This window comes from Paenarthrobacter sp. CC6 (assembly GCF_040560085.1).
Taxonomy (GTDB): domain Bacteria; phylum Actinomycetota; class Actinomycetes; order Actinomycetales; family Micrococcaceae; genus Arthrobacter; species Arthrobacter nicotinovorans.
In genome coordinates, this window is sequence record NZ_JARDAN010000010.1 from 171,635 (window position 1) to 229,305 (window position 57,671).

Here is a 57,671-nt window from a genome sequence, read left to right on the forward strand (position 1 = left end):
GGCAGGAGCCGGCGAGAACTTCGTTGCCGCCGACGCCGAGTTCCACCGACGCCTTTTCGAACCCCTCAACAACGAGCTCCTCATCAACCTCATGGGCGTCTTTTGGAAGGTCTACCGCAAGATCCACGTGGAGATCGGCCCGGGCAACGAGGACCTAGTCAAAACAGCAGCGATGCACCGCGACATCTACGCCGCCGTTGCTGCGGGGGACAAGGTAGCGGCCGCTGAGCTGCTCAACCGGCATTTCGACGGCATTCGCCGCCGAATCAGCGAGGCCGTCGGCGAGTAACGCACTCCACCCAAGGGCCGCCGTCGTACTTTCACCGGAAGTACGACGGCGGCCCTTGCCGTTAACGGCGCGGCTCAGCTTCGCGGGTCAGTGGCCGCGCCAGCCGGCGATGAGGACTGTCCGGAGGTAGTCGTAGCGGAAGTCGTTGATGTTCGGCAGCTCCGACAGGGAAGCGATGCGGCGGGGGAGCGCGGTGCCGGTCAGTGCGCCCACGCCGAACATATAGGCCCACTCGTGGAACCCGGGTGGTTTGTCCGGAAGGGCTTTGCGCATCACCTGGATGAAGTCCCTGGCCATGGGATCGAAGTATTCGGCAAGGATTCCGCGGTCGTGAGCTGACGGGTCCGAGGCCTCCCGAAGGACGAGGCGGGCGAACAGCTTTCCGTCCGCGGTTTCCTGCGCTTTCAGGGTCGGCATCAGGAAAGCGTCCACAATGCGTTCGACGGCGTCGGCCGCCGAAGGATCCACCGCGAGGACCTGCCGGCGGCGTTCCTCATTGAGGTACTGGTACCGGGCGAAGACGGCCCTGTAGAGCTCCAGCTTGGTGGCGAAATGGTAGATCACCAGGGGTGCCGTTGTGCCGGTTTCCTCCGCAACTGCCCGCATGGTTGTGCTTTCAAAGCCGCGGTTGGCGAACATTTCCACCGCGACATCCAAGATCTGCTCCCGGCGGCGGGTTCCGGCGGTATTTCCCTGTACTTCCGTGGACATGAGTCCCACCTTATCGGCCTCCTTGCTGGTCGGAGCTGTGAGCGTTGACACAAATTGAATGGGTGTATAAATTCTATTCCAGCAGAAACTGAACGGGTGTCAAAGTTCTCTTTCTGTTCCGGGCAACGATGCCCCCATCGAAAGGGATCCCATGAAACGTGGAACCAAGTGGTTCATCCTTGTTGGGTCGTTCATCATTTATCTGTTTGATGCACTGGAAATCGCAGTGCTGTCGTTCGCGCTGCCGGCCATCAGTGCCGAACTGAAGCTGACCCCGGTTGCCGGCGGCCTCCTGGCTACCGCCACGCTGCTTGGCATGGGTTGTTCCAGCGTCGTGACCGGGTGGGTGGCCGACAACCGTGGCCGCCGCATCGCGCTCATCGGCTCCATGGCGGTGTTCGTTGCCCTGACGTCGGCGCTCTTCGTGGTGCCGAACTATGGCGTGTTCGTCGCCCTCCGCTTCCTGGCCGGCATAGGCCTTGGCGGAGTCTGGTCAGTTCTGTCCACGTACATTGTGGAGACCTGGCCCGCCGAACAAAGGGGGCGGGCCGTGGCGTTCGTGCTGGCCGCCTACCCCTTGGGCGGGGCGGCCGCAGCGCTGATTGCAGGCGCTTTCATGCCCGATTGGCGGCTCCTTTTCCTGGTTACCGGTTTGTCGGCACTGCTGCCCTTGCTCATGGTTGTGTTCTTCTTCCCCGAATCCAGGGCCTGGCTGGAAGAACGCGCACGGCAACAGAAGGGCAACGTCACCGTCAAAGAACTCTTCACCGGTACCTATCGCCGCCGCACAGTCATCGCCACCGTGGTGGCAGTCTGCGCATTCGTAGGTTTCTACGGAGCCTCAACGTGGATGCCCAGCTACCTCTCCACCGAGCGGGGCCTCGATCCCCGGCAGGTCAGCCTCTTCATGACCATCCTCAACCTGGGCATGTTTGCCGGCTACATAGTGTTCGGCTGGATCGCCGATCGGATTGGCAGGCGCAACGCCATCCTGCTCTCCCTGGCCGGCACCGGACTGTTGATGCCGCTGTACGGCCTGGTCACCAACCAGTCGGTCCTCTTGTGGATGGGACCGCTGTACGCCTTCTTCATGACCTTTGCCGGACTTTTTGGTTCGTACCTCGGGGAGCTGTACCCCACCAGGATCCGTACCACCGGCGCCGGTTTCTGCTTCAACATCGGACGCGGAGTGGCGGCGTTCGCACCCCTGGCGATGGGTGGGATTGCAGCCTCCTGGGGATTCTCCACCGGGCTGATCCTGTCCGGAGCAGTCTTCCTGGCCGGTGCTGCCCTCATGCTGCTCCTTCCCCATACCCACCGCGGCGCCTCCACGGACAACTCCCCAACCGACTTCCATTTTGAGAAGGAATCCATCAAGAATGCCTGACCTGATAGACCTTTCCGTCAGCCTCCGAGCCGGTATCGCCTCTGATCCACCCGGAATGACGCCGCATATTGACTACTACACCCACAAGGAAACGGCCAAGGACCTGGTGTCCTACTTTCCGGGGATGGGCGAAGAGGACCTTCCAGGGGAAGAAGGCTGGGCCATTGAGCGCATCAGTGCCACGACCCATACCGGTACACACCTGGATGCTCCCTATCATTACGCTTCCACCATGGACGGGGGAGCGCGCGCCATCACCATTGACGAGGTTCCCTTGGAGTGGTGCTTCGGCCGCGGGGTGAAACTGGACTTCCGTGGATTCGAAGACGGCTACGTTGCCACGGCCGCCGACGTCGAGGCCGAGCTTCACCGGATCGGGCACGAGCTGGTCCCGGGAGACATCGTGGTGGTCAACACCTCTGCCGGCACCCGGTACGGCTTTGACGATTACCTTTCCAAGGGTTGCGGGATGGGACGCGAAGCCACTCTCTTCCTTACCAGCCGGGGCGTCCGCGTCACCGGCACCGATGCCTGGAGTTGGGACGCCCCCTTCATCCACACCGCCAAGCGGTATGCGGAATCCGGCGATAACACGTTGATCTGGGAAGGCCACAAAGCCGGGATGGAGATCGGTTACTGCCACATCGAGAAACTGCACAACCTGGAAGCGCTCCCGGCCACCGGGTTCAACATTTCGTGCTTCCCGGTGAAGATCCACGGAGCCTCCGCAGGCTGGACCCGTGCTGTAGCCATTCTTGATTCCGGGGTGGCCGCGTGAAATTCTTCCGGCTCCTCCTTGACGGCGTACCGCGTCTTGGCCAAGCCGACGACGACTTGGTGTCAGGCCGCCTGTACCCGGCAGGGCTCGATGCCTTCGACGTGCTGGACCGCCCCTGGACAGCAACGGAGGGTGAGCCCCTGGATTTCGCGGCGGTGGAACTGCTGCCTCCCGTCGTGGCTCCGACCATCCGGGACTTCATCACCTTCGAGCAGCACACCGTCGGAGCCCTGCGTTCAGTAGCCGCAGGGAAGGGCATTCCCTCTGCCTGGTATGACGCGCCGTCGTTCTATTTCACCAACCCGCACGCGGTGACCGGACACAACGCCACGGTCGCGATGGCTCCAGGTACCGGGCAATTCGACTTTGAGCTGGAGGTTGCGGCGGTCATTGGTGCGGACGGCTACAACCTCTCGGTGGAGGAAGCCGCGGAGCACATCGCCGGGTACATGATCCTGAACGACTGGTCCGCAAGGGATCTTCAGCGCGGCGAGATGACCGTGGGGCTGGGGCCGGCCAAGGGCAAGGACACCGCCACGTCCCTGGGCCCGGTCTTCGTGACCAAGGATGAACTCGCCGACGTTACTTCTGACGGCTTCTTGAATCTCTCCATGAGCGTTTCTGTCAATGGACGGGTTCTTGCCACGGATTCGCTGGCCAACATGGCGTGGACCTTCGCGGAGCTTGTGGCCTACGCCAGCAGGGGAACCTGGGTCCGTCGCGGTGACATCCTGGGATCCGGGACCAGCGGGGGCGGCTGCCTGGCTGAATTTTGGGGATGGTACGGGGCCATGACCCCGCCGCCGCTGGAACGTGGCGATGTTGTGAGCCTGACGGTGGAGCGCCTGGGTACTTTGACCAACCTTGTGGGCCGCGCGGCCCCTGTCCATGAGGTCCCCAAGGCCCGGCGGCGCGTGTACGCACCGCCGTTGCCGTTTATTCCGGACGCTTGAGCGGACGCCAAGGGCCGCCGTCGAATCTTCTGAAGAAGCCCGACGGCGGCCCTTGCGGTTTTCGGGACGGCTCGCCTGCCGCTGTTCTGGACATAAAAAAGACCCGCACCGGCGAACCGGTGCGGGTCTTGATTTGTGCGCCCAAAGGGATTCGAACCCCTGACCTTCTGTTCCGTAGACAGACGCTCTATCCAGCTGAGCTATGGGCGCATTTCGCGTGATTCTCGGCGGTCTGTTTCTCTGACCCCCTCGAACCTCAATAAACTTTACAGAAGTTCATGTGAAGTTCCAAATCGAAAAGCTGTAATCTGCGCAACTAGACCGGTCTACGTGACCTTAGTCACTTAAAACGCCGCGTCCTCAATCCGAATCGTTGATTTTTAGGGGTTTTTACTTTTCGAGTAGGTGGATGTCCGATGTCTGACAGGGGAATGGTCTGGTCCGCGGCCCCTATCGTTTAGGACACACCACTGAACCCGAGGAAGGGAACCGCAATGGGCGATCTGGCGCGACTGCCGCTGCTTGAGAAGGCACCTACTACGCATGCACGCCTGCTGGCTTGGGTTGAGGAAGTTGCCGAGCTGACACAGCCGGACCGCATCCACTGGGTTGATGGCAGCGAAGCAGAAAACAAGAAGCTCACCGACGAACTCGTCGAGGCCGGCACGCTGAAGCGGCTCAACCCGGAAACGTTCCCGAATTCCTTCGCGGCGTTCTCCGACCCCGCTGACGTTGCCCGCGTGGAAGAGCAGACCTTCATCTGCTCCGAAAACGAACGCGACGCAGGCTTCACCAACAACTGGATGGCTCCGGCTGAGATGAAGCAGAAGCTGCGCGGCCTGTTCGCCGGCTCCATGCGTGGCCGCACCATGTACGTCATCCCGTTCGTCATGGGCCACCTTGACGCAGAGGACCCCAAATTCGGCGTCGAGATCACTGACTCCGCCTACGTCGTAGCGTCCATGCGCATCATGGCCCGCATCGGCACCGACGTCCTGGACCGCATTACCCAGACCGACGCATTCTTCGTTCCCGCCCTCCACTCGCTGGGTGCACCTCTGGAAGCCGGCCAGGCCGACGTCGCCTGGCCCTGCAACCCGGACAAGTGGATCGTCCACTTCCCCGAAGAGCGCTCCATCTGGTCCTTCGGCTCCGGCTACGGCGGAAACGCCCTCCTCGGCAAGAAGTGCTACGCACTGCGCATCGCATCGGTCATGGCCCGCGATGAAGGCTGGCTCGCCGAGCACATGCTCATCCTGAAGCTGACCTCCCCCGAGCAGAAGACCTACTACGTCTCCGCTGCGTTCCCCTCCGCTTGCGGCAAAACCAACCTCGCCCTGCTGGATCCCACCATCAAGGGCTGGAAGGTCGAGACCCTCGGAGACGACATCACCTGGATGCGCTTCGGCAAGGAAGGCGAACTCCGCGCCGTCAACCCCGAGGCCGGCCTGTTCGGCGTCGCACCCGGCACCGGTTGGGGCACCAACCCCAACGCCATGCGCGCCATCGCCAAGGGCAACAGCATCTTCACCAACGTTGCCCTGACAGATGACGGAGGCGTCTGGTGGGAAGGTATGACCGAGGAAACTCCGGCGCACCTGACCGACTGGCGTGGCGAGTCCTGGACTCCGGACTCCGATACCCCGGCAGCGCACCCCAACTCCCGCTTCTGCACGCCGATCGACCAGATCGACATGCTGGCCGAAGAATACTTCAGCCCGGAAGGCGTGGAGCTGTCCGCGATCCTGTTCGGCGGCCGCCGAAAGACCACCATCCCCTTGGTGACCGAAGCGCGCAGCTGGTCCAACGGCATCTTCATGGGCTCCACGCTGTCCTCGGAAACCACGGCTGCCGCCGCCGGTGCCGTTGGCGTTGTCCGCCGCGACCCCATGGCCATGCTGCCGTTCATCGGCTACGACGCAGGCGATTACCTGAACCACTGGGTTAATCTGTCTGCCAAGGCCAACCCGGAGCGGCTGCCCAAGATCTTCCTGGTCAACTGGTTCCGTCGCACGGCTGAAGGCGGCTTCGCATGGCCCGGCTTCGGGGACAACGCCCGTGTCCTCAAGTGGGCCATCGAGCGCCTCGAAGGCAAGGCCGACGCTGTGGAGACTCCGATCGGTTTCGTTCCGACCGGCGAGTCCATCGATCTCGAAGGCCTGGACATGACTCCGGCTGAGGTTGAGTCCGCGGTGCGCGTCGACCCTGCAGAGTGGGCAACCGAGCTGGCATCCATCGAGGAATGGTTCGCCAACTTCGGCGAGTCACTCCCGGCGGCACTGCAGTCCGAGCTGGACGGCCTCAAGGCCCGTCTGGGCTAGACCTCTTAGGAACAACGGCGTTCTTAAGTGAACGACGACGGCCCGTCACCTTTCGTTGGAAAGGTGGCGGGCCGCCGTCGTGCTTGGTGTAGGAGTCCCTGGGCTGCAATTTTCCCTGGCGGTCCGCCGTTAGTTTGCGAGCCAGACGTCCGGTCCAAAGACTTCGTAGTGGATCCGGGTGGCCGGAATCCCGGCGTCGATTGCTTCGTCGCGGATGGACTTCATGAAAGGGAGCGGGCCGCAGAGGTAAAGTGACGCGTCAGCCGGCAGGTCCATTTCGCGAAGGGACATAAATCCCTCCTTGGCTCCGGCGTGCGGCGTCTCCAGCCAGAGCTCGAGTTTGGCGTCGATCCTGGATGCGTCCTGGGTCATCTGGCCGCTGAGTGCCCAGTTGTCCATGGCCTTTTCGGCGTGGAGCACGATGACCTCGCGATCCGTGCCGGATTCGGCGAGTGAACGCAGGATGGATGCGGTGGGAGTGCAGCCGATGCCTGCCGAGGCGAGAATCACCGGTCCCTCACCGTCCTTGAGGGTGATCTCACCATAGGGATTCGAGATTTCCAGGATGTCACCGGGTTCGACGTCGGCATGCAGGACGGTGGACACCTCACCGCCGTCGTTGAGCTTGGTGGTGAAAATCCGGCTGGTGCCGGCATCGCCGGACAGCGAATACTGACGGACCTGACGGAGGCCGTCGGCGAGCGTCACTTTGACGCTGACGTACTGGCCCGGTTTGGCTTCGGTGACCGGGGTTTCATCCGCGGGTTCCAAGGTGAAAGTAATGGAATCCTTGCCCGCGGGTTCCTTTGCGACCACGCGCCACGGCATCCACATCCGGTCGTTTGCCTGGATAGCGTAGAGGTCCTTCTCGAGCTTTGTCAGGGCATCGGCCATAAGCCAGTAGACCTCGGTCCAGGCCTCGGCAATTTCCGGGGTAATGACGTCGGCCAGATCCGCCGCGATTGCTGCGAACAGGTGCTTGTAGACCACGTCGTACTGATCCTCGGTGATGCCCAGGGAAGCGTGTTTGTGAGCGATGCGGGAGAGGACCTTCTCTGGCAGGGAGTCCGGGTTAGTGAGCAGGTGCGAGGCGAAAGCGGCGATGCTCCCGGCAAGTGCCTTCTGTTGTTCGCCTGAACGCTGGTTGGAGCGGCTGAACAGGCCGTCCAACAGGCCGGGGTGCGCGGTGAAGAGGCGGTTGTAGAAATCCGCGGTGATTTCGCCTATCCGGGATCCGACCAATGGCAGGGTGGCTTCAATGACGGGACGGGATTTTTCCGAGAGCATGGTTCTCCTGGCGGTCGAGGCCGGGCCTTCTGTCCGGCCGGATAAATACAGGCATTTGAAATGCTTGTATTTACTCCAAGTTCTACACTTCGTAGAAATGATGTGCAAATTATGAAGCGGGAGGCTCCGTGAAGGTCCCTTGCGCGGGGCTGTGGGCCGCTACTGCGCTGCAGGCATCCGGATCTCAGGCCGAAGCCCGATTGACTGGAACACCGGGTTCATCTGCCGGGCGTGGGGAAGGGATGAGATGACCACCGCATCGAGCTCACGGTAGAACGCCTCCCTGGCGCGCGTCATGGCGTGACGGAGTCCGCACTCGGTGATGAGGGGGCAGTTCTTGGTGGGGGACTGGCACTCTGCCGGGTCCTGCCGGCTGTCCAAATGGCGCAGCACCTCGCCCACAGTGGCTTTCCGCCCGGCTTCGTTCAACCGGGACCCACCCAGCCGGCCTCGTTCGACGTCGATCAGCCCCAGTGAACGCAAACGGACCATGGCCTTGCTGACGTGGTTGTACGGAGTTCCAACAGCATCTGCCACTGCCTGGGTGGTCAGCAGTGCACCCTCGGGAGCTGCGGCCAACACCATGATGGCCCGAAGGCTCACATCTGCGAAGGCGTTGATTTTCATGGAATCAGTCTAGATCGTAGGTCTAGTCCACCCAGATGGATGGCTCGTGGGTGTCCGGTTCCATGGCAGCGAAGGTAAATCCCTCAGCTTCCGGGACATACGGAATGATGGCGGCCAGGACAGCACCATCACGGTGCTCCGCCGCGCCGTGAATGCCGTCTGAACCATGTTCGGGCAAACTGACATCGCTGACGATGGCAACCGCGCGGTATTCATCCCGGCCTTGGCGCAAGAGTTCGTGAAGATCGGTCAGCATCTGACCGGCATCTACCTGGCCATCCTCGTCAGGTTCCCCGGGAGTCACCATGACGATCCGGAGTTCGCCATCACTCCCGAGCGTGATGCCGAAGGGGAAGAAGCCGCCATTCTGTTGGAGATGCTCCTGGGCGGTCCCGAGGCCAGTGCCCAGGGTTTCCCGGAGCTCGCGGTCCTGGGCTGATTCTTCCGATTCTTCCGGCAGGGTGCTGCCGTTTGGTTGTTCACTCATACTGACCACACCTGGGCCTGTGCGGGAACCACCGCTGACTCGCCGAAGGCGACCGTGCCGGATTCGCCGTCCAGCTCATAAGGCTTGACGATGTGCATTGACAACCCTTCGGAATGCTCGATGTGCAGTCTGACGGCGTCCAAAACACCGCCCTCCTCGAGCTTGATGCTGACGTCAGCCACGATGCAGGTTCCGCGCAGTGTGTCTTTCTCCAGCCGAAAGCCTTCGGTCATTAACTGGATTGCTTCGGAGGAATCCAGTTCGTCATCCTCGTTGGGCTCCAAGTAGGCCATGCGGTGCGCTACCTCGCCGGAGAGATCGGTGCTTGCGCCGTATGGGGCCAGGACGCCGTTCCTGGACAGCTGATCCTCGGCGAACGGAACTGCGACACCCACAAGCTTGAAAACATCCTGGATGGCCTGCTCCGAAAGTCCTTGGTGCCACCAATCCTCCGCGGGTGAGGCCGTTTCGCCATTCCACAGGTGGGCAGCCTGGGCCTCGACCCGGGGTTCGCTGAATGTGGGGTGCTTCAGGAATTTCTTGCGGGTGAAGTCCACCCGGATGAGCTGGGCAATGCCACTGCGGTGTTCGGCCCAGAGGTGGAGCGTGTCCTCATTCTTGCCCGACTCCGGATCCAATACAGCGACCATCGCGAAGAGGTTTTCGGCATAGCCCGAAAAGAGATCGACGGTCAGCTTAACGGATACCTCCGGGTCCGAGGGCATGGTCCCCCGGATTTCCTGGGGGACCTCGCCGCGGTGGACGGCGCCCTCAGCGTCGAGCATGAAGACGAACGGGGCGAAGCTCTTGTTGAGGACCAATTGAGCGTCGGCCAGTTTCAAGGCCTCGGCCACGACAGCGGCCAATTCGGATTCGGGAGAGGTCCGTTCCTCGGGCGAAAGCTGCGTCACGGCTGTAAGCCTAGCCGCGTACCAGCGCCAGGACGCGGTCGCGGATCTTCTCCATGGTGGGCTGGTCCTTGGCCTCGGCGTTCAACCGCAGGAAGGGCTCGGTGTTGGACGGGCGGAGGTTGAACCACCAGCTGCCGTCCTTCGCGGTGAAGGTGCTGCCGTCCATGTGGTCGATCTCGATGTCTTCGCTTTCGAAGTCCACCCGGACACGCTCTACGGCGCCGGCTTTGTCTTCGATCTCGGAGTTGATTTCGCCCGACGAAACGTAGGGTTCGTATTGGCGGCCGAGATCGGACAGCGGGCCGTCCTGCTCGCCGAGGGCAGCGAGCACGTGCATGGCTGCGAGCATGCCGGTGTCTGCGTTCCAGAAGTCCCTGAAGTAGAAGTGCGCGGAGTGCTCCCCGCCGAACACCGCACCTTCCTTCGCCATGACGGCCTTGATGAAGGAGTGCCCCACACGGGTCCGGACGGCACGGCCGCCGTCCTTTGCCACGAGTTCGGGAACGGCCTTTGAGGTCAGGAGATTGTGGATGATGACTGGAGTTTCTTCCCCGGCCTTCCGTGCCCGGGCGATCTCGCGGCGGGCAACCATGCCAGTGATGGCCGACGGGGACACGGGCTCGCCCTTTTCGTCGATCACGAAGCAGCGGTCGGCGTCGCCGTCGAACGCCAGGCCGATGTCCGCGCCGTGTTTGACGACCGCCGCCTGGAGGTCGCGGAGGTTTTCCGGTTCCAGCGGGTTGGCGGGGTGGTTCGGGAAGGAACCGTCCAGTTCGAAGTAGAGCGGGATGATCTCGAAGGGCAGGGCCGGGAGCAACTTGTCTCCCAGGACGGCAGGGGTGGTGAGGCCGGCCATGCCGTTGCCGGCGTCGACCACGATCTTCAGCGGCCGGGAACCGGAAAGGTCCACCAGCTTGCGCAGGTACTCGGAGTAGTCCTTCAAGACATCATGGACACCGATCTCGCCGCGCGTCGCTGCGGACGGGATGGTGCCTGCGTTCAGGTACTGCTCCGCGAGTGCCTGGATCTCTTTCAATCCGCTTTCGGAAGAAATGGGTTGGGCGCCGGCCTTGGCCATCTTGATGCCGTTGTATTCGGCGGGGTTGTGGCTGGCGGTGAACGTGGCGCCGGCTGCATTCAGGGCGCCGCATGCGTAGTAGAGCTCATCGGTGGAGATCAGGTCCAGGAGTTGTACATTGGCCCCACGCGTGGCCGCGCCGTTGGCGAAGGCCTGGCTGAACTCCGGTGACGAAGGACGCATGTCGCCACCGACCAGGACAGTTTCGCCCTCAAGGCCCAGGACGTCGATGAAGGCAGCGCCGACTGCCTCGACGATTTCAGACGTGATGGATTCACCCACGATCCCCCGGACGTCGTACGCCTTGAAGGATGCCGAGAGGTCGAATGTCTTGTTCTGCTCGCTAGTCACGGGCTCAATCCTACTGTGGCTACCCAGCACGGCATGAACCGGGGGCCTCCCCATGTGGATAGCAGTCATCCACTGGCTGTTTATCCACATAGCTGATCTGCTCCGGTCTTGCTGTCAGGGGCGACTGGAATACTGGGGTCATGGCCAACAACTCCCCAAACACTGCCGCTCCCGTGCAATCGACAACCCAGCAGGAGGCGCTGGCTTGCCTTCGCGAACTTGTAGGCCACCCCGAGGCGCAGTTCCACGATGGCCAGTTCGAAGCGATCGAGGCTTTGGTGGATGCCGGCCGAAGGGCGCTCGTGGTCCAGCGCACCGGCTGGGGAAAGTCCGCCGTCTACTTCGTTTCATCCTTGCTCTTGCGCCGCAGGGGAGCCGGACCGACCCTGATCGTCTCACCCCTGCTGGCGCTCATGCGTGACCAGGTGGCCGCCGCTGCGCGAGCAGGTGTCCGTGCTGTGGCCATCAATTCCGCCAACGCCCTTGAATGGGACACAGTCCTGGCCCAGTTGGCGGCAGACGAGGTCGACGTTCTCCTCGTGTCTCCCGAGCGCCTGACCAATCCGTCCTTCCGGGAGAACCAGCTTCCGGAGCTTATCCGGAGGACAGGGCTTCTGGTGATCGACGAAGCCCACTGTATTTCCGACTGGGGACACGACTTCCGGCCCGATTACCGCCGCATCTCCGACCTCATCGCCCAGTTGCCGGAGACTGTTCCAGTCCTGGCAACCACTGCTACTGCCAACTCCAGGGTGGTCCATGACATTGAAGAGCAGCTCGGCGCAGGAGTGCTGACCATCCGCGGGGGCTTGGGGCGGGAGTCGCTGCGACTCGGGGTCCTCAATCTCTCCGACTCCAAGGACCGGCTGGGCTGGCTGCTGACCCACCTTGCAGACATGCCGGGGAGCGGCATCATTTATACGCTCACCGTCTCTGCGGCCGAGGACACTGCGCGGTTGCTTGCCGGAGCCGGACACAACGTGCTCTCTTACACAGGCAGGACCGATCCCGCCGACCGGGAACGGGCAGAGCAACTGCTCAAGGACAATCAGGTGAAGGCGCTGGTGGCAACCTCTGCCCTGGGCATGGGCTTCGACAAACCGGACCTCGGCTTCGTGATCCACCTTGGGGCGCCATCATCACCGGTCGCCTACTACCAGCAAGTCGGCCGCGCGGGCCGTGGCGCCGCCAATGCCGATGTACTGCTCCTTCCTGGGTCGGAAGACCGCGAGATCTGGCAATACTTCGCTACAGCATCCATGCCGTCCGAGGAGAAGGCAGCTGCCGTGCTGGCTGTCCTCGGCGATGCCGGCACAGCCATGTCCACCGTCGCATTGGAAACCCGCGTGGACCTTCGCCGGACGCCACTGGAATTGCTCTTGAAGGTTTTGGCGGTGGATGGCGCCGTCGAGCGCGTTGGCGGCGGTTGGCGGTCAACCGGCCGGCCATGGAATTACGACGCCGAACGCTATGCGCGCATTGCCGAGGCGCGGGTGGATGAGCAGGATTCCATGGTGGTCTACCAGGACACGGCCGGTTGCCGGATGGAGTACATCACCTCGGTGCTTGATGATGAAACTGCTGCCGCCTGTGGACGTTGTGACAACTGTGCGGGCCGATGGTTCCCTGTGGATGTGGCGGACTCGGCGGTGGAGGCGGCAGATCAGACTCTTCGCCGGGCAGGAATCGCAATAGAGCCGCGCCTTCAATGGCCCAGCGGAATGGACCGGCTCGGTGTCGCCGTCAAGGGAAAGATCAAACCCGACGAAAGCGTTGCAGAGGGACGTGTCCTGGCCAGGCTGACAGACCTTGGCTGGGGCGGCGCCCTCCGTGAACTGTTTGCTGCCGGTGCGCCGGACCGGGCCGTAGATCAGGGGATGCTGCAGGCATGCGTGCAGGTCCTCAGGGAGTGGTCAGGCGCCGAGGGCGGAACGCCGTGGAGCGGCGTCGGACGCCCGGTGGCTGTCGTCAGCATCCCGTCGCGAAGCAAACCGCAACTAGTGGATTCGCTGGCCCAGGGGATAGCCGGAATAGGCAGAATGCCGTACTTGGGGCAGCTGCAGCCGGCTCACGGTGGTCCAACCGGCGCGCGTGGCGGCAATAGCGCCTACAGGCTCGCCGGCGTGTGGGACCGGCTGGTGGTCGGGCCTGAACTTGCCCAGGCTCTTGCCGATATCGGGAGCCAGCCTGTGTTGTTGGTGGACGATCTGGTCGACAGTCGCTGGACGATGACGGTATCGGCGCGGGCTTTGCGGCAGGCAGGCGTAGCAGCGGTCCTCCCACTTGCATTGGCGCAAGCGGGGTAGCGGAAGGAAAATAGCGTCATTTTGTGATCGCTCCCACATCAGGTCTATAGGATCGAGGAAACGCCCCCTGCTGCCTTCGTGGAGCACCAGCGACGAACTTGGACCGGAGCCATGACCACAAGACCCAGCGCAGGCATCGAAGAAGCCAGCGAGACCAGTTGGCGCCCCCGCTTGGCCTTGTTGGTGGCCGCGACGTTTTTCATGGAGTTCCTTGACGGGACTATCCTGACCACCGCTATTCCGAGCATTGCGTCCGACTTCCGAGTCGCACCGGCCGACATCAACATCACCATGACGGCCTACTTGGTGACGGTCGCGATGGGAATCCCACTGAGCAGTTGGCTCGCTGAACGGTTCGGCGCTCGCCGGATCTTCTGCCTGGCCATAGCCGTTTTCACCATTGCTTCCCTGCTCTGCGCCGTGAGCACCGACCTGACCATGCTCACACTCAGCCGGGTGGCCCAAGGGATCGGCGGGGCCATGATGGTTCCTGTCGGGACACTGGTGGTCCTGCGGGGTACGCCGAAATCCGAGCTCCTTCGGGCAACGGCCTATCTGGTCTGGCCCGGGCTCCTCGCACCGGTACTTGCGCCGATGGTCGGTGGCGCCCTCACAACGTTCCTTTCCTGGCATTGGATCTTCCTCATCAACATCCCGCTGGGCCTGGCAGCCTTCATCGCTGCACTTCGGCTGGTGCCTCGGACGCAATTCGATGGAAAGCGCCGCCTTGACTGGTTCGGGCTGATGCTGACCACCCTTGGCGTCGGGGCGTTGGTGGTGGGGCTGGAAACCTTGGGCGGCCACGCATCCAATGTCCTCGCTGTAGTGGTGGTAACCGCCGGAGTGCTGTCCTTGGCAGGGGCGGTCTGGTGGATGGGGAAAGCGAAAGTACCACTGTTCAACCTCAGCGTCTTCGGTACCAGGACTTTCCGGGCGACCTCAACCGGTGGCTTCATCTACCGGCTGACCATCAGTTCGGTCCCCTTCTTGTTGCCCCTGATGTTCCAGGCTGGATTCGGCTGGGACCCGCTGAAGGCCGGCGTCATGGTGGCGGCAGTCTTCGTCGGCAATATCGGGATCAAACCTGCCACCACGCCACTGATCAGGCGCTTCGGGTTCAAAGCCGTGCTTGTCTTCGCGTCGTTCGCTTCCGCCGTAACGTTCGCTTTGTGCGCGTTCCTTGACGCCCAAACACCGGAACCGCTGATTTTCGCTTTGCTGCTGTTCAGCGGCGCCTTCCGCTCCATTGGTTTTTCCGCCTACGCTTCGGTGCAATATGCGGACATCGTCCCGGGGCAGCTGCCCTCGGCCAACGCCATCTCGGCAACCCTCGTTCAGTTGGCAGCTGCGGCCGGGATCGCGGTGGGAGCTTTGTTCCTGCGCCTCTTCGAAGCCACGGGTCTTTTCGGGACGGACCAGGTGGGGGCATACAAGGGTGCTTTCATCGCCATGGCCGTCCTGATGCTCATCAGTACGGTGGACAGCCTGACCCTCCACCGTCACGCAGGAGCCGAGGTCAGCGGTACCTCAGCCGGGGCAAAGCGCGCCTGAACCCTGTCGGCGGGCGTCCCGGCTTGGTCGCTGGCGCTGCCACGGCCATTGGCTCGCTTAAACGCAAAAGGCCCCGGTTCGAAAACCGGGGCCTGTTCGCGGAGACGGGGGGATTTGAACCCCCGGTGGAGTTGTGCCCCACACTTCATTAGCAGTGAAGCCCATTCGGCCGCTCTGGCACGTCTCCCTTTGCTATTGCTAGCCCACCAAGGATACGCAGAACCTGCCGTCCAGCGCAAAACACGCCAAAGCCGGGTGTCCGTTTCGATGTCCCGCTGCTATTCGTGCCGTGCGCGTGGCCTTGTGCGCAGGGAACCATCGAAACAGGCGTCAGTTGCTTCCGGCCAGGGAAACCCACAGGAAGTGGTTGCTCCGTGCCTGCAGTGCTGCAGCCTGCCGGTTGTCCGAGGCTCCCGCGTGCCCACCTTCGAGGGCTTCGTGGAACCAGACGTTCGGAATCCCCATGGCCTGCATCCGTGCCGCCATCTTCCGGGCCTGCACCGGCCCCACCCGGTCGTCAGAGGTTGCTGTCCAGATGAAGGTTTCGGGGTACTCCACGCCGTCCCGAAGCAGGTGGTACGGCGAGAAAGTCCGGATGAAATCCCATTGTTCCGGCACATCCGGGTCACCGTACTCGGCAATCCAGGAGTAGCCCGCCGAGAGCTTGGTGTACCGGCGCATGTCCAGGAGGGGCACACCGCAGGAGACAGCGCCAAACAGTTCCGGGTACTGGGTCAGCATGTTGCCCACCAGCAGGCCACCATTGGAGCCGCCCACGCAGCCAAGGCGACGACGACTGGTCACGCCACGCGAGATCAGGTCCTTGGCTACTGCGGCGAAGTCCTCGTAGGCACGGTGACGGTTCTCCTGGAGTGCTGCACGGTGCCACGAGGGGCCATACTCCCCGCCGCCGCGGATGTTGGCAACCACGTACACGCCGCCGCGTGAGTGGGCGGCAGCCCCGTCGTCGGACGCTATGCCCGCAGTACGGCGCTCCAGCCAGGCGCGCCCGATCGTCCCGCTGTACGCCGGGGTACGGGAAACTTCGAACCCGCCGTAGCCGGAGAGCTGGGTGGGGTTCTCCCCGTCCAGTACCAGGTCCTTGGAGGCCACCTGGAAGTACGGAACCTTGGTGCCATCCAAGGAAACCGCGAAGTGCTGCTGGACCTCGTAGGCGGCTTCGTTGAAGAACGACGGCGACCGCTTCACCTCGGTGTGCCGGCTCACCACGCCACCGCTCACCACGCCACCGTCAGCCACGTCACCGTCGGCCGTGTCCTGCGCTGCTGCAGGCGAAAGCGTACCCCGGGTCAAAGTGGTGGGTGTCGTGAAGCCTGTGGCCACCAACCAGAAGTCGTTCCCGGCACCGGAGTCGGAGACGTCCTCATCATCCACGGCGTAGGCATTGACGTCATGCAGGGGAGGGCAGGCGTCCAGGACGGTGGAGGCCCACGAGCCTGAGGCGTCAACAGCCGACGGATCCAGGACCCTGATCTCGGAGGAGACGTCCCGGAGGAGGTTCAGCAGCAGGTAATCCTTGGTCCAGCTCCAGGACTGCAATGACGTGTGCGCATCAGGGGTGAACAGGACCAGCAACTCAGCCGGGCCAGCCAGGTAGCTTTCGAAATCTGCGGCCAGCAGGGAGCCGGCCGGGTACGTGACCCCCGCTGCTTCCCAATCGCCCTGGGGTCGGAAAAGCAGCCAATCGCGGTGGACGCTGATGTTGACATCGGTGGGCACGTCAATGGCCACCCACGAGTCGTCGCGCAGCAGCCACGTACTGCGGTTGTAGAAGTCGATGTAGTCAACGGCGAAGGTCCGCTCGAAACCGGGCGTGGAATCGTGCGCCACCATGGCCAGCATGTGGTTCTCCGGAATTTCGAACAGGCGCTCAGCGTCCGCGAGCGACTGCCCGCGGCGAAGCTTGACGCCGGTCCGTGCATAGGAGGACGACGTGGCGGGCAAGCCTTCAGCTGTGCTGGACACGAGAAGGGTGTCGGCATCCAACCAGCTGATGTTGCCTTTGGCTGTGGGAATGTCGAAGCCACCTGCTGCCGGGTCCACGAAGGTTCGCGTTTCGACGTCGAACTCGCGGTGGCGGTCGGCATCGCCCCCGTCGGGGGAGAGCGAAACCATGGCAAAGCGGTACTCTGCGCCGTCCGAAGGACGGAGGAAACCGGCACCGTGGAACACCCACTCAACACCTTCAGCAGCGGCAAGGGCATCGACGTCGAGCAGTACATCCCACTCGGGATCCTCGGTGAGGTAGCTCTCCCAGGTGGTGCGGCGCCAAAGGCCCTTGGGGTGCTCCTGGTCCTTCCAGAAGTTGTAGTAGAAATCGCCGCGTTTGTTGACCATGGCGATCCGGTCCGTGGAGTCCAGGACTTCCAGGATGCCGGACTCGACCGCCGCGTAATCGGCGTCTTCGAGCAGTTCCTCGGTGCGGGCGTTCTGTTCCCTGACCCAGGCCAACTGCTCTTCGCCGTGGATGTCCTCAAGCCAGGCGTTTTCATCCGTGGGCTCAGGTGCGGACTCCGCCGCGTGGCGCGGTCCGGAGGCCGGCGCGGTGTCATTCCCGGAAAGTGGCGACGGATCAGCTTCTGTGGTGGTCATCGCCCCATCCAAGCAACACACTTCGACGGTAAGCAAGTCACGCAGAAGTTAGGCTGGAGCGTGGCTAAATCCCAAATCGACCGTGTTGCCCTTGTGGGGGCGGGCCCTCGGGGCACCAGTGTCCTCGAACGGTTGCTCGCGAATTGGGCTGCGGAGAGAGCTGAAGGCGCCACCCTGCAGATCCATGTGGTGGATCCGTACCCCGCCGGCTCCGGACACGTGTGGCAGCCGGAACAGTCGCGCCTCTACCTGATGAACACCCAGTCGTTCTATCCCACCCTCATCCCCGAGGATTCCGGATTGGCGGCACCGTTGGCGGGTGGTTCCTTCGACCAGTGGCGCGAGGCCCGGCGTCGCGACGGTGCCGGGCTGAACGACGCAGAAAAGGCAGAGCTGGCCACGCTCGAGTCCCACGATTTCCCCAGCCGTGCGCTGTACGGGCGGTACCTGCGCCAAACCCTGGCCGGGTTGCTGGAGCGGAAGCCCGACGGCGTGGAAGTCACCTTCCATGAAACGCTCGCCGTTGCGGCGCGGCCCGTGGACGGGATGTTCGACGTCGAACTGGCCGACGGCGGCACGCTCACCGTCGATTCGGTGGTGCTGGCTCTGGGGCACATCGAGTCACGGCTGAATCCGGAGCAGAAATCATTCAAGCGCGCAGCTGACGAGTTGGGCCTGCTGTACTTTCCGCCGGCACCGCCCGCCGACGTTGACTGGCAGGTTGTGCCGGACAATGAGCCGGTTCTTGTCCGCGGCATGGGCTTGAACTTCTTTGATGTGATGGGCCAGCTGACTGAGGGCCGCGGCGGCAAGTTCCTTGAAGCCGGAGCGCCCGGTGCCGGGGTGTTGGAGTACCGGGCCTCGGGCCGGGAGCCCAGGATCATCGCCGCGTCACGCAGGGGAACGCCGTACCGGGCGAAGGCCGGTTTGGAGGGCTATTACCCGCGCAGCATCACCATGCGCTACCTGACCGAGGACGCAGTGGACCGGTTCCGGGCCGCAGGCATCCAGCCCGGCTTCGACCATGACCTGTGGCCCTTGCTGCACCGGGACGCGCTGTGGGCCTATTATTCGACGCTGGCCCGGTCCCAGCCGGCCGCGATCAAGGACCCGGCGCAGTTCCTGGCCGACCTCGAAGACGCGCTCCAACCGCATGCCCACACCACGGCAAACTGGGAAAGCGACGTGGAGGTCCTGGTTGAAAAGCATGTGGCGGCATCACGGCGTTTGAACCTGCGCGGGCTCGCGGCGCCGTTGGCAGGCCGGACGTTCGCGTCACGGCGTGACCTGGATGCTGCGATCACCGCGTACCTGGACGACGACGCGCGGCGTTCGGCGCTGGGCGAATCGGACCCCGTGAAGATGGCCATCGGCGCGCTCCACACCGGCCGTGCCATCCTCAAGACCGTTGTAGCCGATGGCGGCATCACCGACGAGTCCTGGCTGGCAGGGCTGCGCGGCTGGTTCGAGTCGTTTGTCGAAGGGTTGGCCAGCGGACCTCCTGCGCTGCGTTCGGAGCAGCTGGCCGCCTTGGCGCGTGCCGGCGTCGTGAGTTTTGTGGGACCGGACCCCAAGTTCAGCGTCGATCGTGGCGCAAAAGTGTTCCGGGCGGCGTCACCCTGGGTCCACGAGGGGCCCGCTGAAGCACGCACCCTGATCGAAGCGATGTCACCCGCCAACAGGGTGGGCATCAACATTTCTCCGCTGCTCGAGCAGCTCATGGCCGACGGCCTGGTGCGGACCAAGATCATGATGAGTGTGGAGGGGACGCCCATGCAAACCACCGGCCTGGACGTTGAGCCACACCCTTACCGTCCCATTGCCGCCAACGGATCCATCACGGAAAACATGTACGTTCTGGGCTTGCAGTTGTCCGCGTCGCAGTGGGGCAATGCCATTGCCGCCGAAGCCCGTCCCCGCTCCGGGCGGGCCTATGCCAGCGGCCAGCGGACCTTGCGCGACGCTGACGAGATCGCCCGCAGCATCCTGGGCCTCTAGCCGTCACAGGCTTGCGTTGCCTGCCAGCCTTCGTTACTGTGTGAGCTGCATCACCCGCAAGGGTGTGCGCGCTTTTGATCTGCGGCGGGAGAGTCCTGCCGGTACATCCCGTCAGGCGCCGTAGGAGCAAACCCTCCCCAGGAATCTCTCAGGCCCATGTACCGCCGCGGCGAGGCAACTCTGGAAAGCAGTCCGGCCACACCGGACTCACCGAAGGTGCAAGCAGGCCCATGCCCGCGGAAACTCTCAGGTCCACGTACAGAGCGGGGAGGAACCCGAATCAATGCGGCACCTTGTGCCGCCTGAACGACGGAGTTCCTTTGACGATTCATCCTTCCGCGAGTGCCGGTTCACCCCATCTCGAACGCCAGCTCAGCAACCGCCACATCCAGCTCATAGCCATCGGTGGAGCGATTGGCACCGGCCTTTTCATGGGCTCGGGAAAGACCATTTCCGCAGCCGGCCCATCCGTCATTTTTGTGTACATGATCATCGGCTTCATGCTGTTCTTCGTCATGCGTGCCATGGGCGAACTGCTCCTCAGCAACCTGAACTACAAGTCCTTCAGCGATTTCGCCGCTGACCTCCTGGGCCCTTGGGCCGGGTTCTTCACCGGCTGGACCTACTGGTTCTGCTGGGTCATTACCGGGATCGCCGACGTGATCGCCATCGCCGGCTATTCCAAGGAATTGTGGCCTTCCCTGCCCTTGTGGGTTCCGGGACTCATCACCATCGGCATTCTCCTGCTCCTGAACCTGGCCACCGTGAAGGCCTTCGGTGAGACGGAGTTCTGGTTCGCGCTCATCAAGATCGTGGCTATCGCTGCGCTCATCATTGTTGGCCTGTTCATGATCTTCAGCGGCTTCGAGTCCGACGCCGGTCCGGCCGGTTTCTCCAACCTGTGGAGCCATGGCGGCTTCTTCCCGAACGAGTTCATGGGCTTCGTGGCCGGTTTCCAGATCGCCGTGTTCGCATTCGTGGGCATCGAACTGGTGGGCACCACCGCTGCCGAAGCCAAGGACCCGGAGAAGAACCTCCCCAAGGCCATCAACTCGATCCCCATCCGGGTTCTCCTGTTCTACGTCGGTGCCCTCATCATCCTCATGTCCGTCACACCGTGGACGCAGTTCGCCGCCGGCCACAGCCCGTTTATCGCGATGTTCTCCCTGGCAGGCCTCGGCGCAGCGGCCACCATCGTCAACCTCGTGGTGCTGACATCGGCCATGTCCTCTGCCAACTCCGGCATCTATTCCACGTCCCGCATGGTGTTTGGTCTCGCCCAGGAGGGCGACGCGCCTAAGGTGTTTGGCGCCCTCTCCGGACGCAAAGTACCCCGCAACGCCCTGTTCCTGTCCTGCGTCCTGCTGCTGTCCGGCGTCGTGCTCATGTACGCCGGCCAGGACGTTGGCAAGGCCTTCGACATGGTGACCACAGTGTCCGCGGTGTGCTTCGTGTTCGTTTGGTCGATCATCCTGGCCAGCTACCTTGCCTTCAGGAAGCGCCGGCCACACCTGCACGAGTCGTCAGCGTTCAAGATGCCCGGTGGCGTGGTGATGGTGTGGGTGGTGTTCGCGTTCTTCGCTTTCGTGCTGTGGGCCCTTACCACCCAGCCGGACACCCTGATTGCCTTGCTCGCCACTCCCGTGTGGTTTGTGATTCTGGGGGTCGCGTGGATCATCCTTCGGCGCCGGCCCGCGCATCTGGCACGCTACGCGGAGTTCCAGGCCGAATTGCAGCGGGATGCTGAGAGGACGGCCGTGCCGGAGCCGGCCACCAAGTAGGCTTCCCGAACGCAAAAGCAGGGCCCTTCACGCTGGCTGCGTGGAGGGCCCTGCTTATGTTGCTTTTGCCGGGAGTGGTCAGCCCCTCAAGCACTTCTGGTAGTCCAACCAGGCGAAGGCATACCGCAGCCAGCCCGCGATGTCGTACCACTTGGACGGCTTGGTGGGTGGGGTGCACTGGGGCGGTTGCGGTCCGCTGTCCGCCACAGTGATCAGAGCCTTCACCACCGTTCCACTTTCGACGGCGGTCAGCACCAGGGTGCCGGTACCTGCAGCTGCCGCCGCGGGAACCTTGAGGTTCACCGTTGCCGCGCCTGCCGTCACCGGCACGGAACCGAGCGCCACAGCGGCGCCCTTGCTGTCCACGAAGACGGCGTTCAGCGAGGCGTTGGCCGGGCTGCCGATCGACGTCAGATTCAGCTTGGAAACAGTCAGGGTGATGGGCTCACCGGCCTTAACCTGGGCCGCCGTCGAGTTGGCGACGGCAACCGAACGGCGCCCGAAGTCCGGGGACACCGGGTTGTGTTCGCGCAGGTACTTGATCCACGCATCACGGTCCACCAGGCCGGTGTCCTTGGTGTTGCTGCCTTCCTTGAAGACCCGGAAGTTGTCACCGCCGGTTGCCAGGAAGCTGAAGGTGCCGATCCTGTACTGCTTGGCGGGGTCGATCACGGCGCCGTTTACCCAGATGCCGGTGATGCGGTCACCTGCAGGGCGGGCGGCGTCGTAGGTGTAGTTGACGTTCTTGGACAGACCCAGCTGCTGGTACGGGCGGCTGGGAACAGTGCCGTCCGGGTTGGTCTGCCACTGCTGTTCAAGAAGTGTCTTGAACTGCGTGCCGGTCAGGGACGTAGTCCAGAGGTTGTTCACGAACGGCAGCACCGCGTTGGCCTCGGCGTAGGTGATGGTGCCGTCCGGTGCGTAATAGAGCTCGTTGCGCAGGCCGCCGGGATTTACGACGCCGATCTCCGCCGAGCCCAGTTCAGGCGCCTTGAGCGTGTCCACCAGTGAGTCCGCCACCAGGTTTCCCAGCGTGGACTCGCTCGCGCGGTCGTCACGCTTGGGAGCCCCGCCGGCGGGGTCCGGGGTGAAAGCGGTGGTGATATCAGCGGTCACTGCACCCACCGGCTGGTTGCCGATCTCGGCAGCCTGGGCAAGGGCCTTGTCCACGATGGTCTTCACTGCCGCCACCCGCGGGTAGCTGGCCACGAGGCTCTCGGCGGTATCGGTCGTCCGGTCCACCACAGCGGCCTTGTAGGCAGTGACGGACTTGCTTGCGGTGTCTACCGTGAGCGTCACGCTGCCCACGTTTTCGCCGTAGTTGCCGGTCTGCACGATCGCCCGGGTCTTGCCTGTGGGCTGGCCGTTGGCGTCCAGGACCGGTGCGTCCCAGGCGTACTCCTTGTGCGTGTGGCCGGTGAAGATGGCAGCGACGTCAGGAGTGGTTTCGTTGACCAGTTTGGCGAACGGTCCGCCTGCTGCGACTTCCTGTTCCAAAGTGGCGCCTTCGGGCGTACCGGAAGCGGCGCCGTCGTGGTTCTCCACAATGATCAGGTCTGCCAGGTTCTCAGCCTTGATTTTTGCCGCCACCCGGTTGATGGCTTCCACGGGGTCCCCGAACTCAAGATCGGCAATTCCGGCCGGAGTTACCAAGGAGGGAACTTCCTGGGTGACGGTGCCGATCACGGCCACGCGCATCCCGTTCATGTCCAGTACCTTGTACTCCGGGAGGACCGGGGTGGTGGTGCCCTTCTGGTAGACGTTCGCACCCAAGTAGGCGAACCTTGCGTTGGTCCCTCCGGCGATGACTCGCTCGCGCAAGTCCTGCCAACCGCCGTCGAACTCGTGGTTGCCCACAGCGGAAGCCTGCAGCTCCAGCGCGTTGAGGACGTCGATCGTGGGCTGGTCCTTCGCCACTGACGACGCGAACAAGGAAGCGCCGATGTTGTCACCAGCGGAGATGAACGCCGTTGCGCCCGGTGCTGCAGCGGCACGGAGTTTCTCCACGGTTCCTGCGAAGAGCACGGTGTTGGTGTCGATGCGGCCGTGGAAGTCGTTGATGCCCAGGAACTGCAGGTCAACGGTGGCCGGTGCGTCGGGAGTCAGGTTCAGTCCAACCACTACGGGGTCGTGGTCGCTGGCCCGGAATTCGTCCGCGGCGTAGTAGTTGGTCACGTTGTTGTTATACCTGCTGTATTCCAGCGCGACGGACTCTACGGAGTTGATGTTCCAGATGTCGGTCCCGGTGACTTTTTCCGCAGCCGCCGGGGAAGCGAGGATGTGGTCAAGCGAACCCACCAAGCCACCGAACAGGTAGGAGTGTTTGCCGGTGCCGGCCTCAAGGTCGGTGTAGCCGGCGCCCGTCAGGACGTTGATGGGATCTTCCTTGGCGTAGGCGTTGAAGTCACCGATGAGGAAGACCTTATCCGTGCCCTTGGAAGCCTGCAGGTCCTTGGAGAATGCGAGCAACGATTCGGCCTGCCTGGTGCGGGCGATGTTGGAGGCACCCTGGCCCTTGTCGGTATCGTCCGGGGTGGCCGCGGAACCCTTGGACTTGAAGTGGTTCACGATTGCTATGAACTTTTTGTCGTCGGCAGCGCCCACCGGCTTGAACACCTGTGCCAGCGGCTTGCGGGCACTTGCGAAGGCCACGGTGTCGTTGTGGATGATGGACTCGCCCACGGGCTCGGCAGCGGCCTTCTTGTAGATGAACGCGGTGCGGATCATGTCCTCATCGCTCAGCGGGGGAGCGTTGGCCGGAGTCCGCACGTAGTCCCAAACACCCGGAGTCTTGACGTTGAGCGCGTCAACCAGCTTGGACAGGGCATCGTCGCGGTTCTTGCCGAACTGTGCCGAGTTCTCGATCTCTTCAAGGGATATGACGTCCGCGCCGGACTTGGTGATGGCTGCTACGATCTTGGCCTGCTGGCGCTCGAAGTTCTCCGCGTTGGCGGCTCCGCGGGCGTTGCAGCCTTCCTTGACCGTAATCGGGTTGCCCTCGCGGTCGGTGTAGAAGACGCAGCCGCTCAGCTGGTCCCCGGTGGTGGGGAAGTAATTGAGCACGTTGAAGGACGCCAGTTTAAGGTTTCCACCAACGTTGGCCGGACCGTCGGGCCGGGTGGAGGTGAACGACGCAGGCTGGACTGAGTCCGCGTTGGCCGGGGTCAGCGCGGCCAGCGGCTGGAATTTCCAGGAGTTGTTGCCGTAGCCCAGGATCACGTCGGTGCGGAACTGTGCCGGCGATCCGACCCGCACGGGATCAGAGGTGCTCAGGTACGGCAGTTGTTGTGCCTTGGTGGTGGCGTCCTTGAGGAAGTTCGTGGACGCGCCGTCGTCGAGCTTGATGGCCCGCAGGGCGTTGTCGGCAACCACAGCGGCGTACTCCGGCGAACCGTAAGTGGCCACTGCCGTCGGCTGCACCAGTGGTGATGTGCCGGCCGCCAAGCCGACCTCGCCGTACTGGTTGAGGGAGTAGTTGTCCGTGACGGTGAACTCGCCCTGCGGAGCGACGAGCATGCCCTCCAGGCTCTCACGGGCGGCTTCATTGGCCGGCAGGGAGAACGGGGTGGACTTGACCTCGGGCGCTGCCTCACTGAGCTTCTTCAAGCCTGCGGCTTCGACCGTGATCTGGGTCTGGTTGGCGAATTCGCTCACGGCTCCGGTGAGTTCCAGGTAGTCACCCGGCTGTACCGTTGCCGCCGTCGTAGGCGAGTAGACGAACAAAGCGTCCGACGCCGTCCTGGCCGCCCCGCCGGCGTCGCCGCCGGTTCCGGGGGTCTGGACGTAGTAGCCGTTGAATCCGCCGGTTGCGTAGACGGCCGTGACCTTGCCGCGCGTCGTGACGGCGCTGCCTACGAACGGGCTTGCCGTGCCGGTGCCTTGGATCTCTGCGATGGTCTTGACGCCGGGCTGCGGACCGGGGTCCGTGGGCGGGGTTCCGCCGTTGGAACCTGTCGGGGTGATGGTGGTGCTGAGGCTGAAATCGGCGGCGTTGGAGTCGGTGTCCACACCGTTGGTTCGATTCAGGCTCTTGACGTCTGCGTTGCCGGCAGGTGCGCTGGCTGCGGCGGTCTCGAAGGTGTTGGAGGTGCCGTAGCCAAGGAGGTCGGCAATGGCGGGGTTTCCGGTGACCGAGCCGGCAGGGAGCGGTGAGACCGCGTTGGCTTGCTTGGCCAGGACCAGGGTTCCCGTGGTGCCGCTGGGATTGAGGGTGCCGGTTGCCTGCACATCGGGCGTGGGGAGGTTCGGGGCCGTGGAACTGCCGTTGTTCGTGGCTCCCTGAACCAGGTAGTAGCCCTTGGCCGGGATGCTGCCCGTCAAGGGAGTGATGCCGGTAGGTGCCGTAGTGGCGGTGGCTGATCTGTACTGCAGGGACCATCCAGCCAGGCTGACGGGAGTGTCCGAGGAGTTGTAGAGCTCCACGAACTTGTTCTTGAAGGCGGCGCCGGTACTGCCGCCGCTGAGGTACGCCTCATTGATTACCACTGGCGAAGTGCCGGTGGGTGCTGCCGGATCGTCCGCCGCGAAGGCGGGTGCCGCGGTCAGCGGGGCTGCAAGCAACCCGACTGACAGGACCGTTCCCGCAGCTGATTTCCAATATTGATGTTGCATCCGCTCTAACTTTCATTAGGGAGCCCTGTGGGGCCCTGTGGACGACGCCCGCTGTCTTGTGAAGTGGGCGATATGCCCGGAAGTTACTCCGGGGTAAAGCTGCCTCGGGCATAGCTGAACACGAACGGATGAATGGGAGGTGGCGCATCGGTGGCCGGAAGGTTCTCCCGGCCACCGAGGCTCCTACTTGGCCGCGCCCTTGAGGGTTCCGGTGGTTGCGGCTCCAGCAGCAGCGCCGATCAGGCAGACGATCTCACGATCGCCGGTCTTCCAGGAATCGCTGGTGGGGTGGAGGAAAGTGACATCCAGGGCGGACTCTTCGAAGGGTACGCCTACGAAAGTTGCGAACTGGGCACCGCAGAACTCCTCTGCCTTGGTGCCCACTTCGGTGTCACCGGGGAACGCGGACGTGTCCATTTTGGTGACGGCGTAGGCCTCGAGGTCGTGGCTCTGGTCGCACGGAATGATGGTGACGTCCACGACTTCCTGGGTATCAGGGTTGGCGATGCAGTCGCCCAGTTTCACTTTGAAGGCGTCTGCTTTGGACGATTCCGTTGCTTTGCCGGATTCATCCCGCTTGGCGTCCCCGCTGCTGATGAGCGAACATCCCGCCAGTGCCAGCGATGCCATGGTCAGCACGGCAGCAGCCCTGAGGGTCTTTGAAAGGTGGAGCATTCTGGTCCTCATTCCAGAAGGAGCACAGGATTCCTGATCGGAAAGGCACTGTGGTCAACGATGAGGGACCCAACAAGGTATTCCCACGCCGGTCGATCCCCCAAGGCCGACGATGAGAGGCTCCGGCCGGACTGCCCCTGGGTAGGAGGCAGACCGGCTGGACCCGAATTTTCATAGTCTAGGCCGTCTGGCCCTGCTCCTGGATCACCTTGAAGACGGCACCCGTGGGATCGGACAACGTTGCCAAGCGGCCGAAGGGCGTCTCTTCGGCGGGTTCCATGACGGTGGCGCCCAAGGCCGCAGCCTGCTCAACGGTGGCATCGGTGTCCGCCACCGCGAAGTACACGCTCCACATGGAAGGGACCTGCGGGGGGAGGAAGCCGGAGGCATCCATGATGCCGGCCTGCGCGTTGTCTCCCGAGCCGAGGGTGGTGTACCGGAACTCAGGGGTGTCGCTCATGACGTCCGTTTCCCAGCCGAACACCTTCTGGTAAAAGGCGACCGCGGAGTCGTAATCCTTGGAGAGGAGCTCATGCCAAGCTGGAGCGCCGGCCTCGGCTGCGATCTCATAGCCCTTCATCTCCCCGAATTGCCAAGCACCGATCGAGGCACCCGAAGAGTCACCGTACATGGCCATGCTGCCTTGCTCGGGAACCTCCATCGGTTCCAGGTACACCTGGCCGCCGTTGGCAGCTGCGGCTTCCGTGGTTGCCTTGATGTCATCGGTGCGCAGGTAAGTGGACCACACATCCGGCATGGCTCCCATGTCCTCCTGCTTCTGCATGATCCCTGCAACCATCCGGCCGTCCTTGGACGCTGTGATGTAGCCGCCGTACTTCTCCTGGTCGCCGGTCTCGAACGTCCAACCGAAAAGGGTGCCGTAGAAAGACTTCGCCTGTTCGGTATCGGAGGTCATCAGGTCGATCCAGCAAGGTGCTCCCGGAGCGATGTCAGGGGTTGGCATAGGTGAGGCTCCTGTTGTTGTTCCGCGATGAAAACCGCGTCTGATGTCGGTCGTGTGGAGACAGTCAGAACACTATGCCGGGGGTCTGACACTTTCAATGATCTGCCGGAAGCCGGTTCCCGGAGCGGGGGGCGAGCAGGTACCGGAAGCAACAAAAATGCCCCGGGTTTGAAGAACCCGGGGCATTCGTTGGCGGAAGGTAAGGGATTTGAACCCTTGGTACGGGGTTACCGCACACTGGTTTTCAAGACCAGCTCCTTAGGCCGCTCGGACAACCTTCCTCGCCTAGTAGTGTTTCATAGGGAGTTGGCTGTTCCAAAACATCACGTCCACCAGTCCCCGTCCCGGGGCCGGCGGACAAGCAAGAAACCGGGAGTTCGTCATGAAAGCCGTCTTTATCCCAGAGCCGGGCGGGCCCGAAGTCCTCGAGGTCCGCGAGGTCCCCTCCCCGGTGCCGGGCGATGGCGAGGTACTGATCGACGTCGTTGCTGCGGGCCTGAACCGTGCGGACGTCCAGCAGCGCCGCGGCTTCTATCCACCGCCGCCCGGGGCATCGGAAATCCCCGGACTCGAGGTTTCCGGTCGGATCTCCGCTTTCGGCCCCGGCGTTACCAAGGCCTTCTCCGTGGGGGACAAGGTAGTGGCGCTGCTTTCCGGCGGCGGCTACGCCCAACAGGTGGCGGTTCCTGCCGAACAGGTACTCCGCGTTCCTGAAGGCGTGGACCTGATCACCGCAGCTGCCCTGCCCGAGGTTGCCGCGACCGTGTACTCGAACCTCATCATGACGGCCCAGCTGCAACCCGGAGAGACGGTGCTCATCCACGGCGCCACCGGCGGAATCGGCACCATGGCCATCCAGCTCGCGAAAGCCTACGGTGCCACAGTTGCGGCAACGGCGGGGTCGGATGAAAAAGTCGGCACGGCCAAGGCGTTCCTCGGGGCCGACATCGCCATCAACTACACCGAAGAAGACTTCGTTGAAAGCCTCAAGGCACAAAACGGCGGCAAAGGCGCGGACGTTATCCTCGACGTTGTGGGTGCCAAGTACCTCCAGCAGAACGTCGACGCGCTCGCTGAGTACGGCAGGCTCATCATCATCGGGCTGCAGGGCGGCGCCAAGGCGGAGATCAACCTGGGCCAGCTCCTCAGCAAGCGTGCAGCCGTGATCGGCACAGCCCTCCGGCCCCGTTCGGTTGCCGAAAAAGGCATCATCATGACGGCGGTGCGCGAGTCCGTGTGGCCCATGGTCACCGACGGTCGTATCACGCCGCTCGTCGCCAAGACGTTTCCGCTGGACCAGGTCCGCGAAGCGCATGAGTACTTCGACTCGGGGGAGCACGTGGGCAAGGTCCTCTTGCTCCTCTGACATTCCAGCCAACCCGCAGCAAGGAGCTCCATGTCCATCCGGCACAGCCTTCTGGCCCTGCTCCAGGACCAGCCCAGGTATGGCTATGAGTTGCGTGTCGAATTCGAGGACCGGACCGGCGCCGCCTGGCCGCTGAACATCGGCCAGGTTTACACCACCTTGGACCGGCTTGAGCGCGACGGCCTGGTCAGCAAGGACGGCGACGACGGCGGCGGGCACGTCATCTACAGCATCACTGAAGCTGGGGTCGCGGAAGTCGCGGCGTGGTTTTCCGGGGCTGTCGACCGGGGAAATCCGCCGCGGAACGAGATCGCCATCAAACTCGCGCTCGCCGTGACCATGCCCGGGGTGGATGCCGCTGCGGTGATCCAGTCCCAGCGCGAAGTTTCCGTCAAGGCGCTGCAGGAGCACACCCAGGCGCGCAAAGCGGTCTCGGCCAACCAGCGCTCAGCCGACACGGCGTTCCTGCTGGTGCTCGATTCCCTGGTGTTCCAGGCAGAGGCCGAAGTCCGGTGGCTGGACCTGTGCGAAGCCCGCATGGTGCAGAGCCTGGGCAAGGGCGGGTCAAGCACCGCTGGTGCCAGCTAGCTGTACAACCGGCCCACCGTTTGCCGCAGGCAGGCTACCGCTCAGCGCAGCCAACGGATCCGGCGGTGAGTACGGCCACTTCCCGGGGAACCTTATTGCTAACTTGCCCGTGACGCACGTCCGAGCCAAGGCAGCGCAGCAGTTCTCAAGGAGGAGATATGGGCAAGAATCCTGACCAGACCGGACTCATGGAAGGACTTGATCCTACGCTGCCTGCACCCGCGGTGGACCATTCCGCCCGGGACGCCGAGGAACGCAAATGGACTCCGGCGAAAATCGGTCTTTGGGTGGCGATTTCGCTGCTCGGTGCAGTGGCGTGGTTCATGCTCGCCCTGGTTCGCGGCGAGACGGTGAATGCCATCTGGTTTGTCTTCGCCGCAGTCTGTACCTACCTCATCGGCTACCGCTTCTATTCAAAGGTCATTGAACGCTACCTGCTGAAGCCGGATGACCGAAGGGCTACGCCCGCCGAGTATAAGGCCGACGGCAAGGACTACGTCCGCACGGACCGGAACGTCCTGTTCGGGCACCACTTCGCGGCGATCGCCGGTGCAGGCCCCTTGGTGGGTCCGGTCATCGCGGCGCAGATGGGTTACCTTCCAGGCACCATCTGGATCATCATCGGCGTCGTGTTTGCCGGTGCCGTGCAGGACTATCTGGTGATGTTCTTCTCGATGCGTCGAGGCGGCCGGTCCCTGGGCCAGATGGCCCGTGAGGAACTGGGAGTCATTGGCGGTACAGCGGCCTTGATCGCAACGTTGCTGATCATGATCATCATCGTGGCCATCCTTGCGCTGGTAGTGGTCAATGCCCTGGGTGAGAGCCCGTGGGGCGTCTTCTCCGTTGGAATGACCATCCCGATTGCGCTGTTCATGGGCGTGTACCTTCGGTTCATCCGGCCCGGCAAGGTGATGGAGGTTTCTATCATTGGTTTCGTGCTGCTCATGGCGGCCATCATCGGAGGCGGTGCTGTGGCTGGTACCGAGTGGGGTGCGGCATTCTTCCACCTGGACAAGGTGACCATCGCCTGGGGCCTGATCATCTACGGATTCATTGCCGCGATCCTGCCCGTGTGGCTGCTGCTCGCGCCGCGCGACTACCTTTCCACGTTCATGAAAATCGGCGTGATCGTGATGCTGGCCCTCGCCATCATCGTTGTGCGGCCGGAAATCACCGTCCCTGCCTTCAGCGAGTTCGCGGGCCGCGAGAACGGTCCGGTGTTCTCCGGCGCGCTGTTCCCGTTCCTGTTCGTCACGATTGCCTGCGGTGCCTTGTCCGGTTTCCACGCCCTCATTTCCTCGGGGACCACCCCCAAGTTGATCGAGAAGGAACGCCAGACCCGTTTCATCGGGTACGGCGGCATGCTGATGGAGTCGTTCGTGGCCATCATGGCACTCGTGGCTGCAATCTCGATTGACCGCGGCATCTACTTCGCCATGAACGCGCCCCTGGCACTGACCGGCGGCACGGTGGAGTCAGCCGCCACCTGGGTGAACAGCCTGGGCTTGGCCAACGTGAACATCACCCCGGACGTGCTGGCCCAGACGGCCAAGGACGTGGGCGAGGAAAGCATCATCTCCCGCTCCGGCGGTGCCCCGACGCTGGCAGTTGGCTTGGCGCACATCATGCAGCAGTTCATCGGCGGTCCCGCCATGATGGCGTTCTGGTACCACTTCGCCATCATGTTCGAGGCGCTCTTCATCCTTACCGCCGTGGACGCCGGAACCCGCGTTGCCCGGTTCATGCTGCAGGATTCCATCGGCAACTTTGTTCCCAAGTTCAAGGAAGCTTCATGGCGCCCCGGTGCCTGGCTCTGCACGGCCATCATGGTGGGTGCCTGGGGCGCTGTGCTGTTGATGGGTGTGACGGATCCGCTGGGCGGCATCAATACGCTGTTCCCGCTGTTCGGCATCGCCAACCAACTGCTGGCAGCCATCGCCCTGGCGGTGTGCCTGGCCATCGTGGCCAAGCGGGGCACGTTCAAGTGGCTGTGGATCGTGGCCGTCCCGCTGGCTTTCGCGGCCGTCGTCACCATCACTGCCAGCTTCCACAAGATCTTCTCCCCGGTACCGGCCGTAGGCTATTTCGCCAACAACCAGGCCTTCTCCAAGGCACTTGCCGATGGCAAGACGGAGTTCGGCACGGCCAAGAGCGTCGCGGCCATGGAAGCTGTCGTCCGGAATACGGCCATTCAGGGATGGTTGTCGGTGATCTTTGTGGTCTTGAGCATCATCGTGATCCTCACGGCCCTGATCGCCACCGTCAAGGCCATCCGGGCCGGTGGGGGACAGGATCATGAAGATCCTGCCGTGCCGTCCAAGGTGTTTGCTCCTGCAGGACTCCTTCCCACCCCGGCTGAGAAAGCGCTGCTCGCCGAATGGAACGCGTTGCCTGCTGACAAGCGCACCCACAAGGCGGGGCATCACTGATGAACGCGGTCACAAGGGGCTTTCGGGGCTTTGCCGCATACATGGGTTCGCTTATGGGCGCTGACGCGTACACGAAATATCTTGAGCACTTCACCGCCTCCGGCCACGCCGGTCCCGCCATGACTGAACGCGAGTTTTGGCGGGACCGGATGGACCGGCAGGACAGCAATCCCCAGGGCCGCTGCTGCTGAGCTGTAGTTTCGCTACGAACGAAGTCCAAAATCCGGCTGTGGCCGGAGGTTCACGGGAAGCACATGAGAGTATGAACGAATGAGCGATCTGAACGACATTCAGCCCACGGATGAGGCTTCGGACGACACTCCCGTGGAAGGAACCACACTGGACGGGGATGCGGCTGCGCCCAATGGCGGGCAATCCCCGCAGGGCGAGGCAGCGAATGACGTCAAGCCCAAGCCCAGCAACCTTCAGGAACTGGTGGACGAGCCTGCCAAGGTGATGCGGATCGGCACGATGATCCGTCAGCTTCTGGAAGAAGTTAAGAGCGCCCCGCTTGATGATGCAGCGCGCGGTCGCCTCGCCGAGATCCACGAGCGGTCCATCAAGGAGCTCGAAGATGGGTTGGCACCTGAGCTCATTGACGAGTTGGAACGCATCAGCCTCCCGTTTCCCGAGGACAAGGCCCCCTCGGACGCTGAGCTTCGCATCGCACAGGCCCAGCTGGTGGGCTGGTTGGAAGGGCTGTTCCATGGCATCCAGGCAGCCATTGCCGCCCAGCAGGCAGCGAAAGAACACGCTGCCGCGCAAATGCAGCTTCGGCAGCTGCCCCCGGGTACGGTTATCGCGCCGGGCATCATCATTGGTGAAAACGGGCAACCGCAGCGGGCTGCTGCGCCCGGGGCTTCGGGTGCTGCTTCCAATGGACGCCCGGAAGATCCCGACCACGGCCCGGGCCAGTACCTCTGAGTTCGCGGGTGGGTTTCTTTGGGGCCGTCCGGCAGGGACGGAAGGACGATCTTGAGCTCGGCAAGGGCCTGTGGCGCCGCGCCCACGACCGCTTCCATCGCGGGCTGGACCGTTATCACCAAGTCCTTGAAGGCGTGGACGACGAGCAGCTCTACAACGAGCTTGTGGAGATCGCCAATGAACTGGCGGAGTTGTCCCCACGGGTGCGGAGCATCTGCGTAGAGGCGCAAAAGCGCTCGCCCAGCGATGGGCTGGACGTGCCAGGAGCGCTCGCGGGCGTGCACAGGGCGCTGTCCAAAGCCGGCAACTCGCTCGCCACCACGGCTGAGGCTGCGGCGATGTTGCGTCTGGCTGTAGGTCCTGTACCGGTCGGTGCATTATCCGTCCGGCGCCGTGCTGAGTCCGTCTTCGAGCAGGTGGCCGACGCGGAGCGCCAACTCAATCCCTGATCCGGAAACTAAGTAATCAGGAGTAATCCGGAAATAAGGCAGGCGTTGACAACTACACGCGTGCGCCCTTATTCCCTGCATGCAAGAAGTTAAGCGGATAGCTGATCTTCGTCATAATCGGCCCATGACCCAGGCGGTAGCTGGCAGGATGACAACCATGACTTCGTCACCAGAACTTACTTTTAACGACGGCAACACCATCCCCCAGCTCGGCTACGGGGTATGGCAGGTTGAAGACGATGTAGCCGAAAAGGTAGTACGCCAGGCTTTCGACGCCGGGTTCCGCCACATCGATACCGCAAAGATCTACGGTAACGAGGCCGGCGTTGGCCGTGCCATCGCCTCTTCGGGCCTCTCCGCCGAAGAAATTTTCATCACCACCAAGCTCTGGAACGCGGACCAGGGTTACGAATCCACCCTGGAGGCCTTCGAGAAGTCACTCGACCGCCTTGGCCTGGAAACCCTGGACCTCTACCTCATCCACTGGCAGCAGCCCAAGCAGGAGAAGTACGTCGATACCTGGAAGGCCCTCATCGAGCTCAAGAAGCGCGGACGGGTGAAGTCCATTGGTGTCTCCAACTTCACCAAGGAAGGCCTGCAGCACATCATCGATGAAACCGGCGTCGTTCCGGCCATCAACCAGGTTGAACTGCACCCCTTCTTCAACCAGGCCGAATTGCGCGAATTCAACGCCTCCAAGGGCATCCTCACGCAGGCATGGTCCCCGCTGGGCCAGGGTGGCGAGCTCCTGGAGAGCGCCACGATTGCTGAGATCGCAGCCAAGCATGGTGCCACGCCGGCGCAGGTTGTCATCGCATGGCACCTGGCCATCGGCAACGTCGTGATCCCCAAGTCGGTCACGGAGTCCCGCATCCAGGAGAACTTCGCAGCCCTGGACGTCACGCTGGACGCCACCGACGTCGAGGCCATCAACAGCCTGGACCGCGGCGCTGAAGGCCGCATCGGCCCGGACCCGGCAGTCTCCGACTTCGCCTAGGCCCCGCGCCTTACTCAGGTGCCCCGCTCCCTTCCGGGGGCGGGGCACCTGGCGTTTCACCTGATGGGCGCGAGGGTGGTCACTGAGAAGGGCACTTCCAGCAATGTCTTTACCGCATCCACAAAGTCCTTCACATGCTGTTGCCGGTTGTGGGCTTCGAGATCCTCGGCACTTGCCCAGCCTTCAAACATGACGAAGGTGCCGGGCTGCTGCCCATCGGCGAAAACGGTGTACTCCAGGCAGCCCTGGTCCTTGCGGCTGTTCGTCTGCAGTGAGCCAAGGACTCCTTGCAGCTCGCTTTCGCGTCCTGCTTTGGCGATAAATACCGGCATGAGCCACACTTCTGCGGGCTCTTTGTGGGTTGGGCTGGTCATTCTTGTTTCCTTGATGATGGCCGGAGGGGCCGGGAGGGACGGAACTTCGCCGTCCCTCCCGAAAGGGATCAATCGGTGATTTGTGGAACCTCAACCCAGGACTCTTTGGCCGCGGATTCGACGATCGCGTCATCGATGAGGGCGACTTGGTAGCCGTCGGCGAAGTTGGGGCTAACGCTTCCGCCTTCGGCGATGGCTTTGAAGAAGTCATGGGCCTCGATGATCTTGGTCTCTCCATAGCCGATGCCCAGGGCCGGAATGGGCCACAGCCCCTCACCGTAGGGGTGGGCCGGGCCTGTGTAGATGGTCCGGAACCCGCGACGGTCTGCTTGGTCTGAAGCGAAGCAAACCTGGAGCTCGTCGCGTCGCTCGTAGTTGAAGACGATGCTGCCTTCGGTTCCATGGATTTCGAAGGTGATGTAGTTGTTCCTGCCGTGCGCGTTGCGTGTGGCTTCGACCGATCCAACCGCTCCATTTGCGAAACGGATCATGGTCATCACTTCGTCGTCGACGTCAACCGGGCCCTTCGGGCCCTCGCCGCCGCGCACGGTGCCGAGGGCATCGGCCCCGCCGGATTGGAGTGGCCGCTCGGGGATCCACGTCGACAGGACTGCGTTGACGGCCCTGAACTCTCCCACGAGGTACCGCGCCATGTCTATGACGTGGGTCGCGATATCGCCAAGCGCGCCGGAACCTGCGATGGACTTCTGGAACCGCCATGACAGCGGCGAGTTCGGGTCGGCGCTCCAGTCCTGGAGATAGGTTCCGCGGAAGCTGAGGATCTGGCCAATGGCACCTTCTTCGATGTACTTCTTTGCCAGTGCAACGGCTGGAGTGCGCCGGTAGTTGAAGGCGACCATGTGGACGATGTCCTTGTCCTTGACGGCGTCATACATGGCCTTGGACTCTTCGCCGGTGCGTGCGAGGGGCTTCTCGCAAATGATGTGCTTGCCCGCCTCGGCGGCGGCGATGGCGATTTCGGCGTGAAGGTGGTTCGGCGTCGCGATGTCGACGACGTGAATGTCGGGATCGTCGATGATGGACCGCCAGTCCGAGGTCGAGTTCTCGAAACCGAAGCGCCTGGCGGCTTCTGCGGCCAGCTCGGGGTTCGCCTCGGCGATGACTTTGCGGACCGGCAATGCCGGGGCAGGCCAGAAGAACATAGGCATGGCGGCATAGGCCAAGGAGTGGGCCTTGCCCATGAAGCCTCCACCGATAAGGCCAACGTTGAGGTTTTGCATGTGGATCAGGTCCTTCCGTAAGGATTGCTTAGAGGAGTGTCTCGAGGTATTTCTTGCTGATTTTTGCTGCTTCGGCGGGGTCGCCGTCGTAGTTGTCGAGTTCGACCATGAGCCAGCTGTCGTAGGCGCTCTCCCGGATCGCAGCGATGATGTCCGGGAAATCGAGCTCACCTTCGCCCAGGGGGAGGAAGTTGAACGGGTCTTGTTGGAAGTCCTTGAGGTGGACATGCTGGATTCTGTCGGAGTACTTGCGGATAACCGCGGCCGGGTCCGCCCCGCCTGCCGCAAGGTGCGCCGTGTCCGGGCAGAACCCGATCCTGGTCAGCGGCATGAGCTTTTCCAGCTCGTCCGGGCTCTCCACGATGGTGCTGAGGTGCGGGTGGTAGCTCGCGGACAGGCCGAAGCTCTCCGCGATGTCCGCTACGCGGTCCAGCGCCTGGCCCAGCAGGTAATAGTCCTGTTCGGTGGTTCCAGCAGCCCGGCGCGCGCCGCCGCCAACCACCAGCCGTTCAGCTCCGAAGTTCGCAGCCAGTTCTGCGGCCTTCTGGATTCGGTGCATCTCGTCGGGAAGGATGTCGGCGTAGATGAAGTTGGCCCCCGTGTAGACACTCGTCAGCACGACTCCGTTGCTGCTGAGGATCTCTTTGAGTTCCTCCGGCTTGTCGGCATATTCGACCAGGTTTCCGTCGAACATCTCCACGCCCTCATAGCCGACGGCGGCGATGTCACGCACGGCGTCGCGCATGGATCCGTGGGTCATGTAGAAAAGGTCCTTGACGCTGGTCACGCCTTGCGGGTGTCCGACGACCCCGCCCCAGGTGATGGAACAGTAACCAAGTTTCATTGCATTTGCCTTTCAACTGCCGGAGAAGAGCTGGGAAAATCGAAGAGGTTGCCGGTGGGAACGTCCACCCATGACTGTCGTGCCGCGGAGGTAACCACTGCGTCCGTGAGGAGTGCTGCCCGGAGGCCATCCCGGAAGGTGGGCAGGCCCTCGGGTTCGTGTCCTTGGACAGCTGCATATGTGTCAGCGACGAAAGCGTTGAAGCTGTCCTGGTACCCCTGGGGGTGACCCGCCGGGAGCTTGGCGTAGCGCCCGCCGCCCGGGGTGGACAGGGTCTCCGGCCCCACAGGAATGTGCGAAGTGGAATCCACGCGTCCGATGTGCAGGGTGTCCGGTGTTTCCTGGTTGAAGCTGAACGATGCCGCAGTTCCATCGAAAGAGAACCAGAGGCGGTTTTTTCTTCCTGGACTAACTTGGCTCACCACCAACGAACCGGTGGCCCCCTTGTCGGTTTCGAAGAGCAGTGTTGCCCCGTCCTCAGTTGATACCGGGGACAACTGGCCAAGGCTTTCGCGTTGTTCATGGGCCCGGCTGGTACTGGCCATGATCCTGGAGATGCGGTGTCCCGTGGTGAACTCCATCAGGTCGCACCAGTGCACTCCGATGTCACCGAAGGCCCTGGACGCTCCTCCGAGCTTGGAGTCGACCCGCCAGTTTGTTGCCGCTGCACCTGCCAGCCAGTCCTGCAGATAGGATCCGTGCAGCAGCCAGAGGCGGCCTGCCTCCCCGTTGTGGATGCGCTCGCGGGCCTCCCGGACTGCCGGATAGAACCTGTAGACGAAGGGCACGGCGGTGACCACATTTGCCTGTTCTGCAAGGTCCGTCAGTTCCTTGGCGTCCTCAATGGTGGTGGCCAGGGGTTTCTCGCAGATGACGGCCTTGCCGGCGGCGATGGCCAAGCGTGCAAGGTCCGCATGGGTGGCGTTTGGGGTGCAGATGTGGACGACGTCCACGTCATCGCGGGCAATCAGGGCTTCGGGGGAGCCGGCCGCGGCCTGTGCACCCAATCGGGCCACAGCGGCCTCGGCACTGGCCAAACTACTCCCGGCTACTGCACTGACCGTGCTTCCTGCGGCCCGGACAGCATGGGAGTGGACTGTGCCCATGAATCCTGTGCCGATAATCCCGGCACGTGGTGTGGAGGCCATGGACTGTCACTTCTTCCGGGCGAGGGCGACTGCAAGGATGATGATGGCTCCGCGCACTACTTGCTGCTGGCTGCTGTCGAGGCCTGCAAGGATCAGTCCGTTGTTGATCAGGCCGATCAACAGGGCGCCGAAAAGGGTTCCGATGATGGAGCCGAATCCGCCGAAGAGGCTGGTCCCACCCAGGATGACCGCAGCGATGGCTGAGAGTTCGTCACCGGCGCCCCACTGGAACCGTCCGGACTGGAGGCGGCCGGCGTAGAGCATTCCGGCAACACTGGCAACCATGCCGGAGATCAGCAGCACCTGGAACTTGATGCGCTTTGTATTGATGCCAGTGAATTCGGAGGCGTTGCGGTTGCCACCCGTTGCCAGGACCTGCCGGCCGAATTTGGTCCGGTTCAGCACGACGGCGCCGATGGCTACGAAGATGCCGCTCCACACCACAAGGCCCGGAATGGGTCCGAAGTTCCCGGATCCGAACACCGTGTTGAAGGTGTCGTCCAGGATGGGCTGGGGCGCTGAGGCGGTGATCCACTGCGCGACGCCCACGGCAATGCCGAGCATGCCGAGTGTCACGAGGAAGGAAGGGATGCCCAGGAGGCTGACCAGTGCGCCGTTGACCGATCCGACCACGAGGCCCACGGCCAGTCCGGCAAGTATGCCCGGGACCAGGCCCCATTGGGACAGGGCCATAGCGGTGCAGACGCTGGAGAGGCCGGCGACGGATCCCACGCTCAGGTCGATCTCGGCGCAGGCGATGACGTAGGTCATGCCCACTGCGATGACGGTGATGGTGGCCGTCTGCCGGAAGATGTTCAGCAGGTTGTTCGGTGACATGAATCCCTGGTCGCGCAGCAGGACCGCGAAGATCAGGAAGACGACGACGAAGCCGATGTAAATGACGTAGCGCCGCCAGTCGAGGTCCTTCAGGATGGTGCCGACGTTGCGGGGTGCCCCGGTGTCCCGTGGCGCGATGGTGTTTGTCTTGCTCACTGTTCAGACTCCCTGGACTGCAAGTTGTAGATATTCCTCGTCAGCAATGTCGCTGCGGGGGATGTCGCGGATGATGGAGCCGTCCTTGAGGACGAGGACGCGGTCGCTGACCGCGAGTAGTTCGGGATACTCGGAGGAGATGACGATGATGGCTTTGCCATCGCTTGCCAGTTCGCGGATCATGTCCAGGATTTCGCTCTTGGTGCCAATGTCGACGCCGGCCGTCGGCTCATCGAGGATCAGGATGTCGGGATCGGTGCCCAGCCACTTGGCGATGACCACCTTTTGTTGGTTGCCGCCCGAGAGCAGCCGCACGGGCCGGTGGGGGTGGGCGACCTTGACTGCGAACCTCTTGATCAGCGACGCGGACAACTCGTTGCCCTTGGCGCCATCAAGAAGGGGGCCACGCTGAATGTGCTTCAGGAGCGGCAGCAGCAGGTTGTCCTGGACCGAGTGTTCCAGGACGAGGCCTTGTGCCCTGCGATCCTCCGGGACAAGGGCGATACCGGCGTTGATGGCCTGCTGCGGAGATGCCAGGGCAACTTTCCTGCCCCGGATGAGGACCTGCCCGCTGTCCAGTTTGTCGATGCCGAAAAGTGCCCGCGCGAGTTCTGTCCGCCCGCTGCCCATGAGCCCGGCCAGGCCGAGGATTTCGCCGGGCCGCAGTGCGAAAGAAACGTCCCGGACCCGTAGGCCCGCGTTCAGCCCGCGCACTTCCAACAGTGGCTCGACGTCGGTGCCCACATCGTTCCGCGCCCGATAGGAAAGTTGGCCCTCGACCTTCTTGCCCACGATTCCTTCGACGATTTGTTCGGGAGTGACCTTCGTCAGTGGCTCGGTGAAGAGGTGCCTTCCATCGCGCAGGATGGTGATCCGGTCCGCCAACCTGTACACCTCATCCATGCGGTGGGAGATGTAGATGATGGAGATTCCGCGCTGCTTGAGGCGGTCGATCAATTCGAAGAGCGCCTCGGACTCGTGCCGGGCCAAACTTGCCGTGGGCTCATCCATGATCAGCACTTGTGCGTTCTGTGCGAGGGCTTTGGCGATCTCGGTCAGCTGCCAATAGGCGGTGCCAAGCCGCGAGACCTGGGCGCCGGCGTCGACGTCGACCTCCATCTCGGCGAAGACTTCCTTGGCCCGTCGCACCGCGGCGCGGTCATCGATGAGGCCGCCCCGGCCGAGCGGCTCTGCGCCAAGGAAGATGTTCTGGGCAACGGTAAGGCTGGGTACGAGGCTGAATTCCTGGAAAACCATCCCGATTCCGGCGGACTTCGCATCCTGGATCGAGTTGATGGCGGCCGGTTTGCCGCCAATGAGGATTTCTCCGGCATCCGTCTGGTAGACGCCCTGGAGGATCTTCATGAGGGTGGACTTGCCGGCCCCGTTGCCCCCGGCCAGTGCGTGGACCTCGCCCTTGCGGACATCGAAGCCGACATCCTTCAGAACGGACACGCCGTTGAAGGCCTTGGATATCGAGCGCATCTCGACGACATTGTCTGCGGTGTTCATTTCCCGCCCTTTCGGCGCGGTGCGGGGGCCTGGGCCCCCGCACCGTAGGATCTGGCTACTTCTTGTAGGAGTCCTGGATGTCCTTGGGAGCGTCCTCGTGGTAGACCTGCTTCCAGGCTTCAAGGACGTTCGAGTGGTCAACAGGGAGGGCGCTCAGGGCCACGTACGGAGGTGCTTGCTTGCCGAGAAGTGCTCCTGCCGCGAGCCGGGCTTCGGTGACACCCTGGTCGAACGGAACCTGGGCGCCGAGGCCGACGACGAGTTCGTCCTTGGCCAGGGCGATGGCCACGTTCTTGCCGAGGTCTTCCGTGGCGATTTTCAGGTCCTGCCGGCCGGCCGCGCGGGCCGCCGCCATGACGCCTTCAGCCGGGACGTCCCACACGGCCCAGATGCCGGCCAGGTCAGGGTACTTGCTGATCATCGCGTTGGCAGCAGCCTGTGCGTCTCCAGCGAAGTCCGGGCCCGCGATGCCCTTTTCTTCGACGATCTGGATGTCGGGGTATTCCTTGGCGATAGTCTCCTTGAACCCTTCGTGTCGCTGCTTGGTCACGAAGAAGTCGGCTTGGTGAAACACGAGGCCGATCTTTCCCTTGCCGCCCAGGGCTTTGGCCATCTGGTGAGCGGAGACGACGCCGTTGCCGTAGTTGTCAGCCGAAACAACTGAAACGTAGTCCGTGCCGGGAGTCAGACCCTGGGGGACGTTGTCCATGAAGACGAGCTTTGTGCCGGCAGCCGCAGCCTTTTTGTACGCGGAGGCCGTGGCCACCGGGTCCGTGGGGATGGAGACGATGACATCCGGGTCCTGCGTCATGACGGTCTCGATATCCGAAACCTGCTTGTCCGGCTTGAAATTCGCGTCCGTTGTCGCGATGACCTTGATGCCGAGCTTTTCGAATTCACTCTTGAGGCCGTTGACCTGGGCCGTTGCCCAGTCGTTGCCGCCGTAGTGCATCACGATTGCTGCCTTGGCGTTGAGTGCCTTGATCTTCTCGATCTCCTCCGGCGTCAGATCTGACACGGATGCCGGGGAGGGGGATTCGCCGTTGGGGCCCTTGCTCAGGACCTGGCCCTTGATCTTGTCGAGGGCCTGCTGGGCCTTTTCGGACACGCCGGCGTCGGGTGCGTTCGACGTGCTCGCCGCCGAGCTGCTGCACGAGGCTACGGAAAGTGACAGGACAGCGGCCAAAGCCACGAGGGGAAGCCTGCGGATCATCATTGTTCTCCAGTGCTTATGAGGGGATGTGGTGGTGGAGGGCGGGAACGAGCGCGCCTGCAACCGGTGTTAGGGCGGACGGACCCTTCTCGGCGGAACCGTCGATGGTGGACGCCGAAGAGTCTGCGGGGGCGGTCCGCTTCATCCTTGGTGAACCCGGACCGTAATCGCTAACGGGAGTTCCGTGAACGTTTACGGAACCGATCGTAAACGTTTACGGTAGAGAGTGTCAAACATCACGCCCCGCCCATTTCGAAGTAACCGGATGGGACGGGCGCACGTAGTATTGGTACGCATCGGCCCGGTTGGACGGTGTGGGGACAGGAGAGAGCGTGTCAGGCATAACGGTTCCACGTGGAGCGAACGGGCAAACAGGAGCCACGTTGCGGCGGAAGCCGACCATCAACGATGTGGCGGAGATTGCGGGCGTGTCCTTTGGTACTGTCTCCCGCGTCCTGAACAACGCCCCGGACGTGAGTGCGGCCACCCGGGAACGCGTCCTGCAGGCCATAAAGGACATCGGCTACCGCAGGAACCGGGCAGCCACTGCCCTTGTCACCAACCGGTCAACATCCATCGGGCTGCTCTCTGATGGTTCCCCGCGGTTCGGTCCGGTAGGGACACTCATGGCCCTGGAAACCGTTGCACGGAAGAAGGGGTATGCCACAACAGTCATCAGCGTGGATAAACCCTACGACGAGTCCGTGCAGGCGGCCTTGGACACTCTGGACGACACCGGCGTTGGGGGCATCATCGTCGTCGCACCCTTGGTCGACATGGCGTCGGCTGTCTGGAATGCCTCCTGCCGGGTACCCGTGGAAATGATCGCGGCAGGAGCGTCATCAACTCCGAATGTCTTCACTTACTCGGAAAACCAGGAACTCGGAGCCCGGCTCGCCACCCAGCATCTCATCGACCTCGGCCACACCGACATCGCGCACTTGGCAGGCTCCATGGACTGGTTTGACGGGCGCGTGCGCAAGCGCGGCTGGGAGGCAGCCCTGGGCGACGCCGGACTTCCGCCGGGGCTGTGCCTGGAGGGCGATTGGAGTCCCCGATGGGCCTATGAAACCGGCCTCCGCCTTGTCCGGGAGGGAAAGGTTCCCCAAGCTGTTTTTGCAGCCAGCGACCATACGGCACTCGGACTCATACGGGCCTTGACCGAAAATGGAATCCGTGTCCCGGAGGACGTCAGTGTGGTGGGCTTCGACGACATCGAAGGTTCAGACTATTTCCTGCCCCCGCTGACCACTGTGCGCCAGGACTTCACAGCCCTGGCGCACATGAGCATGGAGGTCCTCCTGGGCGCCATGGAGGGGCGTGAGGTTGACCGCACCCCGATCGCGCCCACCCTTGTTGTGCGCGAAAGTTCCACGCGGGCAACACGCCATTCAGGAAGAGATACCTAGCCTGCAGGGTCCTGCTGGCAGGTCAGCTTGAGCGGACCTTCCGTTGGGACCTGAGCACGACGACGGCGCCTGCAACGAGCAGCAGCCAGCGGACGATCCGGCCTTCGCTTCCCGGGGCCATTTCTCAGGCCGGCGCTCGGGGAAGTCCCAGTGCGCGCCAGTCTCGATGCCTGGTTGTTCGCGGGGGTAGGAGGGGTGGTCGGCGGGGTCGAGATCGGCACCCCACCCCGGGATCCGGGCCCGCAAAGTGTGCTCCCTTCAGGACTGGCAACCCACGAAAATCTTCACCCCACCCTCACATTCCGTTCATGACGGCCGGAAAAGGTGGATGCCATGACCGACTTTTCACGCCGCACCCTCGTCAAGTCCTCCCTCGCCGGCCTTACGCTGGCCGGCCTCACCGTAGGGGCCGCCGGCCCGGCCGGCGCAGCACCTGCAGCCATCCCGCTGGTCCGCAAGCGACTCACCCTCCCCACGGGCATTGCCACCGGGGACGTCACCACGGATTCGGCCGTCCTGTGGTCGCGCGCCTCAGGACCCGGACGTCTCACCGCCACCCTCAACGCCATCGACGACGCCGGGGAGCTCCTGCGTGGACGCTACGGGTTCAGCCGAACCATTCGTGGACCTCTGGCCACGGAAGCCAGTGACTTCACCGCGAAAATCCACGCCAAGGGACTGCCTGCGGGCACCAGGTTCAGGCTGGAGCTGAACTTTGAGGATGAGAACGGCATGGGCGAAGCCGGGCAAGGCACTTTCAGCACGGCCCCAGGAAACAAGGAACCCAACGACGGCGGCACGTCGGGCGGCCGCGGAGGCGGCAGGCCGGCGTCGTCCTCCCAGTCCTTCGTCTGGACCGGCGATACCGCCGGCCAAGGCTGGGGCATCAACGAGGAGATCGGCGGCATGCGCGGTTACAAGGCCATGCATGACGTGCGGCCGGACTTCTTCATCCATTCGGGAGATACCATCTACGCCGACGGCCCCATCGCGGAATCAGTAATTGAGAAGGACGGCCAGGTCTGGCGCAACATCGTCACCGAGGAAGTCTCCAAAGTAGCCGAAACCCTCAAGGAATTCCGGGGCCGGCACCGCTACAACTCCCTCGACGCCAACATGCGTTCCTTGTTCGCCGACGTGCCGGTCATCGCGCAGTGGGACGACCACGAAACGCACAACAACTGGTACCCGGGCCAGGTCCTGGACGACGCGCGCTATACCGAACGCAACGCCAACGTCCTCGCCGCGCGCGGGCGGCAGGCGTGGCAGGAGAACATGCCGATCGCGGACTCGGCGGCGCTGTGGCGCCCCGGAACCTACGACGCCGGCCAGTACCAGCCCGCACGCATCTACCGCAAGATTCCACGCGGCCCGCAACTGGACATCTTCTGCCTGGACATGCGGACGTACAAGTCGCCGAACACCGACGGCAAGGAGCCCTACACCACCAACATCCTGGGCCAGGAGCAGGTGGACTGGCTGATCAAGGAAGTCCGGCAGTCCAAGGCCACCTGGAAGGTCATCGCCGCGGACCTGCCCTTGGGCATCGTGGTGCCTGACGGTCCCGTGAACCAGGAGAGCCTGTCCAACCGGGACAATGGTGCGCCGCTGGGCCGGGAACTGGAGATCGCCGGGGTTTTGAGCGCCTTCAAGAAGTATGGCGTGAAGAACACGGTGTGGCTCACCGCCGACGTCCACTACTGCGCCGCCCACCATTATTCTCCGGAGCGGGCATCCTTCAAGGACTTCCAGCCATTCTGGGAGTTCGTTGCGGGGCCCATCAACGCCGGCTCTTTCGGCCCGAACGACATGGACGGGACCTTCGGGCCGGACGTCGTGTTTTCCAAGGCGGGCCGGTTCCCGGGTGAGTCCCCGCGCAACGGGGAGAACCAGTTCTTCGGGCATGTGGAACTCGGTTCGGATGATTCGTTCACCGTGAGTCTGCGCAACGCCAATGGAGCTGCGGTGTTCTCGAAGGTGCTCAGCCCCGAACGCTGACCGTCGCCGCGCTCCGCCGCTCCGGGAGTCCGTGGTCAAATTGACCCGTACCCATGAACCGGAGCGGACGGAGCGCGCATGGTGCTGTTTGACCCCTTGGAACGGCAGATCGTTGCCGCCTTGCAGTTGGACCCCCGCTGCCCGTGGCGCAAGATGGCCGCGGTGCTCGGGGAAGCCGAGCGGACAGTGGCGCGCCGTGGATCGCAGCTGCTGGAATCCGGTGCGGTGGCCGTTGTCGGGATCCGCCCCAGGCCCGCTGTAGTGCTGGTGCAGATGCGATGCATGCCTGGAACGGTCCGTGCCGCCGCTCAGGCCTTGTCGCAGCGCAATGACACTACGTTCGTCTACACCACCACGGGAACCGGCGACTGTGTGGCCGAGATCCTCACTGAACCGTCCCGTATGGGCACCGTCCTGTCCGATGAGTTGCCGTCCACTATTGGTTTACGCGATTCCACCAGCTATCCCGTTCTTCGGTACTTCCGCACTATCCGAGGTTGGCGGCCTGAGATCCTCACCGCTGACCGGGTAGAGGCATTCCGTTCAGCCCTGACCCCTGATTCGGGCGTCCTGGTTCCGCGGCAGGAGCTCAGCCGCCAGGACAACGAGCTCATCGATGCGCTGTGCGCCGACGGCCGGATGAGTTTCGAAGCGCTGGGGCGCCGGGTTGGTGTTTCCGAGGCTACGGCGCGTCGGCGCAGCGAATGGCTGCTGACCAACAACCAGGTCCACTTGCGGGCGATCGTTGAGCCTGCCGCTTTCGGTCTTGGTGTCGAGGCCCTGCTGTGGATCCGGGCGTCGCCGCACCAGGTCGAGCCGGTGGGAAAGAGCCTCGCGGAGCTCCCCACTGTCCGCTATGCTGCGGCAATTGCCGGCGACTATCAGATCATGGCGGACGTCACTGTGGAGGACATGTCGTCCCTCTATCGCTTCATCACCGATTCGGAATGGGCCCGGAACGCCGCTGGCGTGGACGTTTCCATCCTGCTCGATGCCCGCAAGCGCGGTGGTCGGCTCATGCGCTCACCGTCGTAAGCCGTGCCGGTTCTGCTGTGACAACAGGGGCGACGGCGGCGTAGCCCGTCTGCTGCTCGAAGGCGCGCCCATAGCGGAGAAGCTGCATATCGGTGTAGTGGTTGGAAGCGAGTTGAAGCCCGATGGGCAGCCCGGCGGAGCTGAACCCGGCGGGGACGCTGAGGACGGGGAGCCCCGTAGCGGACAACAGGCACGCCGAGCGCATCCAGTCCAGGTAGGTTTCGGAGGCAACGCCCGCGACGTCGTCGGGATAACGAAGCGTAGCGTCGAAGGGAAGCACCTGGGCGCAGGGGCTTGCGAAGAGATCGAAGCGGCCGAAGAACTCCTGCACGCTGCGTTCCAGGCGAGTCCTGGCAGCCGTGGTTTCGATGAGGTCCCGGGCAGTCAGCGCGAACCCCTTGTTCACGTTCCAATGCACTTCCGGCTTGATGACGTCGCCGGAACGCTCCAGGATCGGGCCCAGTCCTGCGGCGAAGTCCATGGCCCGGGTGTTCCCGAAAACGAGGTCAGCCTCGCTGAAGTCCGGCGTTGCTTCCTCGACGATGGCCCCCAGGTCTGCGAACACCGACAACTGCCGTTCCAGGTGCACCAGGATCTCCGGTTCCACCGGCACGCCGATGCCAAAGTCGCGCGACCAGCCGATCCGCACACCCCGCATGTCCGTCTCCAAGCTGGAGCGGAAAACCTTGGGATCCAGCCCCTCGGGGTGCGGTACTCGGGGATCGCTGCCTGCGGTCACGGACATGAACAACGCAATGTCCTCCACGCTGCGGGCCATAGGCCCTGTCCTTCCCAGCCACGCATAGGCGTTGACATCGGACGGCATGGGGATCACCGCCGTCGACGGCCGGAAGCCCACCACGTTGCAGAACGAAGCCGGGATCCGGAGCGAACCGCCCATGTCGCTGCCGTCGCCGATCGCCTGGATCCGGGAAGCGACGACGGCGGCCACCCCGCCACTGCTGCCCCCGGCGCTCAGGGCGGGCGCGTACGGGTTGGTGGTGGTTCCGAAGAGGTCGTTGAACGTGTGTGATCCGGCTCCGAACTCGGGAACGTTGGACTTGCCGGTGCTGACGACGCCCGCCGACTTGAGCCGCGCAATGATGAGGTCGTCGGCATCGGGCACGAAGTCGCGCAACGCCAGGGAGCCTTGGGTGGTGCGCATGCCCGCAGTGTTGTTCGTGTCCTTATGGGTCATGGGCAGGCCATGCAGGGGAGGCAGTTCGGCCCCGGACGCCGTCAGCTGATCGGCATTGAGCGCCAGGGCACGTGCGCCTTCGGCATCCAACGTCACCACGGCGTTGATCACCGGGTTCACATCCGAAATCCGCTGGAGATGATCGTCCAAGGCTTCGCGCGCCGAGATTTCCTTGCTGCGGATCGCGGCGGTGAGTTCGACGGCGGACAGCTCGCCAATGGTGCTGGACATGGTGCTCCTTTGCTGGATATTCGCTTGCTGAAAGTGTGCCGAGTCACATCGCACCCCGGAAGGGCGCCCCGCCCAAGCGGCATCGTTTGACTGTTTCGGCCAGATATTTGGCGGATTCCGTCAGCTATTGTATGTGATCCGGCTCATAGCGGAAGGTGTTGCTAACCCACTGGCCGATCCGGTCGATGGGCATGGACCCGCCCCAAGCTGTAGCCCGCGCCGCACAACGTCGTCCGGTTGGGAACTGCAGGAGGGGCTTTCACGCGGAGGTTTCCATGTTCCAACCCCAGGCATTTCAGCCCCTGACAGCGCAGCCGTTGGCTGCCGGCAGCTCCAGCGACATCCTGGCCATAGCCAACAACCCGGTTCTCTGGATCTGCGTTGCAGGCGTGTTCGGCGTCATCATCGTCCAGTCCGTCATCTTCATGAAGGCGGCCCGACGTGCTGCCCCCTCCGTGGAGATGAGCAGCCAAGACATCCGGACGTCGTTCCGGTCCGGGGCGGTTTCGGCGATCGGCCCTTCTCTCGCCGTCTCCCTCGTAGCCATCGCCCTCCTTGGTCTGTTCGGCGCACCGGCGGTCCTCTCCAGGATCGGCCTCATCGGCTCCGCAGCTTACGACGTCTCGGCCGCGGGCATCGCTGCCGGGTCCATGGGGGCCAAACTCGGCGATGCCAGCTACACCCAAAGCGTCTTCGCGGTGGCCTTCTTCGCCATGAGCATCGGCGGAGCCATGTGGATGCTGGCCACCCTCATCCTCACTCCAATCCTCCGTAAGGGTGACGCCAAGATCCGTTCGGTGAATCCGGCCGCCATGGCGATTGTCCCGGCAGCCGCATTGATCGGTGCGTTCTCCTGCCTTGGCCTGACGGAACTTCCCAAGTCCGGCATCCACGTCCTCTCCTTCGTCGTCTCTGCCGCCGTCATGGGGCTCTGCTTGCTGCTGGCCAAACGGCTCGGCAAGAGCTGGTTGCGCGAATGGGGCCTGGGCTTCTCAATCGTCATTGGCCTTGGTGCCGCTTTCCTGGCCGCCGCGCCCGGACTGGCCGCCTGAGAGACCGTCAGGGACACGAAAGGAACAACATCATGACCTCCACCCTCACCACCTCAGCCACCACGAATGCCATGGCGGACTTCAACCGGACCACGTCCCGCTGGGGGCAGATCACCATGATCGCCGGACTCCTCATCTCAGTGGCCGGTCCCTTGTACCTGGTCTTCGCCGGCGGCTTGGACATCGCGCCGGCCCAGCTCTGGATCGCCTTTGCCGCGGTCGCCGCAACATTCGGCATCATCTGGATCGTCGAGCCGCTGACCTACTTCCCGATCCTCGGCCCTGCAGCTATGTACCAAGCATTCATGATCGGCAATATTTCCAACAAGCTCCTGCCCGCGGCGTTGATTGCCCAAACCAACATCGGCGCAAAGCCGGGAAGCAAGCGGGCCGAACTGGCCGCCGTTGTTGCCATCTGCGGAGCCGCAGTGGTGCACCTGGTCTCGCTCGCCATCTTCGTCGGCCTCCTGGGCAGCTGGCTCATCAGCGTCATTCCGCCGTCGGTGCTGACCGTTACCCGGCTGTACGTCCTGCCCACCGTCCTCGGCGCGGTGCTGGTCCAGGCCATCGTCTCCATGAAGCAGCCCCGCACCACCGTGTTCGCACTGGTGGTGTCCGCCGTCGTCGTCTTCGTGGTGCTGCCCCTGGTGCCGTCGCTTGCCATGGTGTCCACCGCGATCGCCGTGCTGGGGACCATCCTGCTGGCGTGGTTCTTCCGCGGAAAGCAGGTTGCAGCCGCCACACCGGTCCACGTCGAGTAGTAGCCGCCGCCCCCCACACCGTCAGAACGCAGCAGAAAGAAGAAGACCATGACCCAAACCGCCACTGTCCTCCAGCTCGATACCGAACAGACCACGGCGCTCCACGAGCTGTACCGCAGGCTCCACGCACACCCCGAACTCTCCATGCAGGAGCACGCCACGGCTGCCCTTATCGAGGAACAGCTGGACCGGCTCGGTGCGGACCACTTCCGCTGCGGCGGGACAGGAGTGGTCGGCATCCTGCGCAACGGTGAGGGGCCCGTCGTCGCGTTCCGCGCGGACACGGATGGGCTGCCCATCGAAGAGGCCACGGGCCTGGACTACGCCAGCACGGACACGGGGATGCTGGACGGTTCCGAGGTTCCGGTAATGCACGGCTGCGGCCACGACACCCACGTGGCCAGCCTGTTGGGAGCTGCGGAAATCCTCGCCGGAAACCAGGACGCCTGGTCAGGGACGCTGGTGCTGATTTTCCAGCCCGGTGAAGAAACGGCCGCCGGGGCGCTGGCCATGCTGGAGGACGGGCTCTGGGACAGGGCTCCCCGCCCGGAGGTCGTGTTCGGGCAGCACGTCATGCCACGGCCCGTGGGCACAGTATCGATTTCCAGCGGTCCGGTGGCAGCAATGGCCGATTCCCTCCGCGTGACGGTCCACGGACAGCAGTCGCACGGCTCGCAGCCCCAGGACTCCATCGATCCCATCGTCATGGCAGCCCACATGGTTACCCGGCTGCAGACCATCGTGTCCCGCGAGCTGGATCCCCGGAAGTCCGCCGTCGTAACGGTTGGAACCTTCCACGCCGGCCTTAAGGAGAACATCATCCCGGCTTCCGCGGAGTTCACCCTCAACATCCGCACTTTCGACGAAGAGGTCCGAGGCCAGGTCCTGACCGGTGTCCGACGCATCATTGAGGCCGAGGCAGCTGCCTCCGGAGCACCGGGCCCGAAGATCGAAGAGCTGTACCGCTTCCCGCAGTGCTACAACGACCCCGACGCCGTTCCTTCTGTTTTGGAGGCACTGCGAGATGCGTTGGGGGCTGAGTCTGTCGAGGTGACCCCGCCCATGATGGGCAGCGAAGACTTTGGACACCTGGGTACGGCCATTGGCGTCCCTTCCGTGTTCTGGATGTTCGGCGGTACGCCGGGTGCTGTGTTCGACGGTCCGGGACCTGTCCCGGTCAACCATTCGCCCTTCTTCGCCCCCGAGCTGGAAGGTTCCCTGGCCGGGGGAATCTCTGCCGCCGTCGCCGTCCTCCTGTCCCGCCTGGGCAACTGAGCTGCAAGGAGCGTCCCCATGACTTCAGCATTGACCGAACCGGCACCTGCGCTTCAGGACACCGGCGGCCCGCTTTCCGGCAGGCTCGTGGTGGACCTCAGCCGGGCGCTCGCAGGCCCGCATGCGGCCATGATGATGGGCGACCTGGGAGCACGGGTCATCAAGATCGAGAATCCTGGCACGGGGGATGACACCCGCGGGTGGGGTCCGCCTTTCGTCGGCCCCGAGGACGATCCACAGGCCACCTACTTCCTCTCCTGCAACCGCAACAAGGAGTCCCTGGCCCTGGACCTTAAGAGCGACGACGGCCGGACAGTCCTGCGCCAACTCCTGGAACGTGCGGACGTGGTGGTGGAGAACTTCCGGCCGGGCGTGCTTGAGCGGCTTGGTTTCAGCACCGACGCCATGCACGCCATCTACCCGCGCCTGGTGATCCTGTCCATCACCGGATTTGGCCACGATGGTCCCGAATCACAGCGCAGCGGTTACGACCAGATCCTCCAGGGCGAGGCCGGGCTCATGTCCCTGACGGGCTCGGGACCCGATGATCCACAACGCGTGGGCGTGCCCATCGCGGACCTGCTCTCCGGTATGTACGGGGCATACGGGGTGGTCGCCGCCCTGCTGGAACGCGAACGGACCGGCCAGGGGCAGGTGGTGCGGACGTCGCTCCTGGCATCACTGGTGGGGGTCCATGCTTTCCAAGGGACCAAGGTGACGGTTGCGGGGGAGTCGCCTGAAGCCCAGGGCAACCACCACCCCTCCATCGCGCCGTATGGGCTCTTCCGTTGCCGGAACGGAAGTGTGCAGATCAGTGTCGGCAGCCAGAAGCTGTGGGCGGCCTTCACCTCCGCCTTTGGCCTTGATCACACGGCCAAAGGCGTTGCCACCAACGCTGATCGGGTGCGGAACCGCACGCACGTGATCGACGTAGTCGAAACAGCGTTTGCCGACTACGACGCCGAACCGTTGCTGGCGAAACTTGCCGCGGCGGGAATTCCCGCCGGGAAGGTGCGCTCCTTGAAAGAGGTCTATGAGTGGCCCCAACTGGCATCCCAAGGCCTGCTGATCGACGTTGACCACCCGGTGCTCGGAGCTGTCACGCTGCCCGGACCGCCGCTGCGTTTCTTCGACAACGTCTCCGGGGCGGAAGCCACCCGGCGAGCCCATTGTGCGCCTCCGGTGCTCAACCAGCACAACGAGGAGATCCGGGGCTGGCTCGCGGGGGAGGACATTGATGACTGAAACGGCTACGCGACGGCGCCTCGGCGCGCGCGAACTGCTGGAGACAATGCTCGACGCCGGGAGCTACCTTTCGTGGGACGCCCCGGTTCGCGGGGCCGACGTCTTCCCATCCGTCCCTGAAGGGTACGCTGCCGAGCTGGCTGCCGCCGCCGGCAAATCAGGCAGCGATGAGTCGATCCTCACCGGGGAGGGCCGGATACGGAACCATCGGGTCGCCGTCGTGGTTTCCGACTTCGCTTTCCTGGCCGGGTCCATCGGGCGCGATGCCGCCCAAAGGTTGGTGTCCGCCGTCGAACGCGCCACCAAACAGGGCTTGCCTCTCATCGCCATGCCGGCGTCTGGAGGGACCCGCATGCAGGAAGGTACCAGCGCGTTCCTGGCGATGGTGGAAATCGTCGCCGCGGTCCAGGCACATCGAACCGCGGGCCTGCCGTACTTGGTGTACCTCCGGCATCCGACCACAGGGGGAGTCATGGCATCGTGGGGTTCGCTCGGGCACGTGACTGCTGCCGAGCCGGGTGCGCTCCTGGGTTTCCTGGGCCCGCGCGTCTATGAGGCACTGCATGGAGAGGCTTTCCCCTCTGGTGTCCAAACGGCGGAGAACCTCTTCGACCACGGATTGGTGGACGCCGTGGTTCCGCCTGAAGGGTTGGGGGACTACTTTGGGCGGGTGCTGGATCTGCTCCAGCCCGGGCACGTGGTGGCCGGCGGTGCGCTGCCGTCCACCAGCTCCGCCACGGCCGGGGCAGCCGGGCAGACTGCTTGGGAGTCCGTCCTCCGTTCCCGGGATCCCCTGCGGCCATCCACTGCTGAACTCCTGCGGCATGCCGCGGGCAGTGTTGTGTTGCTGCGTGGGGCGGGTGATGGCACCAAAGACCACGGCATGCTGGTGGCCCTTGCCCGATTCGGCGCCACCTCGTGCGTGCTGGTGGGGCATCAACGGAACAACGCGATGGGACCGGCCTCGCTGCGGGATGCCCGGCGCGGGATGCGTCTGGCCAAGGAACTGCGGCTGCCGCTGGTCACCGTTATCGACACACCGGGGGCCTGCCTCTCCCGGGAGGCCGAAGAAGGCGGGCTCGCCGCCGAGATCGCCCGCTCGTTGTACGACCTCCTCGGAGTGGGAACAGCTACGTTGTCAGTCCTGCTGGGTCAAGGAACCGGGGGAGGGGCGCTGGCCTTGCTCCCGGCAGACCGTACGATCGCAGCCCAGCATGCGTGGTTGGCACCCCTGCCCCCGGAAGGGGCGTCAGCGATCGTGCACAGGACCACGTCCCAGGCTCCCGCGCTCGCCGAGAGCCAAGGCATCACTGCCTCTGTGCTTGCAGGCCGGGGAATAGTGGACGTGGTGGTGGAGGAAGTCCCGGATGCGGCGGCCGCCCCGGTGGAGTTCTGCCGCCGGGTAGGTGCGGTGATCGCCGTCGAGCTTCAAGGCCTGGCGCGGCGGGGTGCGCCCGGCTTGCAGGCACGGCGGTCCAAGTACCGGGCGCTGATCGGCTAGGTTGCGACCGTCTTCCGGCGGCTCATGGGCGAACCTGAAGCTTGGAGAAGCGCGGTACCAGTGCCACCTCAAAATCCCCCTTTGATCAATATTTCGAACATATCGACTATCCGGTGGATATGTTCGATATTTCGACCATCGCCGAGGCGTCGAAGGGCAAAAGAAACCCCCCGGAAATCACATGATTTCCGGGGGGTTCCTTGTCTGAGCTTCCTATCAGAATCGAACTGATGACCTTTTCATTACGAGTGAAACGCTCTACCGACTGAGCTAAGGAAGCACCGCGTTCATCCCCGGTTTCCCGGGCGATCACGCAAGACATAACTGTAATAGAGGCACCGCGCCCGGGTCAAAACGAGCACGGTGGCGGCCGTTGCGGGGATGTTCACCCGGGCGTCGGGCCCGGTTCAGGCTGCGGTTTCCCGCTCGCCGGAAGCTGGGGAATCAACTGCGGCGGGGTCCACTCGCCGCGAAGCACAGCTGAAGGAGCCGCTCAATGACCGGGGACGCACTGACCAGGGACGCCAACCACACACCCAACCGGCTGAAGCTGGCGGTCGTGGACATGGTGGGGACTACCATCACCGACGATGGCCGGACCGGGCAGGCTATGTCCCGGGCGCTGGTGGAACACGGGATTGAGCCGGGCAGCAGCCGTTTCGAGAGCATGCTCGGCTATGCCCGGGACACCATGGGCGTCTCGAAAATGACGGTTTTCAGCCACTTGTTCGAGGACCCTGCCGTGGCCCGGAGTGCCAACAACGTCTTCGAACGGGCGTACGACGACATGATTGCCGACGGCGGCATCCGCCCCATTCCCGGAGCGGAAGACGCCATCTTGTGGATGCGTGAGGCCGGGATGCAGGTCTGCCTGGCCACCGGCTTCGGACGCCACACCCAGAACATGGTGCTCGAATCATTGGGGTGGATGGGCCTGGCCGATCTCAGTCTGTGCCCGGCGGATGCCGGACGCGGACGACCCTACCCGGACATGATCCTCACCGCAGTGCTCGCACTCGACCTCGATGACGTGCGCGAAGTCGCCGTGGTGGGCGACACCAGCTCGGACATGCTCTCGGGCGTCCGTTCGGGGGCCTCACTCGTCGCGGGGGTGCTGACCGGCTCACACTCAGAGGCAACCCTGCGCGCGGCCGGCGCCACCGCCGTCGTCGATTCCATCAAGCAGCTCCCGCTCCTGGTGGAGAAACGCGAAGCCAGGCACCTCTAGCAGGTGAGGCCGTCCTGCGGCAGCTTTCCGTCAACAAAGTAGTCGTCGACGGCGGAGCTGACGCATGAGTTCGAGCGGCCGTAGGCGGTGTGCCCCTCGCCTTCCCACGTGACGAGGGAAGCGTTCTCGAGCTGCTTGCGCAGCGACTGCGACCACGCCAGGGGAGTGGCGGGGTCTCCCGTGGTGCCCACCACCACGATGGGAGCTTCACCGCTGTACTTGACGGGCGCCGGTGTCCGGGTGTTCGGGTACGGCCAGTCCTTGCAGTTCACGCCGCCGTAGGCAAAGAATGCACCGAACGTGGGGGAGTCCTGGATGAGCCTGGCCTCCTCCGCACGCATGCCTGCGGTGTCCATGACCATGGGGTAGTCCAGGCAGTTGATGGCTTGGAAAGCGAAAGCGGAGTTGGAGCTGTACGTTCCGTTGGGTTCGCGGTCCGCGCCAAGGTCGGCGAGCCGCATCATCTGCGAAACGTCGCCGGAGAAGGCACTGTCCAGGGCCTGGGTCAGTGCCGGCCAGCTCTGGTCGTTATAGAGGGGCAGGATGAGGCCGTTGACGAAGTCGTTGCCGGTAACCAACCGGCCGTCCTTGGCGGTTTGCGGGTTCTCGTCCACGGCGCTGATGAGGTCCCTGATTTCCTGCACACCGTTTTCCACCGACCCGCTCATAGGGCACTGGTTCTGCTTCTGGCAGCTGGCTACGTAGGTGTGGATTGCCTTTTCGAACGCCTTGGCCTGGCCTGCGGTCAGCTCCTCATTGCTGATGGACGGGTCCACCGCTCCATCGAGGACCAGCCGGCCAACGTTGTCCGGGAAGAGCGATGCGTAGGTGGACCCAAGGAACGTCCCATAGGAAAAGCCCAGGTAGTTGAGCTTGGCGTCATTCACCACGGCACGCAGGATGTCGAGGTCCTTGGCCGCGCTGACGGTATCAATGTGTCCTAGGACGGGCCCTGTCTCCTGGGCGCACTGCTCGGCAAAGGACTTGTTGAACGCTATCGCCGCTGCCAGGCCTTCGTCGGTGTTCTTGCGGAACACCTTTGCCCTGGCGGCATCACGCTCGGCGTCGGTCATGCACTTGACCGGCGCGGAGTCCTTCACGCCACGGGGGTCGAAGCCCACGACGTCGTAATTCGCCCGGAGTTTTTCTGTGAAGTGCGTGGTGCCTGCATCTTTGATGAAGTCCACCCCCGAGCCCCCGGGACCCCCGGGGTTGACCAGGATGGAGCCCTTTTTGTCTCCGGTGCTGGGCAGCTTGATGGCCGCGAGGGTTATCTCCGCGGAACCCGGCTGCGCGTAATCCATGGGGACCTGGATCTTGCCGCACTGCAGTCCGTCTCCGCAAGAGCTCCATTCCACGGACTGCGAGTAGAACTTCTCCAGGCCCTTGGGGGCCGAGGCCGCGATGGAGGGATCCACAGTGCTGGTGGAGGGCTTCGCGGTGGGCGCCGGCAGGAACGGCACCGTGCAGGCGCTGAGGACCAGCATTGACGCCAATGCCACGCACATCGCCGCGAACCCGCGGCTGCGGGTTCCACGTCGTGCAGCCCCCCGAGGAACAGCACCACCCGCAGACAGCCGGGCAGACCGGTCCCTTGAAGGGTTACCGGCGGGCCGGCGGGGTGCGGACGTCATGCGTTCTCCTATTGCTGGATGAGGCTGGTTGCCATGGACTCGACCGCCAACAGCGGGGCCACGTTGGTGGTGGTGATACGGACCCGGGCTTTGTTGATGGCGTCCATCCGGGCCAGGGTGGTTTCCGGCGTTGAACGGCCTGCGTATTCTTCCAGATCACCCTTCAGCTCAACGTTGACCAGTTCAACGGCGTTCCCCAATTGGATGATCAGTACGTCCCGGTAAAAGGACAACAGATCCGTCAGGGTACGGTCCAGGGAGTCCGTGATGGAGCGTTTGGCGCGACGCTTCTGGTCATCCTCAAGCTGCTTGACCTGGCTGCGCATGGAGGGCGGCAGAGTCCCGGACTCGGGGGCGCCAAGACTCGCGAGCAGCGCTATTTTCTCAGCGGCGTCCCGTTCATCGTTGGAGCTGTTGGCTTCCTCCGTGGCGATCTTGACCAGCTTCTCGGCCATCATCACAGCGGCCGTGACTCCCCGCAGGCCCAAGGGGATCCGAACGGTCTCCAGGCGGCGCTCCCGGGCATCCGCGTCGCGGGCGAGGCGGCGGGCAATGCCGATATGGCTCTGGGCCGCCCGCGCCGCCCGCTCCGCAAGCTGGCGCTCGACGCCGTCGCGCCTGACCAAGAGGTCCGCGACGTCGGCAGCCGGCGGAAGCCGCAGGCTCACCGGACGGCAGCGCGAACGGATGGTGACCAGGACGTCGGCCGGCGAAGGGGCACACAGCATCCAGATGGTGCGCGGGGTCGGTTCTTCGATGGCCTTCAACAGGACATTGGTGGTGCGTTCGGCCATGCGGTCCGCGTCCTCCACCACGATGATCCGCCAGCGGCCCGTGGCCGGACGGTCTCCGGCCTTGGAAACAAGCTCGCGGGCTTCATCGATGGTGATGGTGACTTTTTCCGTCCGCACGAAGGTCACATCGGAGTGGGTCTCGCCGAGGATGGTGTGGCACGCCGCGCAGACACCACAGCCACGCTGCGTGACATCATCCTGCTCACAGTTCAGTGCCGCGGCGAACGCTTTTGCCGCATTTGAACGGCCCGAGCCGGGGGGACCGGTGAAGAGCCACGCGTGGGTGAGGCCCGTGTCGCCCTGCGCCGCCTGCTTCAGTTGTGCGACAACCGGGGCCTGGCCCTGGAGGTCGTCCCAGACGCTCACTGGCGTGAACCGGGAACCCGGTCACTCAACAGTGACTCCACGCGCTCCAGGATCCGGGCAGCCAAGGCCTCGATTTCCTCGCCGGCCGGCAGGACCAGATAGCTCGATGGTGCGGCCTCGGCCAGATCCAGGAAAGCGTGGCGGATGGCTGAATGGAACTCGTCAGGCTCGGATTCCAACCGGTCCT

The 57,671-nt window shown here is 63.6% G+C and carries 46 protein-coding genes, 4 tRNA genes and 1 riboswitch (2 of these 51 running past the window's edge); of the genes, 25 read left to right on the forward strand and 25 right to left on the reverse strand.

What is annotated here, in order from left to right; all coding sequences use genetic code 11:
- Nucleotides 1-289, forward strand: the 3' portion of a protein-coding gene (locus tag PV760_RS12650) for a FadR/GntR family transcriptional regulator (protein WP_018777949.1). Its footprint begins 440 nt before the window's first position; only the last 289 of its 729 coding nucleotides appear in the window; its start codon lies beyond the left edge, outside the window; it ends in the stop codon at nucleotides 287-289.
- Nucleotides 290-376: 87 nt separating this feature from the next.
- Here PV760_RS12650 and PV760_RS12655 read toward each other — a convergent pair whose 3' ends face one another.
- Nucleotides 377-1,000, reverse strand: a complete 624-nt coding sequence (locus tag PV760_RS12655; protein WP_354627888.1) for a TetR/AcrR family transcriptional regulator — start codon at nucleotides 998-1,000, stop codon at nucleotides 377-379.
- A gap of 151 nt (nucleotides 1,001-1,151) precedes the next feature.
- On the opposite strand from PV760_RS12655, the gene PV760_RS12660 reads away from it, so the two are divergent.
- Genes PV760_RS12660 through PV760_RS12670 form a run of 3 tightly spaced genes read left to right on the forward strand, consistent with a single transcriptional unit; the run spans nucleotide 1,152 to nucleotide 4,118 of the window.
- A complete protein-coding gene (locus PV760_RS12660) occupies nucleotides 1,152-2,387 on the forward strand; it encodes an MFS transporter (protein ID WP_354627889.1) in 1,236 nt (411 codons plus the stop codon).
- Nucleotides 2,380-3,165: a cyclase family protein gene (locus PV760_RS12665; protein WP_018777946.1), complete on the forward strand. Its 786-nt coding sequence runs from the start codon at nucleotides 2,380-2,382 to the stop codon at nucleotides 3,163-3,165. The genes PV760_RS12660 and PV760_RS12665 overlap by 8 nt, the downstream gene beginning before the upstream one ends.
- A complete protein-coding gene (locus tag PV760_RS12670; RefSeq protein WP_354627890.1) occupies nucleotides 3,162-4,118 on the forward strand; it encodes a fumarylacetoacetate hydrolase family protein in 957 nt (318 codons plus the stop codon). Before PV760_RS12665 ends, PV760_RS12670 begins: the two co-directional genes overlap by 4 nt.
- A 136-nt stretch (nucleotides 4,119-4,254) precedes the next feature.
- Here PV760_RS12670 and PV760_RS12675 read toward each other — a convergent pair.
- Nucleotides 4,255-4,328 (reverse strand) — tRNA-Arg (locus tag PV760_RS12675).
- Nucleotides 4,329-4,612: 284 nt separating this feature from the next.
- Between PV760_RS12675 and PV760_RS12680 the strand changes: the two genes are divergently transcribed.
- Entirely contained in the window at nucleotides 4,613-6,439 is a 1,827-nt protein-coding gene (locus tag PV760_RS12680; RefSeq protein WP_354627891.1) for a phosphoenolpyruvate carboxykinase (GTP), read from the forward strand.
- Between the two features lie 129 nt (nucleotides 6,440-6,568).
- On the opposite strand, the gene PV760_RS12685 is transcribed toward PV760_RS12680, so the two are convergent.
- The 5 genes from PV760_RS12685 to PV760_RS12705 form a co-directional block, all read right to left on the reverse strand.
- On the reverse strand, nucleotides 6,569-7,726 hold the full coding sequence (locus tag PV760_RS12685; RefSeq protein WP_354627893.1) for a globin domain-containing protein: 1,158 nt from the start codon (nucleotides 7,724-7,726) through the stop codon (nucleotides 6,569-6,571).
- Nucleotides 7,727-7,885: 159 nt separating this feature from the next.
- Nucleotides 7,886-8,353: an RrF2 family transcriptional regulator gene (locus PV760_RS12690; RefSeq protein ID WP_018777942.1), complete on the reverse strand. Its 468-nt coding sequence runs from the start codon at nucleotides 8,351-8,353 to the stop codon at nucleotides 7,886-7,888.
- 22 nt (nucleotides 8,354-8,375) lie between these two features.
- Nucleotides 8,376-8,840 (reverse strand): hypothetical protein, encoded by a 465-nt coding sequence (locus PV760_RS12695; RefSeq protein ID WP_354627894.1) that lies wholly within the window; start codon nucleotides 8,838-8,840, stop codon nucleotides 8,376-8,378.
- Nucleotides 8,837-9,751, reverse strand: coding sequence for a hypothetical protein (locus tag PV760_RS12700; protein ID WP_354627895.1), 915 nt, complete (start codon nucleotides 9,749-9,751; stop codon nucleotides 8,837-8,839). The genes PV760_RS12695 and PV760_RS12700 overlap by 4 nt, the downstream gene beginning before the upstream one ends.
- 10 nt (nucleotides 9,752-9,761) lie before the next feature.
- Nucleotides 9,762-11,180 (reverse strand): phosphomannomutase/phosphoglucomutase, encoded by a 1,419-nt coding sequence (locus PV760_RS12705; protein WP_018777939.1) that lies wholly within the window; start codon nucleotides 11,178-11,180, stop codon nucleotides 9,762-9,764.
- 140 nt (nucleotides 11,181-11,320) lie between these two features.
- Between PV760_RS12705 and PV760_RS12710 the strand changes: the two genes are divergently transcribed.
- Both PV760_RS12710 and PV760_RS12715 read left to right on the forward strand, forming a co-directional pair.
- The gene (locus tag PV760_RS12710; RefSeq protein ID WP_354627896.1) at nucleotides 11,321-13,486 is read left to right on the forward strand and encodes a RecQ family ATP-dependent DNA helicase; all 2,166 of its coding nucleotides are present in this window, start codon (nucleotides 11,321-11,323) and stop codon (nucleotides 13,484-13,486) included.
- Between the two features lie 111 nt (nucleotides 13,487-13,597).
- Entirely contained in the window at nucleotides 13,598-15,037 is a 1,440-nt protein-coding gene (locus tag PV760_RS12715) for an MFS transporter (protein ID WP_354627897.1), read from the forward strand.
- 99 nt (nucleotides 15,038-15,136) lie between these two features.
- On the opposite strand, the gene PV760_RS12720 is transcribed toward PV760_RS12715, so the two are convergent.
- Nucleotides 15,137-15,224 (reverse strand) — tRNA-Ser (locus tag PV760_RS12720).
- A 143-nt stretch (nucleotides 15,225-15,367) separates the two neighbouring features.
- On the reverse strand, nucleotides 15,368-17,650 hold the full coding sequence (locus tag PV760_RS12725; protein ID WP_193590908.1) for a prolyl oligopeptidase family serine peptidase: 2,283 nt from the start codon (nucleotides 17,648-17,650) through the stop codon (nucleotides 15,368-15,370).
- 60 nt (nucleotides 17,651-17,710) lie between these two features.
- On the opposite strand from PV760_RS12725, the gene PV760_RS12730 reads away from it, so the two are divergent.
- Together PV760_RS12730 and cycA are read left to right on the forward strand one after the other, a co-directional pair.
- Nucleotides 17,711-19,648 (forward strand): FAD/NAD(P)-binding protein, encoded by a 1,938-nt coding sequence (locus PV760_RS12730; protein ID WP_354627898.1) that lies wholly within the window; start codon nucleotides 17,711-17,713, stop codon nucleotides 19,646-19,648.
- A gap of 75 nt (nucleotides 19,649-19,723) precedes the next feature.
- Nucleotides 19,724-19,822: riboswitch (glycine riboswitch) on the forward strand.
- A 146-nt stretch (nucleotides 19,823-19,968) separates the two neighbouring features.
- Nucleotides 19,969-21,429, forward strand: coding sequence for a D-serine/D-alanine/glycine transporter (cycA, locus tag PV760_RS12735; protein ID WP_079581522.1), 1,461 nt, complete (start codon nucleotides 19,969-19,971; stop codon nucleotides 21,427-21,429).
- Nucleotides 21,430-21,507: 78 nt separating this feature from the next.
- Here cycA and PV760_RS12740 read toward each other — a convergent pair whose 3' ends face one another.
- The 4 genes from PV760_RS12740 to PV760_RS12755 form a co-directional block, all read right to left on the reverse strand.
- Entirely contained in the window at nucleotides 21,508-26,040 is a 4,533-nt protein-coding gene (locus PV760_RS12740) for an ExeM/NucH family extracellular endonuclease (protein ID WP_354627899.1), read from the reverse strand.
- Between the two features lie 183 nt (nucleotides 26,041-26,223).
- Entirely contained in the window at nucleotides 26,224-26,715 is a 492-nt protein-coding gene (locus tag PV760_RS12745) for a septum formation family protein (RefSeq protein WP_018777932.1), read from the reverse strand.
- Between the two features lie 178 nt (nucleotides 26,716-26,893).
- Nucleotides 26,894-27,679: a VOC family protein gene (locus PV760_RS12750; protein ID WP_018777931.1), complete on the reverse strand. Its 786-nt coding sequence runs from the start codon at nucleotides 27,677-27,679 to the stop codon at nucleotides 26,894-26,896.
- A gap of 190 nt (nucleotides 27,680-27,869) precedes the next feature.
- Nucleotides 27,870-27,960: transfer RNA gene (locus tag PV760_RS12755), tRNA-Ser, on the reverse strand.
- 101 nt (nucleotides 27,961-28,061) lie between these two features.
- On the opposite strand from PV760_RS12755, the gene PV760_RS12760 reads away from it, so the two are divergent.
- The 7 genes from PV760_RS12760 (at nucleotide 28,062) to PV760_RS12790 (ending at nucleotide 34,432) form a co-directional block, all read left to right on the forward strand.
- A complete protein-coding gene (locus PV760_RS12760; RefSeq protein ID WP_039239742.1) occupies nucleotides 28,062-29,045 on the forward strand; it encodes an NAD(P)H-quinone oxidoreductase in 984 nt (327 codons plus the stop codon).
- Nucleotides 29,046-29,075: 30 nt separating this feature from the next.
- On the forward strand, nucleotides 29,076-29,633 hold the full coding sequence (locus tag PV760_RS12765) for a PadR family transcriptional regulator (RefSeq protein WP_055973252.1): 558 nt from the start codon (nucleotides 29,076-29,078) through the stop codon (nucleotides 29,631-29,633).
- Between the two features lie 158 nt (nucleotides 29,634-29,791).
- Nucleotides 29,792-32,062 (forward strand): carbon starvation CstA family protein, encoded by a 2,271-nt coding sequence (locus PV760_RS12770; RefSeq protein ID WP_039239745.1) that lies wholly within the window; start codon nucleotides 29,792-29,794, stop codon nucleotides 32,060-32,062.
- Nucleotides 32,062-32,253 carry a YbdD/YjiX family protein gene (locus PV760_RS12775; protein WP_018777927.1) on the forward strand — a complete coding sequence of 64 codons (192 nt, stop codon included), beginning with the start codon at nucleotides 32,062-32,064 and terminating at the stop codon, nucleotides 32,251-32,253. Before PV760_RS12770 ends, PV760_RS12775 begins: the two co-directional genes overlap by 1 nt.
- 79 nt (nucleotides 32,254-32,332) lie before the next feature.
- Nucleotides 32,333-32,986: a bacterial proteasome activator family protein gene (locus PV760_RS12780; protein WP_039239748.1), complete on the forward strand. Its 654-nt coding sequence runs from the start codon at nucleotides 32,333-32,335 to the stop codon at nucleotides 32,984-32,986.
- 8 nt (nucleotides 32,987-32,994) lie between these two features.
- Entirely contained in the window at nucleotides 32,995-33,435 is a 441-nt protein-coding gene (locus tag PV760_RS12785) for a hypothetical protein (RefSeq protein ID WP_018777925.1), read from the forward strand.
- Between the two features lie 157 nt (nucleotides 33,436-33,592).
- Nucleotides 33,593-34,432, forward strand: a complete 840-nt coding sequence (locus tag PV760_RS12790) for an aldo/keto reductase (RefSeq protein WP_055973260.1) — start codon at nucleotides 33,593-33,595, stop codon at nucleotides 34,430-34,432.
- Between the two features lie 56 nt (nucleotides 34,433-34,488).
- Here PV760_RS12790 and PV760_RS12795 read toward each other — a convergent pair whose 3' ends face one another.
- The 7 genes from PV760_RS12795 to PV760_RS12825 all read right to left on the reverse strand — a co-directional run bounded on the left by PV760_RS12795 (nucleotide 34,489) and on the right by PV760_RS12825 (nucleotide 41,760).
- The gene (locus PV760_RS12795) at nucleotides 34,489-34,806 is read right to left on the reverse strand and encodes a putative quinol monooxygenase (RefSeq protein ID WP_064722640.1); all 318 of its coding nucleotides are present in this window, start codon (nucleotides 34,804-34,806) and stop codon (nucleotides 34,489-34,491) included.
- Between the two features lie 68 nt (nucleotides 34,807-34,874).
- Entirely contained in the window at nucleotides 34,875-36,047 is a 1,173-nt protein-coding gene (locus tag PV760_RS12800) for a levoglucosan dehydrogenase (protein WP_039239753.1), read from the reverse strand.
- A 28-nt stretch (nucleotides 36,048-36,075) separates the two neighbouring features.
- Nucleotides 36,076-36,891, reverse strand: coding sequence for a sugar phosphate isomerase/epimerase family protein (locus PV760_RS12805; protein ID WP_354627900.1), 816 nt, complete (start codon nucleotides 36,889-36,891; stop codon nucleotides 36,076-36,078).
- On the reverse strand, nucleotides 36,888-38,039 hold the full coding sequence (locus tag PV760_RS12810; protein WP_039239755.1) for a Gfo/Idh/MocA family protein: 1,152 nt from the start codon (nucleotides 38,037-38,039) through the stop codon (nucleotides 36,888-36,890). Before PV760_RS12810 ends, PV760_RS12805 begins: the two co-directional genes overlap by 4 nt.
- 6 nt (nucleotides 38,040-38,045) lie before the next feature.
- Nucleotides 38,046-39,032 (reverse strand): ABC transporter permease, encoded by a 987-nt coding sequence (locus PV760_RS12815; protein WP_039239756.1) that lies wholly within the window; start codon nucleotides 39,030-39,032, stop codon nucleotides 38,046-38,048.
- Between the two features lie 3 nt (nucleotides 39,033-39,035).
- Nucleotides 39,036-40,544 carry a sugar ABC transporter ATP-binding protein gene (locus PV760_RS12820; protein WP_354627901.1) on the reverse strand — a complete coding sequence of 503 codons (1,509 nt, stop codon included), beginning with the start codon at nucleotides 40,542-40,544 and terminating at the stop codon, nucleotides 39,036-39,038.
- A 55-nt stretch (nucleotides 40,545-40,599) separates the two neighbouring features.
- Nucleotides 40,600-41,760, reverse strand: coding sequence for a substrate-binding domain-containing protein (locus tag PV760_RS12825; protein WP_018777917.1), 1,161 nt, complete (start codon nucleotides 41,758-41,760; stop codon nucleotides 40,600-40,602).
- 329 nt (nucleotides 41,761-42,089) lie between these two features.
- On the opposite strand from PV760_RS12825, the gene PV760_RS12830 reads away from it, so the two are divergent.
- From PV760_RS12830 to PV760_RS12840, 3 genes are all read left to right on the forward strand, one after another.
- Nucleotides 42,090-43,166, forward strand: coding sequence for a LacI family DNA-binding transcriptional regulator (locus PV760_RS12830; protein WP_275778019.1), 1,077 nt, complete (start codon nucleotides 42,090-42,092; stop codon nucleotides 43,164-43,166).
- Nucleotides 43,167-43,499: 333 nt separating this feature from the next.
- Entirely contained in the window at nucleotides 43,500-45,164 is a 1,665-nt protein-coding gene (locus PV760_RS12835) for an alkaline phosphatase D family protein (RefSeq protein ID WP_354627902.1), read from the forward strand.
- 78 nt (nucleotides 45,165-45,242) lie between these two features.
- Nucleotides 45,243-46,199, forward strand: coding sequence for an Lrp/AsnC family transcriptional regulator (locus PV760_RS12840; RefSeq protein WP_079581514.1), 957 nt, complete (start codon nucleotides 45,243-45,245; stop codon nucleotides 46,197-46,199).
- Here PV760_RS12840 and PV760_RS12845 read toward each other — a convergent pair.
- On the reverse strand, nucleotides 46,180-47,628 hold the full coding sequence (locus tag PV760_RS12845; protein WP_354627903.1) for an amidase family protein: 1,449 nt from the start codon (nucleotides 47,626-47,628) through the stop codon (nucleotides 46,180-46,182). The genes PV760_RS12840 and PV760_RS12845 overlap by 20 nt on opposite strands.
- A 275-nt stretch (nucleotides 47,629-47,903) precedes the next feature.
- Between PV760_RS12845 and PV760_RS12850 the strand changes: the two genes are divergently transcribed.
- Genes PV760_RS12850 through PV760_RS12870 form a run of 5 tightly spaced genes read left to right on the forward strand, consistent with a single transcriptional unit; the run spans nucleotide 47,904 to nucleotide 53,462 of the window.
- Nucleotides 47,904-48,680 (forward strand): DUF5058 family protein, encoded by a 777-nt coding sequence (locus PV760_RS12850; protein WP_354627904.1) that lies wholly within the window; start codon nucleotides 47,904-47,906, stop codon nucleotides 48,678-48,680.
- Between the two features lie 32 nt (nucleotides 48,681-48,712).
- Complete coding sequence (locus PV760_RS12855) at nucleotides 48,713-49,441, forward strand: hypothetical protein (RefSeq protein WP_354627905.1); 729 nt, start codon at nucleotides 48,713-48,715, stop codon at nucleotides 49,439-49,441.
- 48 nt (nucleotides 49,442-49,489) lie between these two features.
- Nucleotides 49,490-50,716: an amidohydrolase gene (locus PV760_RS12860; RefSeq protein ID WP_354627906.1), complete on the forward strand. Its 1,227-nt coding sequence runs from the start codon at nucleotides 49,490-49,492 to the stop codon at nucleotides 50,714-50,716.
- Nucleotides 50,717-50,734: 18 nt separating this feature from the next.
- Nucleotides 50,735-51,961, forward strand: a complete 1,227-nt coding sequence (locus tag PV760_RS12865) for a CaiB/BaiF CoA transferase family protein (protein ID WP_354627907.1) — start codon at nucleotides 50,735-50,737, stop codon at nucleotides 51,959-51,961.
- Nucleotides 51,954-53,462, forward strand: coding sequence for a carboxyl transferase domain-containing protein (locus tag PV760_RS12870; protein WP_354627908.1), 1,509 nt, complete (start codon nucleotides 51,954-51,956; stop codon nucleotides 53,460-53,462). The genes PV760_RS12865 and PV760_RS12870 overlap by 8 nt, the downstream gene beginning before the upstream one ends.
- Before the next feature lie 207 nt (nucleotides 53,463-53,669).
- Here the strand turns inward: PV760_RS12870 and PV760_RS12875 are convergent.
- Nucleotides 53,670-53,742: transfer RNA gene (locus PV760_RS12875), tRNA-Thr, on the reverse strand.
- 216 nt (nucleotides 53,743-53,958) lie between these two features.
- Between PV760_RS12875 and PV760_RS12880 the strand changes: the two genes are divergently transcribed.
- A complete protein-coding gene (locus tag PV760_RS12880; RefSeq protein ID WP_281445079.1) occupies nucleotides 53,959-54,690 on the forward strand; it encodes an HAD family hydrolase in 732 nt (243 codons plus the stop codon).
- Here the strand turns inward: PV760_RS12880 and PV760_RS12885 are convergent.
- The 3 genes in view from PV760_RS12885 to tmk are tightly spaced (at most 8 nt apart) and all read right to left on the reverse strand, a layout consistent with a single transcriptional unit that may run on beyond the window.
- The gene (locus PV760_RS12885; protein WP_281445080.1) at nucleotides 54,687-56,324 is read right to left on the reverse strand and encodes an alpha/beta hydrolase; all 1,638 of its coding nucleotides are present in this window, start codon (nucleotides 56,322-56,324) and stop codon (nucleotides 54,687-54,689) included. The genes PV760_RS12880 and PV760_RS12885 overlap by 4 nt on opposite strands.
- 8 nt (nucleotides 56,325-56,332) lie before the next feature.
- Nucleotides 56,333-57,484, reverse strand: a complete 1,152-nt coding sequence (locus PV760_RS12890; RefSeq protein ID WP_055973292.1) for a DNA polymerase III subunit delta' — start codon at nucleotides 57,482-57,484, stop codon at nucleotides 56,333-56,335.
- Nucleotides 57,481-57,671, reverse strand: the end of a protein-coding gene (tmk, locus tag PV760_RS12895) for a dTMP kinase (RefSeq protein ID WP_079581505.1). Its footprint extends 469 nt past the window's final position; the window shows 191 of its 660 coding nt (coding positions 470-660); the start codon falls outside the window, past its right edge — the gene reads right to left on this strand; it ends in the stop codon at nucleotides 57,481-57,483. Before tmk ends, PV760_RS12890 begins: the two co-directional genes overlap by 4 nt.

Excerpts from the sequence above, each read along its gene's own strand:
- PV760_RS12795 (WP_064722640.1), bottom strand. The coding sequence starts at position 34,806 with ATGACCAGCCCAACCCACAAAGAGCCCGCAGAAGTGTGGCTCATGCCG.
- PV760_RS12775 (WP_018777927.1), top strand. The coding sequence starts at position 32,062 with ATGAACGCGGTCACAAGGGGCTTTCGGGGCTTTGCCGCATACATGGGT.
- PV760_RS12715 (WP_354627897.1), top strand. The coding sequence starts at position 13,598 with ATGACCACAAGACCCAGCGCAGGCATCGAAGAAGCCAGCGAGACCAGT.
- PV760_RS12855 (WP_354627905.1), top strand. The coding sequence starts at position 48,713 with ATGACCTCCACCCTCACCACCTCAGCCACCACGAATGCCATGGCGGAC.
- PV760_RS12655 (WP_354627888.1), bottom strand. The coding sequence starts at position 1,000 with ATGTCCACGGAAGTACAGGGAAATACCGCCGGAACCCGCCGCCGGGAG.
- PV760_RS12725 (WP_193590908.1), bottom strand. The coding sequence starts at position 17,650 with ATGACCACCACAGAAGCTGATCCGTCGCCACTTTCCGGGAATGACACC.
- PV760_RS12780 (WP_039239748.1), top strand. The coding sequence starts at position 32,333 with ATGAGCGATCTGAACGACATTCAGCCCACGGATGAGGCTTCGGACGAC.
- PV760_RS12665 (WP_018777946.1), top strand. The coding sequence starts at position 2,380 with ATGCCTGACCTGATAGACCTTTCCGTCAGCCTCCGAGCCGGTATCGCC.
- PV760_RS12865 (WP_354627907.1), top strand. The coding sequence starts at position 50,735 with ATGACTTCAGCATTGACCGAACCGGCACCTGCGCTTCAGGACACCGGC.
- PV760_RS12660 (WP_354627889.1), top strand. The coding sequence starts at position 1,152 with ATGAAACGTGGAACCAAGTGGTTCATCCTTGTTGGGTCGTTCATCATT.
- PV760_RS12845 (WP_354627903.1), bottom strand. The coding sequence starts at position 47,628 with ATGTCCAGCACCATTGGCGAGCTGTCCGCCGTCGAACTCACCGCCGCG.
- PV760_RS12750 (WP_018777931.1), bottom strand. The coding sequence starts at position 27,679 with ATGCCAACCCCTGACATCGCTCCGGGAGCACCTTGCTGGATCGACCTG.
- PV760_RS12870 (WP_354627908.1), top strand. The coding sequence starts at position 51,954 with ATGACTGAAACGGCTACGCGACGGCGCCTCGGCGCGCGCGAACTGCTG.
- PV760_RS12685 (WP_354627893.1), bottom strand. The coding sequence starts at position 7,726 with ATGCTCTCGGAAAAATCCCGTCCCGTCATTGAAGCCACCCTGCCATTG.
- PV760_RS12860 (WP_354627906.1), top strand. The coding sequence starts at position 49,490 with ATGACCCAAACCGCCACTGTCCTCCAGCTCGATACCGAACAGACCACG.
- PV760_RS12760 (WP_039239742.1), top strand. The coding sequence starts at position 28,062 with ATGAAAGCCGTCTTTATCCCAGAGCCGGGCGGGCCCGAAGTCCTCGAG.
- PV760_RS12695 (WP_354627894.1), bottom strand. The coding sequence starts at position 8,840 with ATGAGTGAACAACCAAACGGCAGCACCCTGCCGGAAGAATCGGAAGAA.
- PV760_RS12710 (WP_354627896.1), top strand. The coding sequence starts at position 11,321 with ATGGCCAACAACTCCCCAAACACTGCCGCTCCCGTGCAATCGACAACC.
- PV760_RS12745 (WP_018777932.1), bottom strand. The coding sequence starts at position 26,715 with ATGCTCCACCTTTCAAAGACCCTCAGGGCTGCTGCCGTGCTGACCATG.
- PV760_RS12885 (WP_281445080.1), bottom strand. The coding sequence starts at position 56,324 with ATGACGTCCGCACCCCGCCGGCCCGCCGGTAACCCTTCAAGGGACCGG.
- PV760_RS12840 (WP_079581514.1), top strand. The coding sequence starts at position 45,243 with ATGGTGCTGTTTGACCCCTTGGAACGGCAGATCGTTGCCGCCTTGCAG.
- PV760_RS12825 (WP_018777917.1), bottom strand. The coding sequence starts at position 41,760 with ATGATGATCCGCAGGCTTCCCCTCGTGGCTTTGGCCGCTGTCCTGTCA.
- PV760_RS12800 (WP_039239753.1), bottom strand. The coding sequence starts at position 36,047 with ATGCAAAACCTCAACGTTGGCCTTATCGGTGGAGGCTTCATGGGCAAG.
- PV760_RS12810 (WP_039239755.1), bottom strand. The coding sequence starts at position 38,039 with ATGGCCTCCACACCACGTGCCGGGATTATCGGCACAGGATTCATGGGC.
- PV760_RS12680 (WP_354627891.1), top strand. The coding sequence starts at position 4,613 with ATGGGCGATCTGGCGCGACTGCCGCTGCTTGAGAAGGCACCTACTACG.
- PV760_RS12690 (WP_018777942.1), bottom strand. The coding sequence starts at position 8,353 with ATGAAAATCAACGCCTTCGCAGATGTGAGCCTTCGGGCCATCATGGTG.
- PV760_RS12805 (WP_354627900.1), bottom strand. The coding sequence starts at position 36,891 with ATGAAACTTGGTTACTGTTCCATCACCTGGGGCGGGGTCGTCGGACAC.
- PV760_RS12765 (WP_055973252.1), top strand. The coding sequence starts at position 29,076 with ATGTCCATCCGGCACAGCCTTCTGGCCCTGCTCCAGGACCAGCCCAGG.
- PV760_RS12880 (WP_281445079.1), top strand. The coding sequence starts at position 53,959 with ATGACCGGGGACGCACTGACCAGGGACGCCAACCACACACCCAACCGG.
- PV760_RS12790 (WP_055973260.1), top strand. The coding sequence starts at position 33,593 with ATGACTTCGTCACCAGAACTTACTTTTAACGACGGCAACACCATCCCC.
- PV760_RS12770 (WP_039239745.1), top strand. The coding sequence starts at position 29,792 with ATGGGCAAGAATCCTGACCAGACCGGACTCATGGAAGGACTTGATCCT.
- PV760_RS12835 (WP_354627902.1), top strand. The coding sequence starts at position 43,500 with ATGACCGACTTTTCACGCCGCACCCTCGTCAAGTCCTCCCTCGCCGGC.
- PV760_RS12740 (WP_354627899.1), bottom strand. The coding sequence starts at position 26,040 with ATGCAACATCAATATTGGAAATCAGCTGCGGGAACGGTCCTGTCAGTC.
- PV760_RS12820 (WP_354627901.1), bottom strand. The coding sequence starts at position 40,544 with ATGAACACCGCAGACAATGTCGTCGAGATGCGCTCGATATCCAAGGCC.
- PV760_RS12850 (WP_354627904.1), top strand. The coding sequence starts at position 47,904 with ATGTTCCAACCCCAGGCATTTCAGCCCCTGACAGCGCAGCCGTTGGCT.